General features: G+C 55.3%; 40 protein-coding genes, 1 tRNA gene and 13 pseudogenes (2 of these 54 cut by a window edge). 20 read left to right on the top strand and 34 right to left on the bottom strand.

The genetic code is table 11. The features are described 5' to 3' along the window. Positions 1-783: the 3' portion of an acyl-CoA synthetase gene (locus tag EOK75_RS01245; protein ID WP_137192234.1), read on the top strand. Its footprint begins 873 nt before the window's first position; only the last 783 of its 1,656 coding nucleotides appear in the window; the start codon falls outside the window, past its left edge; its stop codon occupies positions 781-783. Between the two features lie 1,026 nt (positions 784-1,809). After that, positions 1,810-2,547, top strand: coding sequence for a FadR/GntR family transcriptional regulator (locus tag EOK75_RS01240; protein WP_137192233.1), 738 nt, complete (start codon positions 1,810-1,812; stop codon positions 2,545-2,547). A 317-nt stretch (positions 2,548-2,864) separates the two neighbouring features. On the opposite strand, the gene EOK75_RS01235 is transcribed toward EOK75_RS01240, so the two are convergent. From EOK75_RS01235 to EOK75_RS01215, 4 genes and pseudogenes are all read right to left on the bottom strand, one after another. Next, positions 2,865-3,896, bottom strand: coding sequence for an IS110 family RNA-guided transposase (locus tag EOK75_RS01235; RefSeq protein ID WP_137192047.1), 1,032 nt, complete (start codon positions 3,894-3,896; stop codon positions 2,865-2,867). Positions 3,897-4,007: 111 nt separating this feature from the next. Further along, positions 4,008-4,777 (bottom strand): IS5 family transposase gene (locus EOK75_RS01230; RefSeq protein ID WP_240793987.1). Its coding sequence is split into 2 segments (ribosomal slippage): positions 4,008-4,441 and positions 4,441-4,777, totalling 771 coding nucleotides; the frame shifts between segments, so codons are not numbered across the junction. 322 nt (positions 4,778-5,099) lie between these two features. After that, entirely contained in the window at positions 5,100-6,113 is a 1,014-nt protein-coding gene (locus EOK75_RS01220) for an MDR family oxidoreductase (protein WP_137192232.1), read from the bottom strand. Between the two features lie 421 nt (positions 6,114-6,534). Beyond that, positions 6,535-7,069: pseudogene (locus EOK75_RS01215) on the bottom strand (transposase); the annotation flags it as partial. 81 nt (positions 7,070-7,150) lie between these two features. Here EOK75_RS01215 and EOK75_RS21625 point away from each other — a divergent pair. Beyond that, a complete protein-coding gene (locus tag EOK75_RS21625) occupies positions 7,151-7,339 on the top strand; it encodes a nuclear transport factor 2 family protein (protein ID WP_338053341.1) in 189 nt (62 codons plus the stop codon). 673 nt (positions 7,340-8,012) lie between these two features. Here EOK75_RS21625 and EOK75_RS01205 read toward each other — a convergent pair. From EOK75_RS01205 to EOK75_RS01175, 7 genes and pseudogenes are all read right to left on the bottom strand, one after another. Next, positions 8,013-8,695: pseudogene (locus tag EOK75_RS01205) on the bottom strand (VIT1/CCC1 transporter family protein). Further along, on the bottom strand, positions 8,692-10,572 hold the full coding sequence (locus EOK75_RS01200; RefSeq protein ID WP_137194237.1) for a heavy metal translocating P-type ATPase: 1,881 nt from the start codon (positions 10,570-10,572) through the stop codon (positions 8,692-8,694). The pseudogene EOK75_RS01205 and the gene EOK75_RS01200 overlap by 4 nt, the downstream one beginning before the upstream one ends. A 4-nt stretch (positions 10,573-10,576) precedes the next feature. After that, positions 10,577-10,942 (bottom strand): FAD:protein FMN transferase, encoded by a 366-nt coding sequence (locus tag EOK75_RS01195; protein WP_338053340.1) that lies wholly within the window; start codon positions 10,940-10,942, stop codon positions 10,577-10,579. A 526-nt stretch (positions 10,943-11,468) separates the two neighbouring features. Further along, complete coding sequence (gene arcC, locus EOK75_RS01190; protein ID WP_137192230.1) at positions 11,469-12,380, bottom strand: carbamate kinase; 912 nt, start codon at positions 12,378-12,380, stop codon at positions 11,469-11,471. Position 12,381: 1 nt separating this feature from the next. Next, positions 12,382-13,383, bottom strand: coding sequence for an ornithine carbamoyltransferase (gene argF, locus EOK75_RS01185; protein WP_137192229.1), 1,002 nt, complete (start codon positions 13,381-13,383; stop codon positions 12,382-12,384). 18 nt (positions 13,384-13,401) lie between these two features. Then, the gene (locus EOK75_RS01180) at positions 13,402-14,631 is read right to left on the bottom strand and encodes an arginine deiminase (RefSeq protein WP_137192228.1); all 1,230 of its coding nucleotides are present in this window, start codon (positions 14,629-14,631) and stop codon (positions 13,402-13,404) included. Positions 14,632-14,645: 14 nt separating this feature from the next. Continuing rightward, positions 14,646-16,094: a YfcC family protein gene (locus tag EOK75_RS01175; protein WP_137192227.1), complete on the bottom strand. Its 1,449-nt coding sequence runs from the start codon at positions 16,092-16,094 to the stop codon at positions 14,646-14,648. A gap of 240 nt (positions 16,095-16,334) precedes the next feature. Here EOK75_RS01175 and EOK75_RS01170 point away from each other — a divergent pair. The 3 pseudogenes from EOK75_RS01170 to EOK75_RS01160 form a co-directional block, all read left to right on the top strand. After that, positions 16,335-17,176 (top strand): annotated as a pseudogene (locus EOK75_RS01170) (IS5 family transposase). A 102-nt stretch (positions 17,177-17,278) separates the two neighbouring features. Then, positions 17,279-18,350: pseudogene (locus tag EOK75_RS01165) on the top strand (IS110 family RNA-guided transposase). 529 nt (positions 18,351-18,879) lie between these two features. Further along, positions 18,880-19,108 (top strand): annotated as a pseudogene (locus EOK75_RS01160) (IS66 family transposase); the annotation flags it as partial. A 173-nt stretch (positions 19,109-19,281) separates the two neighbouring features. On the opposite strand, the gene EOK75_RS01155 reads toward EOK75_RS01160, so the two are convergent. The 6 genes and pseudogenes from EOK75_RS01155 to EOK75_RS01130 form a co-directional block, all read right to left on the bottom strand. Continuing rightward, positions 19,282-20,391, bottom strand: a complete 1,110-nt coding sequence (locus EOK75_RS01155) for an NAD(P)/FAD-dependent oxidoreductase (RefSeq protein WP_137192226.1) — start codon at positions 20,389-20,391, stop codon at positions 19,282-19,284. Between the two features lie 20 nt (positions 20,392-20,411). After that, positions 20,412-21,176: an SDR family NAD(P)-dependent oxidoreductase gene (locus EOK75_RS01150; protein WP_137194236.1), complete on the bottom strand. Its 765-nt coding sequence runs from the start codon at positions 21,174-21,176 to the stop codon at positions 20,412-20,414. Then, entirely contained in the window at positions 21,176-22,483 is a 1,308-nt protein-coding gene (gene hisD / locus EOK75_RS01145; RefSeq protein ID WP_137192225.1) for a histidinol dehydrogenase, read from the bottom strand. Before hisD ends, EOK75_RS01150 begins: the two co-directional genes overlap by 1 nt. Positions 22,484-22,528: 45 nt before the next feature. Next, positions 22,529-23,233: an NAD(P)-dependent oxidoreductase gene (locus tag EOK75_RS01140; protein WP_137192224.1), complete on the bottom strand. Its 705-nt coding sequence runs from the start codon at positions 23,231-23,233 to the stop codon at positions 22,529-22,531. 26 nt (positions 23,234-23,259) lie between these two features. Continuing rightward, positions 23,260-24,389 (bottom strand): IS3 family transposase gene (locus EOK75_RS01135; RefSeq protein ID WP_137192223.1). Its coding sequence is split into 2 segments (ribosomal slippage): positions 23,260-24,143 and positions 24,143-24,389, totalling 1,131 coding nucleotides; the frame shifts between segments, so codons are not numbered across the junction. 63 nt (positions 24,390-24,452) lie between these two features. Further along, a pseudogene (locus EOK75_RS01130) lies at positions 24,453-25,060 on the bottom strand (transposase); the annotation flags it as partial. Positions 25,061-25,813: 753 nt separating this feature from the next. Between EOK75_RS01130 and EOK75_RS01125 the strand changes: the two are divergent. Further along, positions 25,814-26,218, top strand: a complete 405-nt coding sequence (locus EOK75_RS01125; protein WP_137192222.1) for a transposase — start codon at positions 25,814-25,816, stop codon at positions 26,216-26,218. A 315-nt stretch (positions 26,219-26,533) separates the two neighbouring features. On the opposite strand, the pseudogene EOK75_RS01120 reads toward EOK75_RS01125, so the two are convergent. From EOK75_RS01120 to EOK75_RS01110, 3 genes and pseudogenes are all read right to left on the bottom strand, one after another. Further along, positions 26,534-26,658, bottom strand: a pseudogene (locus tag EOK75_RS01120) (IS3 family transposase); the annotation flags it as partial. Between the two features lie 130 nt (positions 26,659-26,788). Beyond that, positions 26,789-27,661 (bottom strand): sulfotransferase, encoded by an 873-nt coding sequence (locus EOK75_RS01115; RefSeq protein ID WP_168199106.1) that lies wholly within the window; start codon positions 27,659-27,661, stop codon positions 26,789-26,791. 324 nt (positions 27,662-27,985) lie between these two features. After that, positions 27,986-28,519: pseudogene (locus tag EOK75_RS01110) on the bottom strand (IS5 family transposase); the annotation flags it as partial. A gap of 138 nt (positions 28,520-28,657) precedes the next feature. Between EOK75_RS01110 and EOK75_RS01105 the strand changes: the two are divergent. The 3 genes from EOK75_RS01105 to EOK75_RS01095 are packed head-to-tail and all read left to right on the top strand — an operon-like array spanning position 28,658 to position 31,575. Continuing rightward, entirely contained in the window at positions 28,658-28,984 is a 327-nt protein-coding gene (locus EOK75_RS01105; RefSeq protein WP_137192220.1) for a transporter, read from the top strand. 36 nt (positions 28,985-29,020) lie between these two features. Beyond that, positions 29,021-29,416 carry an SET domain-containing protein-lysine N-methyltransferase gene (locus tag EOK75_RS01100; RefSeq protein ID WP_137192219.1) on the top strand — a complete coding sequence of 132 codons (396 nt, stop codon included), beginning with the start codon at positions 29,021-29,023 and terminating at the stop codon, positions 29,414-29,416. After that, entirely contained in the window at positions 29,413-31,575 is a 2,163-nt protein-coding gene (locus EOK75_RS01095; RefSeq protein ID WP_137192218.1) for a bifunctional diguanylate cyclase/phosphodiesterase, read from the top strand. The genes EOK75_RS01100 and EOK75_RS01095 overlap by 4 nt, the downstream gene beginning before the upstream one ends. A 46-nt stretch (positions 31,576-31,621) precedes the next feature. Here EOK75_RS01095 and EOK75_RS01090 read toward each other — a convergent pair. The 7 genes and pseudogenes from EOK75_RS01090 to EOK75_RS01055 all read right to left on the bottom strand — a co-directional run. Further along, positions 31,622-31,770: pseudogene (locus tag EOK75_RS01090) on the bottom strand (IS110 family transposase); the annotation flags it as partial. A gap of 22 nt (positions 31,771-31,792) precedes the next feature. Then, positions 31,793-33,471: pseudogene (gene tnpC, locus EOK75_RS01085) on the bottom strand (IS66 family transposase). Positions 33,472-33,534: 63 nt separating this feature from the next. Continuing rightward, on the bottom strand, positions 33,535-33,882 hold the full coding sequence (tnpB, locus tag EOK75_RS01080) for an IS66 family insertion sequence element accessory protein TnpB (protein ID WP_137192217.1): 348 nt from the start codon (positions 33,880-33,882) through the stop codon (positions 33,535-33,537). Further along, entirely contained in the window at positions 33,879-34,247 is a 369-nt protein-coding gene (tnpA, locus tag EOK75_RS01075; protein WP_137192216.1) for an IS66-like element accessory protein TnpA, read from the bottom strand. Before tnpA ends, tnpB begins: the two co-directional genes overlap by 4 nt. A 211-nt stretch (positions 34,248-34,458) precedes the next feature. Continuing rightward, positions 34,459-34,723 (bottom strand): annotated as a pseudogene (locus EOK75_RS01065) (hypothetical protein); the annotation flags it as partial. A gap of 21 nt (positions 34,724-34,744) precedes the next feature. Continuing rightward, a complete protein-coding gene (locus EOK75_RS01060; RefSeq protein WP_137192214.1) occupies positions 34,745-35,608 on the bottom strand; it encodes a hypothetical protein in 864 nt (287 codons plus the stop codon). 51 nt (positions 35,609-35,659) lie between these two features. Then, the gene (locus tag EOK75_RS01055; RefSeq protein WP_168199105.1) at positions 35,660-37,834 is read right to left on the bottom strand and encodes a hypothetical protein; all 2,175 of its coding nucleotides are present in this window, start codon (positions 37,832-37,834) and stop codon (positions 35,660-35,662) included. 202 nt (positions 37,835-38,036) lie between these two features. Between EOK75_RS01055 and EOK75_RS21745 the strand changes: the two are divergent. Together EOK75_RS21745 and EOK75_RS01040 are read left to right on the top strand one after the other, a co-directional pair. Then, positions 38,037-38,221: pseudogene (locus EOK75_RS21745) on the top strand (transposase); the annotation flags it as partial. Positions 38,222-39,342: 1,121 nt separating this feature from the next. Further along, positions 39,343-41,670 carry a hypothetical protein gene (locus EOK75_RS01040; RefSeq protein ID WP_137192212.1) on the top strand — a complete coding sequence of 776 codons (2,328 nt, stop codon included), beginning with the start codon at positions 39,343-39,345 and terminating at the stop codon, positions 41,668-41,670. A gap of 165 nt (positions 41,671-41,835) precedes the next feature. Here the strand turns inward: EOK75_RS01040 and EOK75_RS01035 are convergent, their stop codons facing one another. Both EOK75_RS01035 and EOK75_RS01030 read right to left on the bottom strand, forming a co-directional pair. Further along, positions 41,836-42,546 (bottom strand): site-specific integrase, encoded by a 711-nt coding sequence (locus tag EOK75_RS01035; protein WP_137192211.1) that lies wholly within the window; start codon positions 42,544-42,546, stop codon positions 41,836-41,838. 322 nt (positions 42,547-42,868) lie between these two features. After that, positions 42,869-42,958: transfer RNA gene (locus EOK75_RS01030), tRNA-Ser, on the bottom strand. A 424-nt stretch (positions 42,959-43,382) separates the two neighbouring features. Between EOK75_RS01030 and EOK75_RS01025 the strand changes: the two genes are divergently transcribed. Together EOK75_RS01025 and EOK75_RS01020 are read left to right on the top strand one after the other, a co-directional pair. Further along, positions 43,383-43,649, top strand: coding sequence for a hypothetical protein (locus EOK75_RS01025; RefSeq protein WP_137192210.1), 267 nt, complete (start codon positions 43,383-43,385; stop codon positions 43,647-43,649). 174 nt (positions 43,650-43,823) lie between these two features. Beyond that, complete coding sequence (locus EOK75_RS01020) at positions 43,824-44,321, top strand: chemotaxis protein CheD (RefSeq protein ID WP_137192209.1); 498 nt, start codon at positions 43,824-43,826, stop codon at positions 44,319-44,321. A gap of 457 nt (positions 44,322-44,778) precedes the next feature. Here the strand turns inward: EOK75_RS01020 and EOK75_RS21740 are convergent. Together EOK75_RS21740 and gabT are read right to left on the bottom strand one after the other, a co-directional pair. Continuing rightward, a pseudogene (locus EOK75_RS21740) lies at positions 44,779-45,456 on the bottom strand (transposase family protein). Between the two features lie 1,019 nt (positions 45,457-46,475). After that, positions 46,476-47,771, bottom strand: a complete 1,296-nt coding sequence (gene gabT / locus EOK75_RS01015; protein WP_137192208.1) for a 4-aminobutyrate--2-oxoglutarate transaminase — start codon at positions 47,769-47,771, stop codon at positions 46,476-46,478. 141 nt (positions 47,772-47,912) lie between these two features. Between gabT and EOK75_RS01010 the strand changes: the two genes are divergently transcribed. Then, entirely contained in the window at positions 47,913-48,491 is a 579-nt protein-coding gene (locus EOK75_RS01010; protein ID WP_137192207.1) for a cupin domain-containing protein, read from the top strand. A gap of 31 nt (positions 48,492-48,522) precedes the next feature. Here EOK75_RS01010 and EOK75_RS01005 read toward each other — a convergent pair whose 3' ends face one another. Next, positions 48,523-50,007: an ABC transporter substrate-binding protein gene (locus tag EOK75_RS01005; protein ID WP_276612526.1), complete on the bottom strand. Its 1,485-nt coding sequence runs from the start codon at positions 50,005-50,007 to the stop codon at positions 48,523-48,525. A gap of 1,048 nt (positions 50,008-51,055) precedes the next feature. Between EOK75_RS01005 and EOK75_RS01000 the strand changes: the two genes are divergently transcribed. The 5 genes from EOK75_RS01000 (at position 51,056) to EOK75_RS00980 (ending at position 56,595) form a co-directional block, all read left to right on the top strand. Next, on the top strand, positions 51,056-52,513 hold the full coding sequence (locus EOK75_RS01000; protein ID WP_137192205.1) for an ATP-binding protein: 1,458 nt from the start codon (positions 51,056-51,058) through the stop codon (positions 52,511-52,513). Further along, a complete protein-coding gene (locus tag EOK75_RS00995) occupies positions 52,510-53,190 on the top strand; it encodes a response regulator (protein ID WP_137192204.1) in 681 nt (226 codons plus the stop codon). The genes EOK75_RS01000 and EOK75_RS00995 overlap by 4 nt, the downstream gene beginning before the upstream one ends. A gap of 154 nt (positions 53,191-53,344) precedes the next feature. Next, on the top strand, positions 53,345-53,740 hold the full coding sequence (locus EOK75_RS00990; RefSeq protein WP_137192203.1) for a hypothetical protein: 396 nt from the start codon (positions 53,345-53,347) through the stop codon (positions 53,738-53,740). 492 nt (positions 53,741-54,232) lie between these two features. Continuing rightward, a complete protein-coding gene (locus tag EOK75_RS00985; RefSeq protein WP_137192202.1) occupies positions 54,233-55,405 on the top strand; it encodes a YHYH protein in 1,173 nt (390 codons plus the stop codon). Between the two features lie 65 nt (positions 55,406-55,470). Then, entirely contained in the window at positions 55,471-56,595 is a 1,125-nt protein-coding gene (locus tag EOK75_RS00980; protein ID WP_137192201.1) for a patatin-like phospholipase family protein, read from the top strand. A 40-nt stretch (positions 56,596-56,635) separates the two neighbouring features. Here the strand turns inward: EOK75_RS00980 and EOK75_RS00975 are convergent, their stop codons facing one another. Both EOK75_RS00975 and EOK75_RS00970 read right to left on the bottom strand, forming a co-directional pair. Further along, complete coding sequence (locus tag EOK75_RS00975; RefSeq protein WP_137192200.1) at positions 56,636-57,250, bottom strand: hypothetical protein; 615 nt, start codon at positions 57,248-57,250, stop codon at positions 56,636-56,638. 23 nt (positions 57,251-57,273) lie between these two features. Beyond that, on the bottom strand, positions 57,274-57,671 hold the final stretch of the coding sequence (locus EOK75_RS00970) for a YHYH protein (RefSeq protein WP_137192199.1). 589 nt of this gene lie beyond the right edge of the window; only the last 398 of its 987 coding nucleotides appear in the window; its start codon lies beyond the right edge, outside the window — the gene reads right to left on this strand; its stop codon occupies positions 57,274-57,276.

Genomic DNA, 57,671 nt, shown 5'->3' with positions numbered 1-57,671 from the left:
AACGCCCCAGAGGCAGAGCAACGGCCCCTACCCCACCGGGTCGTTTTCAATACTGCGGCAGCCCCACCGCCAGAAGCGGTGCTTCAATCGATGGCGCAAGCGGGATTTCATGTCCAACACCTCTATGGCCTGACCGAAACCTATGGGCCGACTGTGGTGAATGAATGGCACACCGATTGGGATGCCCTCCCCCCTGCCGAGCAAGCCGCCCACAAAGCGCGTCAGGGCGTTCGCTATCTCTCACTCTCCGATCTGACCGTGCTTGACCCCGAATCCATGCAGCCCGTTCCGGCTGATGGCGAAACATTGGGTGAGGTGATGTTTCGTGGTAATGTGGTGATGAAGGGCTATCTTAAGAACCAGACGGCCACGGCAGAGGCATTCGCCGGAGGATGGTTCCATTCAGGTGATCTGGGAGTGATCCATGCCGATGGCTACATCCAGCTAAAGGATCGATCAAAAGACATCATCATCTCAGGCGGCGAGAATATTTCGTCCATCGAGGTGGAAGACGCACTCTATAAGCACCCGGCGGTGGCGATGTGTTCAGTCGTGGCGATGCCCGATCCGACATGGGGGGAAAGACCCTGCGCTTTCATAGAATTACGCGAGGGTCACGACATATCAGAGGCCTCAATCATCGAACATTGCCGCTCCAAGCTAGCATCTTACAAATGCCCCGCACGCGTGGTGTTTGATGACCTGCCAAAAACATCGACAGGGAAAATTCAGAAATTTGTTTTGCGGGCGCGCGCGGTTGAACTCGTCGAAACCAACGAATAGCGAATGCCAATCCGACTAAATTGCGGTTCTCCTGACCCCGGTATAATCACTGTCGGGTCAGGCTGTGTGACGTCAACGGCCAAAGGTCCAAATAGGGTGATTTGATCTAAGCTGACGTCCTGAAAGCATAGCGCCCTCCGCCTGCGTCAAGATAGCCATGATCTATGCCCAGCCCCTGCATGATACATTTAGCTTGTGTCTGTCCGCGTCCGCGCGCTTGCGCAGGCCAAATAGGCGATCGGGGAAGTTCTAGCAGTTCTCGGTAAGTATGGTGCGTATCCGTATCGCGCAGGAACCGACGGGCACTGGCTGCTGTCTTGGGCCAGTAGATGCCGATGAAGTCCCGGCACGTTGCGCGGTCGATGGCGACAAACAGGTAACGTCTGAGGGCTTCATCAGCCATTTGAGCCAGATACTTGACGTCCACGTGCAAATATCTGGGCTCGCAGGATTTCAAGACCGCATGATTAACCCATGGTTCTTTCGTCATCAGGGCACGTAAATTGCCCACCCCATGCCGCCGCAGACAGCGTTTCAGCCCAAAGCCCGAAGCATTCGGGTTCCGAAACTCCCGGACCACAGCAAACAAGTCATCGAGAGATACGAGAAGCGTCTTGCGACGGATGACCGCGACGCGGAGTTAGTGGCGCCTGCAATTGGTAGGGAGTGTAGCTGCGATAATGGATGCTGTCGCGATACCGCCATATATATGCCGTCTGTACGGTCGTGTCGAACCGTTCAGCCAGAACCGATGCAGCCTCACTGCTGGCTTACATCGCGGCTCGAACTTTCGGCGTTGTCGTTGCTAGCTTAAGAAGCTGGATCAGCATGGCCGCCCTCCGTTCCGAATATCCCCCAGAACCTATCTTGCCATGAAAAACGGCGATCGCCGAGCGGGTATGTGATTGTCCGCGCTGGAATGCTTAGGTTCAAACCTTGCACCGCTTTAAGTAGCGTGTCGATAATTCTATATTTAAATAAATAATTATGTCAAAAGATCGCGGTAAGTATAGGAGAATGTCCGGCATGAGTGAAATCGACCGCAACCAGGGCCTAGCCCGACAGATCGCCAAAAATATTCAGGATTCCATCATGCAGGGCCGCCTTTCTGCGGCGCAGCGCCTGCCCTCGGAAGTCGAGTTGGCCGAGCGTTTTTCAGTTTCGCAACCGACAGTGCGCGAGGCGATGAAGATCTTGGCGGCAAAAAAGCTGATCCAGTCAAAACGCGGACCGAAGGGCGGAGTTTTCGTCAGTCCGCCATCACTGGACATCGCAGCACAGACCTTACACGAAACGACAAACTGGCTAGTCTCGCTTGGGGCAGTTGGGCTTGCCGATATTGTCGGTGCGCGGCGCAGTCTTGGCCGACTGAGCATCGCGGCCGCTTGTGAACATGCGGAGCGAGAGGATCACAAGCGAATCGAGGCAGCCCTCCTCGAATTGGACCACACAGAGATCTCGGATGAAGATTTCTGTCGGCTGGAGGTAGAGTTTCATCAGGCGGTTGCAGCGGCCTGTCCGAATTCTTTGTTGCGTCTCGTCATGGTCATGGTGAACGAGGCGCTGATTCCGGCAGCGAATATGATCTCTTTCCCATTCCGCCAGCGCGACAAGGTGGTGGCAATGCAGCGGCAGGTTTTTTCGGCGATTCTGGTGCGCGACGCTGCGGAGGCAATTTCCGCATTTGATACGCTGATCGACTATCAAAGCGGCATCTATGATATTGCCCTTGAGCAACGCACGTTAGGCTCCAGACTTCGGTAACGGGGACGTCTCAGTCAAGTGCTTTTTGACATACGCATCCGGCCGCATAGTTGCGGATTTGATGACAGTTGTTTTCTGAGCCGTTCTGCTTTCGCCACAGCCTTCTTTTGAGATCACCCCGGGTGCATGCTTCGGTCCGTGGTCAGCGCGATGGCTACCAACATGATGCTGGTTCAAATGCAATTCCGATGTGCCCATCTCATAGGCGTGCTCGATGTTGGTCGGCAACAGTCCGGAGCACGGCATCATCGGAACCACGTCCCTAGGGGACCTCGAAGGCCTGCAGTCAGGCGCGTGACGGCAGGAAAAGCAATTTTTTAGACCGCATGGGGCACGGCAGTGTCTGATCGAAAGTCTGTGTCATCAACCCACATCCGGTGCAGGATCACCCCGATGCGCCGGGCTAACGCGACCATGGCGCGCTTACCACCTCTGCGGCGGGCGACTTGCGCTGCCCATGTTCTCAGCCAGGTCGAACGCCCGCGGTGCAACATCACGGTCGCAGCCTGACATAGCGCGCGACGCAGGTTGACATCACCTGCCTTGGTGATGCCGCCTGAGACATCGCGTTCGCCCGACTGGTTGCGTGATGGTGTCATGCCGACCCACGGGCCAACATTCTTGGAAGATGTGAACCGGGTGGGATCATCGACGGCTGATCTGTAGGTTAGCGCGACAACAGCTCCCACTCCAGGCATCGACATAAGTCGACGACAGACTGGGTCATCCTGAGCCATCTGACGGACAAGGCGTTCCAATCCCGCCAGCTCCTTTCGCAAGGATGCCCGTGCCAGAAGCATAGGGCCTGTCGCGGCCTCCAGCATCGAATTACCGTCCGCCAATTCGCGGATTCGGTGTTCATACCTGCCCCGAGAGATAGCACCAACTTTCAACCCAAAGTTCCGCAACAGCCCACGCATAGACATTTCTAGGGCGATCATACCTTGCTGGATGGCCTTTCGGGCACCGAGCACGGCACGAACTTCTTGCGCCGAGACGGATTTGCAGTGAACGGGCCGGAACCAGCCAAGGTGAAGCAGGCGCGCAATGCCCTCGGCATCCCGCCGGTCCGTCTTGATTGGCATCGCCTTCAGGGCGCCTTTTACCTGGCGGGTTTCCATCAGGACGACTTCAAGCCCTGCAACGCTCATTGCGCGATGTAACCATTGAGACAATGGGCCAGCCTCGAGCCCAATGGCGGCAATAGTGCCGTCCTGTTCGCGGGCCCAACGCACCAATTCTTCAGGTTCACTGGCGACCTGCGCTTCTTTCACGATCTTGCCATGCTCGCTGATCACGCAAATTGCGGTCTTTGCCAGCGATACATCCAACCCAACAAACAGTCTCATCCTGTAGCCCTCCATGTGGATCCAATACGGGATGGTCGACAAATTGCCCCTGATCTTGCAAGCGGTAACAGGCAGTGTGCAACGCAGGCCCCGTTACGGCATCTCATTGTTTTATAGCCAGAACAAGACGGTTGCAGCGAGCGCGATGGCGGAGAGGAAAACCGTCGGGCTTCTGTCGTAGCGGGTGGCGACGCGACGCCAGTCCTTTAGCCTGCCGAACATGATCTCGATCCGGTTGCGTCGTTTGTAGCGGCGCTTGTCGTATCGGATGGGCTTGTCGCGTGACTTTCGTCCAGGGATGCAGGGCTTTATCCCCTTGTCTACAAGGGCTTCACGGAACCAGTCCGCGTCGTATCCGCGATCTCCCAGCAGCCAATCGGCCGGTGGCAGGCTGTTCACCAGAGCTCTGGCACCGGTGTAATCACTGACCTGACCGGCCGTTATGAAGAACCGGATCGGGCGTCCGATACTGTCGGTGACGGCATGCAGTTTCGTGTTCATGCCGCCCTTCGTTCGCCCAATCAACCGACCTCTCTTGTCGCTGGGCCCCCCTTTTTCAACCGCAGGCTGGAGGCCGTACGGTGTGCCTTTAGGTAGGTCGCATCAATCATGATGGTCTTGCGCTCTGTGCCTTCGGCGGCCAGCCCGGCCATGATGCGGACAAAGACACCCATATCACTCCACCGCTTCCAGCGGTTGTACAGCGTCTTCGGTGGGCCGTACTCCCGAGGCGCATCAGACCACCGCAAACCGTTGCGGTTAATGAAAATAATCCCACTCAGAACCCGTCGGTCATCGACCCTTGGTTTGCCATGGCTCTTTGGAAAGTAAGGTTTTAGCCGCGTCATCTGCGCGTCGGTCAACCAGAATAGATTGCTCATCGTCCCCCCTGTAGCTGAGGGACTTGAATCACGCAGCCCAGCCGACAGCAACCAAATCAATGGGTCCAGAACCTAGGTTGGCCGTTTCCACGGAAGGAGGCCGATCTGATTCAGGATGCAGATCGGAGAGAATTGCGTTTTCGTAGCCTTAATCAGGCGTCCTACTATTTCGGCGAGAAAGTATCCCGGGCTGCACGCAGGATCGCCGCTTATAGCGCATCGCCGAATGCTTACTTCATGGCGTTCATCTTGTCAGGCCGGTTCATCGTTAGCGTGACGACAGCATCCGTCGGATCATTCTGCCACAGGATAACGTCCTTGCTCAGGTAATTTCGATGACATAGCGACCGCGGGTTTCACCCTTGCATATTGCTTGAGCCAAGTCGGGCAGATCGGCAAAGGATACTGTGGTGGTCAGTGCTGCCAGTTTTGTACGGTCGAGGTTTTCGGCCAAATAGGCCCAAGCACGATCGCGCTTCTTCTGCGGGGCCATTACGGAATCAACCCCCAGCAGCGCCACACCACGCAAAATATGTGGCAACACCGTTCCAGGAAGGTCCGCTCCACCCGCCAGGCCGCAGGCCGCAACTGCACCGCCATAGGTGGTTTGGGCTAATACATTGGCCAGCGTATTGCTGCCCACGCTATCAATGGCGCCTGACCAACGTTCAGCCTGCAACGGCTTGCCCGCCTCGGCCAGTGCCGCGCGGGCGACAAAATCAGTAGCGCCAAGGTCACGCAGGAAGTCATGCTGGCTTTCGCGCCCGGTAGCTGCAACGACCTTGTAGCCGCGCTTTGCAAGCAATGAGATCGCGACCGTTCCCACGCCGCCAGCGGCCCCAGTCACCAATACTTCGCCCTTACCTGGGGTGATCGCGCCCCACTCCTCAAGCGCCAGAACGCAAAGTGCGGCTGTGTATCCGGCGGTGCCGATCGCCATGGCCTCGGCCGGAGTAAAGCCCTGCGGCAAACGGGTCAGATACTTGGATTTCAGGCTTTGAAACTGCGAATAGCCGCCCCATTCCGTTTCCGATAGGCCCCACCCATTTACGACGACTTTATCACCCGCCTGCCACTCCGACACTTTTGATCGCACCACGGTTCCGGCAAGATCGATCCCTGCTACCATGGGCAGCCGACGCGCGATGCGCCCCTTGCCGCTGACTGCCAGACCGTCTTTGTAGTTCAGACTTGAATGGCTTATCTCAACTAAAACGTCATTATCGGGCAAATCTGCAAAGGTCAGCTTGTCGAACCCTGCCTTCGGTTTGCCTTCGACATCGCGGATCACTAGTGCGTTGAAAGGTTCGATCAGGCCCGCCTGCGTGGTGGTCATTGCTTTGCTCCAACTGTACTTATCATTCGGCTCTATCGCCCGTCATTCGGAACTCGTTTTCGAGCTTCCTACGATCCTCAGACTAGACCGTCCTATTTACATATTGAAATATTCATTTGACGATAATTGCAACCTAAAAAACCTATTTACGTACTATTTCCGAAGATTGACCAGAGTTTGACCCCACAGTTTCATGGTCCGACCCTTTCTCATGAATGGGAGGAAGCAACACGGGAAAAGGCCAAACTGGTCTTGCCCCGTTTTAGTTCCGGTCCGCCCTCCCTGATCTCAATCTCCACGCCTATTGCCGCGTCAGTAAAACTCAGCCTCTCCGGACGATGAGGATTGAAAACGTATCCTTCCGCAAGGCTCTGTTGCACAAATCGTTTGACGTTGGGACTACCCCTATCCCCGGACAGACCTATCCCACGACGTTCGTGGCGGGGATGCCGAGCGCGGTGTTGCCATTCAGAACGGCGGCAAGAATCTGGAACTGTGCCACTTGCCGGTCGAAGTCTCGCGCCATGAGGCGTTGGCCCAGCAGTTTCACGCAATGCATCCGCTGCCCGGCATGGTTATGCGAAGCATGACCCCCGAGAGGGTTGGTTTCGACACGGATCCCGCGGTGATATCCGCTCCATCCATTGCCCGGCAGGCGCATCCGAAGGATGCTGCCGAGAGGGGGGCGCCAGAGCGCACGGCCGAGGCATTTCGACGCCCGCCGTGACAGTTTTCCATGGCCTTGCGTTCTTGCGTGGCGGGATCACGGCATGGGCACCGCGTTCGGCAATAGCATCATAGCATTTGCGGGTGTCATAAGCGCCGTCCGTTGCCTGGCAACAGTTTGCCTGCAAACCGTGAAAGGGGGCTGTGACACTCGCTATGTCCTGATCAGCAGGTATCTGGCTCAGCCACTCGGGCAACATGGGCGCGTCACCGATGTTACTGCTGGTGAGCAAACGGAGGTCCATCATGACAAGCAATCCCCAAACCAACAAAGACAACGCCATCGCCTTTTACGATATGATGTTCAACAAATGCGAACCGCGATCGAGCAATATGCGGGCGACGACTACATTCAACACAACCCCCATGTCGCAGACGGCAAAGAAGCGTTCATCAACTATTTTGAACGAATGGCCGTGGAGTATCCGGGTAAAGTCACCCACTTCAAACGTGCAATCGCAGAAGACAACATGGTCGTGCTGCACTGCCACCAGATTTAGCCGGGCAGTACGACTACGCGGGCATCGGTATTTTCCGGTTCGATGACAATGGCAAGATCGTTGAACACTGGGACGTATTGCAGGTGATTTCCAAGGCCTCCGAAAATGTTAACGGACTTTTCTAAACCCACAAACTGAGTGAACCTTATCTGCGTCCGCACAGCTACCAAAAACCGACTTGTGTTGAAGGCTTTCGAAAACAGCGTTGTTACCGCCGTAGCGAGGCCATAGCTTGTCCGCAACTTGATCCATGGTCGCCGCTCCTTCGCAACAAATTCTACGAGCGGCTGATTTTCATGCTGCGTTGCAATGCCAAAATCTTAGCAATCGCGGCATCAGTTCTGCTGCGCGTTCACAGCGAAAATTTTAGGGCTTCCGTCCTAGGTTCGGAGCCGTCTTTCTCTACCGTGCCCACCGATGCCCGGCCTCGGTCGGTGGCGTCGGCCGATGCCTCCGGGATACTGAATACATTCCAAGTTGGCGAAATAGTATTTGAAGAGACGGCATTTAATGCACAATATATGTGATTATTTTGGTTGCGGGAGCTCAACTTAGACACTGTTTCGCAAAAATAAAAAACACGCAGATCATACGGTAAGGGCGGCTGGCAATTCGGCCAATTCTCGGCGCGCTCGCATTGCCAAAACATCGATTGGTAGGGCCGTCGTCCTCTTTACCCTACGCTAACACCAAAAAGCGCGCCGCCCCCTGCGCTTGCGGCCATGGCCATGGCACCCCAAAAGGTTACCCGCGCCGCACCCCGCACGACATCGGCGCCGCCCGCGGTGCCTCCAAGGCCGCCAGGGTTGATGCTGCCACGAACAAAGCGATCTGCGCGGGTGGCGCGACCATCGCGACGATCAACGGCACGACTGCTCCGGCGGCAAAGGTCATGGCCGACACCACCGCCGCCTGTATTAGGTGCGCGGTCACGGTGTCGGATATACCCAACTCGTCACGCGCATGGCTGCCAAGGGCATCGCTTGCGGTCAATTGCACGGCCACTTGCCGTGCTAGATCAGGGGTCAGCCCGCGCGCCTCATAGATCTGCGTCAGTTCGGCCAGTTCGGCGTCTGGCGTCTCGGCCAGTTTTTTGCGCTCTCTTGCAAGATCGGCCTGTTCGGCATCGGTCTGCGAGCTGGCCGAGACGTATTCTCCTGCCGCCATCGACATGGCCCCGGCGACCAGCCCGGCAAGCCCCGCGACCAGCACCTCGGTCCGCCCAGTGCCTGCTGCGGCCACGCCAACCAGCAGGCTGGCGGTCAAGACGATCCCATCATTCGCCCCTAGGACAGCGGCGCGAAGCCAGCCGATGCGGTGGACCATGTGGATTTCGGAATGGGACAGGCGGCTCATACAGTCATTCCTTCTGATGGGGTTTGCAGCGCAGATATGCTCGCAGGGCTTATGCGCAACGCGCGCAGGGCGTTCAGGATGACGGCGACATCGATGACCTCTTGCAGTAGCGCCCCTTGCACTGGGGTGAGATAGCCAAACGCCGCCGCGATCATGCCCAGAACCGACAGACCGATGCCCGCGACGACGCTTTGCAACGCGATAGCCCGTGCGCCACGCGCAATCTCGATCCCCGGTGCGATGCGGTCAACGCGGTCGACCAGCAGTACCACATCCGCCGCCTCGGCACTGGCGGCGGCGCCGCGTGCGCCCATCGCCACGCCCACATCGGCAGCGGCAAGGGCGGGCGCGTCGTTGACACCATCGCCCACCATCATCACAGGGCCGTTCTTGTGCTCGGCCAGCACCAGTGCCACCTTTTCATCCGGGGTCAAGCTTGCGTGGATGCCGTCAAGGCCCAGTCCTTCGGTTACCCGCTGCGCCACCTCGGCCCGGTCGCCGGTGGCGAGCAGGATGCGCCGGATGCCCTGACGGCGCAGGGCAGCCATCATCTCGGCGGCCCCTTCGCGCAAGGGGTCCGACATCACCAGATGCCCGGCCATACGACCATCAACCGCGACGGCCACCATCAACGATCCCGCTGCCAGCGCCGGATGCATGCCAGAGACAAAGCCCACCTGCCCCGCCACAAAGCGATCACCGCCGACAATCACCTGACGGCCATCGATCAGGCCGATCACACCTTCGCCGGGAATTTCAGCCACTTCGCTGGGGATGTGCAAGGTGAAACCACGCGCAACCGCCGCGACGACGATGGCCTGTGCTACGGGGTGCTTGGAGGCCTGATCGAGGGAAGCGGCAAAGCGCAAAATGTCATCTGGCGCCATGTCCCCCGCGCTGTCGATCGACACGATCTGCGGCCGCCCGTCGGTCAGCGTGCCGGTCTTGTCAAGGATCAGGGTCTGGATGCGGGCCATCGCCTCCAGCGGTTTGGCGCCCTTGACAAGTACGCCGAAATGCGCGGCGCGTGACAGGCCCGCGACCAGCGCAACGGGCACGGCAAGGATCAGCGGGCAAGGGGTCGCCACCACAAGCACCGCCACCGCGCGGATCGGATCGCCCGTGAACCACCATGCGGCAAAAGCTATCGCCACGGTGACCGCCAGAAACCCCAGCGACCAGCGGTCGGCCAGACGCGCCATCGGCGCTTTTGACGCCTGCGCCGCCTCGACCAGACGCACGATCCCAGCATAGGTGCTGTCCTTGGCCTCGCGCAAGGCCTCAAGATCGAACGCATCGCCAGCATTGGTCGATCCGCTCATGACGTCGGCCCCGCGTGTCAGCCGCGCGGGCAGCGACTCGCCAGTCAGCGCGGCGGTATCGAGAAAGGCGCTCTCCGAAAGGATGCGCCCATCCACTGGCACCACATCGCCTTGGCGGATCAGCAGGCGGTCGCCGGGGGCCAGATCCTCCAGCGGCACCTCCTCCAGCCCGCGATTGCGGTTGCGCGTGGCGGTGCGGGGCACGCGAGACAAAAGGTCGCGCATTTCGCGCCGCGCCCGACCTTCGGCAAACCCCTCAAGAAACGTGCCGCCGGAATACATCACCGCAACCACCGCCGCCGCCAGCGTTTCGTCGAATGCCAATGCCGCCGTCATCGACAGGGCGGCCACGATATCGAGCCCTACCTCGCCGCGCGACAAGCTGCGCAAAATCTCGATCACCAATGCGGCCAGCACGGGCACAACCCCAGCAAACCAGACGGTCGGCGCAAGGTCAGGCTTGCCGCCAAAGCTGAGCGCAAGGCCACCCACAAGGCCTGCCAAAGCGATGGCCAGAAGAAGGGTCTGAAGTCGGTCTGTCTGGGTATGATCCACCACTTTAATCTCCTACCGTCGGGCTGTTATCGGTGAACAGCGGGCCAACCGACCGGCTCTGCACACCGCCCGCATCATCGCGGATCAGGAACAGCGCGTCGAGGCCTGCCTGCTCCGCCATCCCCAGCCCAACATTGGCGCCCGCCACCATCAGCGCCGTCGCCCAAGCATCCGCCGCGGCGCAGGTTGTGGCGATGACAGTCACCGACGCCGGCGAGGTCAGCAGCGGTGCTGCGCGCATGGGGACCATCGGGTACGACAGGCGGCGGCTCTGCACCGTGACCCAATGGCGGTAATCGCCCGAAGTGGCCACAGCGGCATCGTGCAGCGTCAGTGTTGATTTTCGTGTCGGATTGACCCAGTGTTTCATTTGGCGCTGCCCCCCATGAAACATGATAACCTCATGACAAGTATGTGAAATTATCGAAACCAGTGGGTCACGGCGTTTCGGAAAACCAGGTCAATTTCTCGCAAAATTCAACACACCTCCCTCTCCTCGCGCAGAAGTCGGTCCTCTTTGCGCAGTCGCGCATTTTCTTTCGCCACATCTTCATGCGGGCCAGACATTAGATCATCATTTTGGTGTTGTTGAACCCACTTGTTCAGGGTCGAAACGCTAACCCCAAATCTGATGCAATCTGAGGGCGCGTCAGCCCACTGGTCGTCGCTATGCGAACCGCATCTCGTCTAAACTCGTCACTGTATCTCGGTGCCATTCTTCATCTCCTTCATTGCGAATATCGCTCGAAAGAGGTCGGAACTAAATCGGGAAAGGTCCAGTCATATGTACCGCGCATATATGCCGACCAAATGACCGCAACCTGGAACTATCAAATTCAGCTCAATTCAATCCTTGCGAAACAGGGACCGTCCACACATGACACCGCCCATTCGGCCTATTTGGTTTTGGACACGCGCGTGCCCGCCGTGCCCTCCAGTAACTCCAGCGCGTCGGCCAGACGACCTATGCCCGCAACGCCCCCGCGATCCGCAAAATCGCAGGCCGCTTCCACCTTTGGCCCCATCGAGCCTTTGGGCATGTCCAGTGCGCGTCCCTGATCCGGGGTCACATGGCGCACCGGTTTGGCAGCGTCCGTTCCAAAGCCGTCATAGACGGCATCCACATCGGTCAGCAACAACAGCGCGTCCGCGCCGACATCGCCCGCCAATAGTGCGCTGGCGGCGTCCTTGTCGATCACGGCCTCGACGCCGATCATGCTGTCATCGGCGCGGCGCAGTACCGGGATACCCCCGCCACCTGCGCAGATCACAATCACGCCCTGATCCAGCAGCAAACGTACAACGCGCAAATCCGGGATTTCGACAGGTTTGGGCGAAGGCACGACGCGCCGCCAATAGTCTCCGTCCTGCGCGATGGTCCAGCCGGACACCTTGGCGCGCTCATGTGCCTCGCCTTTGGAATAGACCGGACCGACAAACTTGGTCGGGGTGCCAAATGCCGGATCGCGCGCGTCCACGACAACCTGCGTTAGCAGGGTTGCGACCGCGTGATCATGCCCCAGCGCGTTTTCGAGCTCTTGTTCGATCAGATAGCCGATCATGCCTTCGGTTTCGGCCCCAAGAACGTCCAGAGGATAGGCCTCGTCCGGCTTATAGGCCGCGCCCTGCAAGGCCAGCAGCCCGACCTGCGGACCGTTGCCGTGGGTCACGATCAACTGATGCCCGGCACGCACGATACGGGCAAGCGCCTGCGCGGCGATGCGCACGTTGGCGCGCTGCGCCTCGGCGGTCAGGGGCTGACCGCGCTTTAACAGCGCGTTGCCCCCGACAGCAGCGACAACCAGCATCTCAGGAACCCAATGTGGCGACAAGAACCGCCTTGATCGTGTGCATCCGGTTTTCCGCCTGATCAAACACGATGGACGCGGCGCTTTCAAACACCTCTTCGGTCACTTCCATGCAGTCCAGCCCAAAGTCAGCCTTGATTTCGGCACCGACGGTGGTTTCCGTGTTATGAAAGGCGGGAAGGCAATGCATGAAACAGGCGCGCGGGTTGCCGGTTTTCTGCATCACTTCGGTTGTGACCCGGTAGGGGGTCAGCAGCTTGATCCGCTCGGCCCATTTTTCCTTGGGCTCGCCCATCGACACCCAGACGTCGGTATAGATAAAATCGGCGCCCTTCACGGCCGCATCCACATCTTCGGTGATGGTCAACTGTGCACCGGTTTCAGCCGCAATCGCGCGGGCCTCGGTGATGATCGTGTCCTTGGGCCAGCAGGCCTTGGGCGCGCACAGGCGCACGTCCATGCCCATCTTGGCCCCACCGATCAACAGGCTATCGCCCATGTTATTGCCCGCGTCCCCGAGAAACGCAAAGGCAACGCGGTGTAGCGGTTTTTCCACATGTTCCTGCATGGTCATGAAATCGGCCAGAATCTGGGTCGGGTGGAATTCGTTCGTCAGCCCGTTATAGACAGGAACGCCCGAATACTGTGCCAACTCATCAACGATCTTCTGGCCAAAGCCGCGATATTCGATCGCGTCATAGATCCGCCCCAACACGCGGGCCGTGTCCTTGACCGATTCTTTGTGCCCGATATGCGACCCCGTAGGCCCCAGATAGGTCACGCGCGCACCTTGGTCATAGGCCGCCACCTCGAACCCGACACGGGTGCGGGTGCTGTCCTTTTCAAAGATCAGGGCGATGTCCTTGCCCTGCAACTTAGCCACTTCGGTGCCGGTGTATTTCGCCACCTTCAGATCCGCCGCCAGCTTCAGCAGAAAGGTAATCTCGCGCGGAGAGAAATCGCGCAGCGTCAGTAAATGCCGGTTTTTCAGGTTATAAGCCATTGAATGTGCCTTTCGGGATCAAATAGGGTCGCGCATGGTTGGACAGCTCATGCAGTGGCCGCCACCGCGTCCGCGGCCCAGTTCAGCCCCCGGAATGGCCAGCACCTCGATGCCCGCCGCCTTTAGCGCGGCATTGGTATCGTCGTTGCGGTCATAGCCAATGACAACGCCGGGGCGCAGGGCCAGCACGTTGTTACCATCGTTCCACTGTTCGCGCGCGCGCTCTTCCGGGGTACTGCCCCCGGTCGGGACTATTGTCAGCGATTTATAGCCCAAAACCTCGGCCACGATATCGAAGATCGGGCGCGGATCGTGGCGGAATTTCAAAGGGGTCGACCCTTCGCCGGGGCGAATGTCATAGCAGACCAATTCATCCGCGACGTCCTTGAACGTCGTCACCACATCGCCGCCGCACAGGGTAAACACCGTATCCAGATGCATTGCCGCCCGCGATTTCGGCATCGCAAAGGCCAGCACCCGCTGCGCAACGCCGGTATTGAACAGCGCCTCAGCCAGTTGGCCAACACCCTGGGGCGAAGACCGCTCGCCCATACCGACCAGAACGGTGCCATCACCGACAGGCATAATATCGCCGCCCTCGACCGTCGCCAGACCGTGATCAATCGTGGGGTCGCCCCAATGGATCGGTGTGCGCCCGGCAAAGTTAGGATGGAATTTGTAGATTGCTGTGTTCAGCAGCGTTTCAGGGCGTCGCGCGGGCCAATACATCGGATTGACGGACACACCGTTGTATATCCACGCGGAATTATCTCGTGTAAACAACGCATTAGGCAACGGAGGTAGGATGAACCCGTGTGGGCCCAGATAGCTGCCAAACAGGCCCGACGGCTTGAACGGCAGATCGTCCGTCGCCAGCCCGCCCAACATATATTCGGCCAGTTGCGCGCCTGTCAATTCGCCCATCCATGCACGCAGTTCGGGCATCATGCCGACGCCGATCTGGTCGGGCGTGATCCGGTGATCCAGCACCCAATCGCGCGCCTTCGCAATGTCCAGCGTCTGCGCCAGCAGGTCATTGACGTCCAGAACCTCGACACCCTCGTCGCGCATCGTCTTGGCAAAGACATCGTGATCTTTCTGGGCCTGCTTGACCCAGAACACATCGTCAAACAGCAACTCCTGACAGTTTTCTGGGGTCAGGCGGCGGTGCGCCGCACCGGGGCGGCACACCACGACCTGACGCAGCTTACCGGTTTCAGAATGAACACCTAAGGATTGATCGGTCATTTCAAGACCCTTTCTTACAAAATTGCTGCGATGCTGAGTGCCGCGCTGATAAACACGGTAAGCATCAAAAGCAGTGGCCAGATGAAGGCCAGCCAGCGGTCAAAAGGCACACGCCCGACGGCCAAACCGCCAAGAACGACTGCGTAGGTTGGATTGATAAGGTTCACCAGACCGCTTGCCGATTGATATGCGGTGACGATCAGATCCCGACTGACGCCTGCAAAATCACCAAGCGGGGCCAAAATTGGCATCGACAGCACGGCCAAACCGGACGACGATGGCACGAAGAAGCTCATCCCGACTTCGATCCAGAACATCAGGTTGATGAACGCAAGTTCAGGCAAACCGCCCAGCGATTGTTCGGCACTGTGCAGAATGGTGTCAGCGATCAGACCGTTGTCCATGATCACGACAATCGCACGGGCAAGCCCCACAATCAGGGCCACGCCCAGCAAATCCCGCGCGCCGTCGACAAAGCTGTCGGTCAGTTTCTTTTCGCCCAAGCGGCCAATCACGCCGATGACAATTGCGGCCCCAAGGAACAACGCACCCATACGCGCCATCCACCAGTCTTGCGTAGACACGCCCCAGATCATCACCGCGAAGGTCAGCGCAAAGACAATCAGCACGATCTTCTGTGTACCCGTCAACGTAGCGTCTTGGTGGCCTGTTTTGCTGCTTTTGATAAAGAACGCTTGGTTGGACGCAGCCTGATTGGCCACAACCGATCGTGAGGGGTCGGCCTTAACCTTTGCGGCATAGCGCATGACATAGGCGGTACTTATGGCCAGCCCACCCAATAGAATAATCACCCGCAACGCCATGCCGTCGGTAAAGGGAATATCCGCCGCATTGGCCGCGATAACTGTGGCAAACGGGTTGATGGTGGATCCCAACACACCAACGCCCGCGCCGATCAGGATAACTGCAACGCCAGTTACCGTATCATAGCCTGCGACAATCATGACCGGCACAAAGATGGCATAAAACGCCAGCGTTTCCTCGCCCATGCCGTAAGTCGTGCCGCCCAAAGCGAAAAGAAACATCATGATCGGAATCATCCATATCTCTTTCCCCCTGAACTTGCGCATTGCTGTGCGGATGCCGGTGTCAATTGATCCGGTGGCGTTGACGACACCAAGGAAGCCACCGATAAACAGAACGAAAAGAGCAACGTCGATCGCATTGGCAACATAGCTGTCTGGGTCATAGAACCCGGCACCCGGCGCAAGCATCACGTCGACAAATCCCTGAGGGTTGGACTCGCTAATCTTGTAGGTTCCAGCAACGGCAATCTCTCTGCCGACGGATTCGCTCATTGCGCGGTCATATTGTCCAGCCGGAATAATCCAAGTCAGAACTGCCACGAAAATGAGCATGAAAAACAAAATTGTATAAGCCGTCGGAAATCTTGATCTTGTATGATCTTCCGGGGCTGATGCGTTTTGCGTGTCGTCTTGCATTAAATCAATCCCTCTAACGTGCCCTGCCGATACCCCAGATGTGGAGTATCCGCGCAGGTGCTTCGCCCAGATTACACGTCGCCGCGTTCAGCACATTGATGTTGATCAATTCGCAAACAGATTTTTGTCGCGTTCCGACACACGGCGGCCGGGCACCTAGGTGCTTAGGGGCAGGACCCATTAACTGATTGAGGCGATCGCGTTGTCATGATTCACCCGCGTCAGTTTCAGGGGGATGTCATGAGCAAATTAAACTGGCTTACGGAGGCGCAGATGGAGCGTCTCCGGCCTTACTTTGCAAAGAGCCGAGGTCGTGCTCGCGTTGATGATCCGTTGCCCGGCAACGGTTTGTTTTCAAACCGTGAGAGGGGGCGTGTTTTGAGCGGTATCATCTTCATTAATCGCAATGGCTTAAGGTGGTGTGATGCACCAGCGGAGTATGGGCCGCCGAGGACGCTATATAATCGCTGGAAACGTTGGAGTGACATGGGCGTGTTTGCCCAGATCTTAGTGGGCCTCTCCGAACAGGCTCCTGACAACAAGACCCTCTCGATTGATGCTACTTATCTCAAAGCACATCGCACGGCATCCAGCCTGCAGTTAAAAAAGGGGGGCGTGGACGCCTGATCATTGCCCGGCAGACGATTGGAACAATCGGCGAGAGGGACAAAGCTATATGCTGTCACTGACACCAGCGGACGACCAATCCGCCTCTTCATCACAGCAGGACAAGTCAGATACTGGTGCAGCCGCCTTAATGAATGGTCAGCCGACCGCCGAATGGCTTCTCGCTGATCGAGGGTATGATGCTGATTGGTTCCGTGAATCCCTTGTAGGCAAGGGCACAACGCCCTGCATCCCCGGTCGCAAGTCGCGTAGTAAGCCCGTCAAGTACGACAAGCGCCGCTACAAACGACGTAACCGCCTTCTCGCGCATGCAAACATGCGCTGCCAGGTAACACATTGAGAGGATGTTCGGCAGGCTCAAGGATTGGCGACGCATCTCAACCCGCTACGACAGATCCCCAACCGTCTTCCTCTCAGCAATTGCTCGCGCCGCAGCCGTTATCTTTTGGTTATGAGATGCCGTAACGGGGCCTGCGTTGCACACTGCCTGTTACCGCTTGCAAGATCAGGGGCAATTTGTCGACCATCCCGTATTGGATCCACATAGAGGGCACAGGATGAGACTGTTTGTTGGGTTGGATGTATCGCTGGCAAAGACCGCAATTTGCGTGATCAGCGAGCATGGCAAGATCGTGAAAGAAGCGCAGGTCGCCAGTGAACCTGAAGAATTGGTGCGTTGGGCCCGCGAACAGGACGGCACTATTGCCGCCATTGGGCTCGAGGCTGGCCCATTGTCGCAATGGTTGCACCGTGGGCTGACGTTAGCAGGTCTGGATGTCATCCTAATGGAAACCCGCCAGGTAAAAAGCGCCCTGAAGACGATGCCAATCAAGACGGACCGGCGGGATGCCGAGGGCATTGCGCGCCTGCTTCACCTTGGCTGGTTCCGGCCCGTTCACTGCAAATCCGTCTCGGCGCAAGAAGTTCGTGCCGTGCTCGGTGCCCGAAAGGCCATCCAGCAAGGTATGATCGCCCTGGAAATGTCTATGCGTGGGCTGTTGCGGAACTTTGGGTTGAAAGTTGGTGCCATCTCTCGGGGCAGGTATGACCACCGGATCCGCGAACTGGCGGACGGCAATTCGATGCTGGAGGCCGCGACAGGCCCTATGCTTCGGGCGCGTGCGTCCCTTCGACAAGAGCTGGCGGTATTGGAACGCCTTGTCCGCCAGATGGCTCAGGATGCCCCTGTATGTCGTCGACTTATGTCGATGCCCCCTCTCGGGCCATTGCTTTGCAATGCCCTGCCGGGCAGCGGGAGTGGGAGCTGTTGTCGCGCTAACCTACAGATCAGCCGTCGATGACCCCACCCGGTTCACATCTCCCAAGAATGTTGGCCCGTGGGTCGGCATGACGCCATCACGCAACCAGTCGGGCGAACGCGATGTCTCAGGCGGCATCACCAAGGCAGGTGATGTCAACCTGCGCCGCGCGCTATGTCAGGCTGCGACCGTGATGTTGCACCGCGGGCGTTCGACCTGGCTGAGAACATGGGCAGCGCAAGTCTCCCGCCGCAGAGGTGGTAAGCGCGCCATGGTCGCGCTAGCCCGGCGTATCGGGGTGATCCTGCACCGGATGTGGGTTGATGACACCGATTTCCGACCACACACTGCCGTGCCCCATGCCACCTGACGGATTGTATTCCCAACCGATGCCTGCCTGACCGCAGGCCTTCGAGGTTCCCCCAGAGGCGTGGTTCCGATAATGCCGTGCTCCGGACTGTTGCCGACCAACATTGAGCACACCTATGAGATGGGCACATCGGAATTGCATTTGAACCAGCACGATGTTGGCAGCCATCGCGCTGCCCACGGGTCGAAGCATGCACCCGGGATGATCTCCGACGAAGGCCGCGGCGAAAGCAGAACGGCTCAGAAAGCAACTGTCATCAAATCTGCAACTATGCGGTCGGATGCATATGTCAAAAAGCACTTGACGGAGACGTCCCCGTTACCGAAGGCTGGAGCCTAAGTGGCGTAGATCGGCCCGAGGATTTACTGTGCGGCAAAGGCCTGTGAAGATCTGTTAGCGAAGCGCCCACCCCACCTTCCTTGTGATCGTCTGATCTGAGATTCAGCCTTATTGGATGGATTATCAGGGAGTTTCTCCATGGAGCGCTCAACGGAGCTTCTCAGTAACATTGATATGGTTGTGGGGCCGCGTGGTGCAAGCGCCTGCACCAGCGCGCCTGATCCCAGGCGGCATGCCGACAGAAGCAACCGTGGCGCATGTTCTTGTCAGCAAGTTCGAAGGGGACCATGGCCCCAGTGGGGCCGCGAAAGCCCAGAAAGAACGCAGATCACCTGCCACTGTATCGCCATGCACCGATTTACAGCCGCCAAGGGATCGATCTGGATCGCTCCACCCTCGCGGGATGGGTTGGCAAAGCAAGGCCTGCATCGATCACGGCTGCTCCGTACGCTGCGCTTTCAGCCGCGCCATGTCATCAGCTATGCGCTTATGCGCAGCATGATCCCGAGAGAGGCAAGCTATCATACTGGATTCACAATACGAATCCTTATTGAAATTGTGAAGCAGAGCCGAGATTACCTACCCATTTAGTCTATTGTAAAAGCTCACTCAGATCAGCCGCAATAGATAGCGATGCAGTTAAGCCAGGAGATTCAATACCATAGAGCATAGCGTGAGGTCCCGATATACTAGCTGGTCCCTCTATGCAAAAGTCAGGATAATCTGCTCCGGCGATCTTTGGCCGAACACCAGAATAATCCGGCTGCAGACTGCCTACATCGAGTGTCGGCCAATAGGTCTGCACGGCAGCCGAGAAGCTGTCGCGAAGTTGCGCGTCTACAGTATAGCAAATTCCGTCGGGCTGACGATTGCTAAGCCATTCTGTATCCGGACCAAACTTTGCACGCCCGTTCATATCAAGCGTAAGGTGAACCCCCAGCCCCCCGTCCCGGGGAGCAGGATAAATCAACCGTTTGAACGGAACCTTGCGTGAATAGGAAAAATAGTTGCCTTTTACAAAACGCATCTCGGGTGGTTTGGGCATACCCTCAATCCGCCCGGCAAGATCTGCCGCCCAAAGGCCCGCACAGTTGACCAGCGACCGGGCTGTTAACTGCATGGGTTCATCCCCACCGATATCCAAGTCCACCGCGCCCAAATCTGTGACCCGCCCGCCAAGAACTGGGGCACGCGTAACAAGTTGCGCGCCATGGGCTTCTGCCTCGCCCAGAAGGGTAAGCATGTAGCTGTGGATATCGATGATACCTGTCGACGGTGACAACAGCGCCGACTTTACGGCAAGGTCGGGTTCCAATTGGCGCACCTCCTCAGCATCCAGCATCTGAAGGTCGGTCACACCGTTGGCTTCGGCTTTGCAAATGATTGCTGGCAATGCTGCACACTCGGCATCTGTCGTCGCCACAATCAGTTTCCCACATTTGCGATGCGGCACGCCGTGGGCGGCGCAATAACTGTACAGCATTTTCAGCCCACGTAAGCAATGGCGAGCTTTAAGTGACCCTTGGGCATAGTAAATGCCCGCGTGGATCACTTCGGAATTGCGGGCGCTGGTTTCTTCCCCGAAGTGCGCGTTTTTTTCAAGGATCAAAACCTCTCGCCCGGCCAAGGCCAGTGCCCGTGCGACTGCTATGCCCACGACACCGGCGCCGACGACGACCGTATCAACTTCGAATCGTTCCATTGGTTATGCTCTTCTCAATTTCAACCCGCAGTCCAGCCGCCATCAACCATCAACGCCGCCCCGGTGACCAAGGCGCTCGCATCCGATGCCAGGAAAACGACTGCGCCCATGATATCCTCGACCTCACCAATGCGGTCGAGTTTGATCTTTCCTTCAATCCACGTCCGGCGCTCGACGTTGTCAAAGGTCGACTGGGTCAGCGGAGTGCGTATGAATGTAGGACAAAGCGTATTGATCCGAATGCCCTGCTTACCCCATTCGATTGCCATTGATTTGGTCATCCCTTCCAGCCCATGTTTGGCTGCGCAATAGACGGACCGATCAATACCACCCACATGGCCCATCTGGCTGGAAATATGGATAATCGATCCCTTCTTGCCGGCTACACGCATAGCTTTTGAACTGTACGTAGATAGAAAGTAGGCCGCCCGCAAATTGATGGCCATAGCCGTATCATAGTCGTCGGGGGTGGTGTCATCCGCGGGCGCGTGGCGTGCCAAACCAGCAGAGTTCACCACGATGTCGAAGGAATCAGCTGCGTCAATCGCCGCAGCAACGGCATCCAGATCGCCCACATCCAGGACCAATACCTCAGCAGAATACCCGGCAGCACCAAGCGCGTTGGCAGCTTCTTCTAATGGCCCACGCCTACGCGCGGCCAAGACGACATGCGCACCCGCTTCGGCCAATGCAACAGCACTGCCCAAACCGATCCCGGATGAAGCCCCAGTTACAAGGGCGCGTCGTCCATCTAACCGGAACGACGGGGTTTTTGGCAGATCCATCATGCCGCTGCAGTTCCATAGGCCACGTTCTTGCCCCCATAGCGACGCACCCGCAGATTGCATTGCTCCGCATGACCGACAAAACCCTCAAGCATACAAAGACGCGAGCCGTATTCGCCGATCAGCGCGGCTGCCTCGTCTGTCTCAATCCTTTGATAACTGTGTGTTTTCAAAAACTTACCGACCCAAAGCCCCCCAGTGTAACGACCAGCCTTTTTGGTTGGCAATGTATGATTGGTCCCGATCACCTTGTCGCCATTGGCCACATTGGTGCGCGGCCCAAGGAACAACGCCCCATAGCTATGCATGTGCTCCAAGAACCAGTCATCGCGATCAGTCATGATCTGCACATGCTCAGACGCGATATCATTGGCGATCGAAAGCACCTCGTCGTAGCTGTCACAGACAATCACCTCGCCATAGTCTTCCCAGCTCACGCGTGCCGTATCTGCTGTTGGCAGAATGTCCAAAATACGGTCGATTTCTAATAGCGTATTTTCAGCCAACTCTTGCGATGTAGTCACCAGAATTGAAGGGCTATTGTAGCCATGTTCGGCCTGTCCCAGTAGATCTGTCGCACACAGCTCCGCATCAACAGTTTCGTCTGCGACAACCATCGTTTCAGTCGGTCCTGCAAAGAGGTCAATCCCCACTCGGCCATACAGTTGACGCTTTGCTTCGGCCACAAACGCGTTGCCGGGGCCGACGATCATGTCAACAGGGGCAATGGATTGCGTGCCAATTGCCATCGCACCAATCGCCTGAATGCCACCCATCACATAAATCTCATGCGCGCCGCCCAACTTCATCGCGGCAATAACAGCAGGATTTGGCTTCCCCTTGAACGGTGGCGTCGCAGCAATGATGCGTGGCACACCCGCCACGCTGGCTGTAAGCACCGACATATGCGCCGAAGCAACCATCGGAAATTTTCCGCCCGGAATGTAACAACCGACTGATTGAACAGGGATATTCTTGTGACCGAGGATCACCCCTGGCATGGTTTCGACCTCAATATCGAGCATGGAGTCGCGCTGTGCTTGGGCAAAATTGCGGACCTGCTCCTGAGCGAATTTGATATCCGCCAATTCACGTTCGGACACTTTGCTCATCAGCTCTTCGATTTCTACATCCGACAACTTAAAGCAAATGGGCGAGTACTTGTCGAACTTTTCGCTAAGCTCGCGCACGGCGTCGTCGCCGCGATTTTGGATATCAGCAAGTATCGTTTCCACGACCTCGCGGGTTTTTGCATCGTCATTGGCGCGGTCGGCTTCGGGTTTACCTTTTTTGAGATAGATGGCCATTGCGATCTCCTTTGAATTTCGAGGCTTATATTAAGTGAATGAAGGTCAAGATGGGGCGAAGGCCACCATGCGATCGGAGAGTGTCCCATCGAGAAAATCAAGAGCGTTCTGCGCCGATCCTGTGGCCATTCTTATCGCTCCTTGTTCGGTCATCGCAGCTGAATGCGGCGTGATGATAACATCACTGCGCTGCACAAGAAGATCATCCGCAACGGGTGGCTCAGAGGCCAGAACATCGGTTGCATAAAGCGCAAGACGTCCAGAATCGAGCGCTGCAGGCAATGCTTGCTCGTCAACAATCCCACCACGCCCAGTGTTGACCAAAATAGCACCTGTGCGGAACCGTGCCAGCAAAGTCGCATCAACCATATTCGCGGTTTGCGGGCTGTGTGGCAGATGCAGGCTGACAATATCAGCTTCACCAACCGCCGTTTCCAGGCATTTAGCTAATTTCAGTCCGGCCGGAAGTGCCAGAGTGGTCGACAAATAGGGGTCAAAGACCGTAACTTCGCCACCAAAAGCGGCCACTCGGGCGGCAAACGCCTGCCCGATCCGGCCAAAACCAACCACCAAAACTTGGCTGCCCTGAATATCGCGGCCACCCAGAGTTTCGCGTAGCGCCCAATTCCCCGCACGAACTGCTTGGTCAGCGACAATCAAATTGCGGCAGCCTGCCAACATCAATGCAAAGGCGTGTTCGGCAACCGAAACATAGTTTGCATCTGCAGAGACCGCGACTGGTCTTGTCACGCTTACGTTCCGGCCTCTCAACTCATTTAGGCAGCCTTTCGTTCGAAGGCCAAGGGGCTTTTGCCACCTAACGACGAATGCCGCCGCCGTGGATTATAGAACCCATTGATATATTGGAATATCGCCCCCTCGGCTTGGCGTCTGGTTTCCCAGCGGTTCCGCCAGATCAGCTCTGCCTTGATGGATTTGAAGAACGTTTCCACCATGGAATTATCGTAGCAATTTCCTTTTCCGCTCATCGATACTTTGAAGCCATGCTCCGAAAGACGCTTCTGATAGTCATGTGAACAGTATTGCGATCCGCGATCCGTATGATGAATACAGCCCTTCGGTGGTTGCCGTAGGGCCACTGCCATATCCAGCGCTCGGATCGCCAAGTCGCGTTTCATCCGGTTGCTGACAGCCCAACCAATGACGCGCCGAGAATACAGATCAAGGATGACGGCCAGATAGAGCCAGCCTTCACTCGTCCAAATATAGGATATGTCACCCGCCCATTTTTGGTTTGGACCATCCGCAGAGAAATTCTGATCCAGTAGATTGGGCGCAATGTTGAACGTGTGGTTGCTGTCAGTCGTAGCCTTGTATTTCTGGGATCTGATGATCTTGATATCGTTCTCACGCATCAAACGACCTACGCGTCGGTGCCCGACCTGCAGTCCCAACTCCTGCAGCTCTTCGGTCATACGGGGGCGGCCATAGGTTTGCAGGCTGAGACGGTGTTGTTCACGGATATGGGCCAGGATCACCATATCATCGCGCTGCCTGCGGCTCATTGGGCGGCTTCGCCATGCACGAAACCCCCGCGATGTGACCTGCATGATACGGCAGAGAAATTTCACAGGCCAAACTTCTTTCCAGGCATCGACGAAAGCAAACCTCATCGGCTTTGGCCCGCAAAGAAGATTGCCGCCTTTTTTAACACTTCCCTCTCCTCGCGCAGCAGCCGGACTTCCTTGCGAAGGCGTGCATTCTCCTTTTCGACGTCCTCGTGAGGACCCGACATCAGATCGTCATGCTGATGCTTCTGAACCCACTTGTTCAAAGTCGAAAGACCCACGCCCAAATCTGATGCAACTTGGGGTCGTGTTAGGCCGCTTGTAACCGCAATGCGCACTGCATCACGCCGAAACTCGTCTGTGTATCTCGTTGCCATTCTTAATCTCCTTCATAGCAAGCATTGCTCGAAAGAGACCGGAACTAAACCGTGGCAAGACCAGTTCGGGACCGCCAGAACGTCAGGCTTCTCCCGTTTCAGCCGCTTGCGCGGCTTGATGCGCAGGTTCAGTTCCAGCTCACAGTAGATCCGGTAGACCCGCTTGTGGTTCCACGGATGCCCCTTCACGTTGCGCAAATGCAGGAAACACAGGCCAAATCCCCAAGTCTTGCGCGCATCCGTCAGCCCTGTCAGCAGATCGGCGATCACCTCGTTCTCGTCTTTCAGCTTCGGGCTGTAACGATAGCAGGTCTCGCTGACCTCGAAGGCCCGGCACGCCAGCGCGATGCTGACGCCCCGTCGCTCTACCGCCGTTTCGGCCATCTCGCGGCGCTGAGATGGCCCCGTTACTTTTTTCCGAGGGCTTCCTTCAATAAGTCCGCCTGCATGCTCAGATCTGCATACATCCGCTTCAGCCTGCGGTTCTCTTCCTCCATGGCTTTCATCTGGCTGACCATGGATGCATCCATGCCACCATACTTCGCACGCCATTTGTAAAACGACGCATTGCTCATGCCATGTTCACGGCAAAGCTCGGCCACCGGCACACCACCTTCGGCTTGGCGCAGGATCGCAAGGATCTGGGGTTCGCTATATCTGGTCATTTTCATTCAAAATCTCCTCGTTCATCTTGCCGAGAAAATTCTACTTCCGCAGCCCCTTACTTTCGGGGGGGATTACCGAACGAACGCCACCAATTCGTTTAAGGATTGGGCGCTGTGTAGATCATCCACCATTGAACATCCTGACTTTAGAACTCACAAATATTAGTTAATTGCTGGATATGGTCAGGCGTGGCGAAATCGTCCAGCTAAAATGCGCGCTATGAGCGAGTTACAGCCGAGGGCTGCACTTCAAAGTTTAAACAAAACAACCACTGCCCCGTAAAGGAATTTCACAAGCAGGGGTTGTAGGGGCGCCACAAGATTAGTTTTTATGGAAGGTGTTGGCACAACATGCAGCGCACTGAACATCATTTTCCACCTATCGGCACCGATGAGACCTCTGACGAAACCACAGAAAGAGTCAATAAAACAACAACCTAAATATTATACGGGCATTGTAACCCTTTGTTTACCAAAGGCGAGCCAGCTAGGCATAGTTTCAAAAAACGACATGCACCATCAGAGAAAATTGGCTGAGAATATGAATACAAATAGTTTACACTCAAGCGTTGCGACTGATCATGCTCCGTGGGAACCAACCGACCGGTTGCGCTCCGATACCAAACGTGACCTTGAGAATGAATGCTATGATATACTGGTGGCTGAAACGCTGCGAATGATTGCCCAAAGAGACGTCAGGTAGCTGATTACCTTCACCAAATGCCGACGATGCACTAACATCCAAACTGGACCGACCGGCTGACGGGGGATCCCGGTGCGGTAGTGCTGCGAGAGATCCTCAAGCGCAGCAGGATCGTGGACTGGATGACCTCCCGGATGAGAGACCCCCGCCGCCAGGAGGATGTGACGCATGACCTGGCATCGTTGATCCGGACCTGCATGTTGCTTGCCGCGCAAGGATGGCGCGACCATGATGACGCGGATACTTTGCGCCACGACCCGGCGTTCCGGCTGGCGGCCAGTTTCGCGGCGGGCTGGCGTCGCAGCCGACGCTGTCGCGGTTCACGGCGTTGCTGGCAGCGCGCGGACTATCTAATGCTCGACCGCTTCTTCCTGGTCACCTCGCGCGACTGGACCCAACAGACACGCCACGAGCGCACTACCGCGAACCCGGCAAGGCCGAAGGCCACATGGGCGCGTTGAAGGACGTGCTGGCCCCGGCGCTCTCGTCGACCAACCGGACGAAGTCACATTGGCGGGGGCGAAAGCCGAAGTCGGCGGCACCCGCTGTCGACGCCTTTGCCTGCAGCGAGGTCCGGCTGCTGATTGCCTGTCTCGCATATGAGATCATGCAAATCGTACGCCTCAGAAAATCGCTAAAAAACAGGCCAAAGGGCGCGACCACCACACCAATCATCACAAGGCCACGCACAGCCCAGAGCCCCGGGCAAGGGCCCAATCGGGCCTCGAAACCAACCAGAAACGCCACAGGAGGAGGGTTGGGTGAATATGCCCGGTACGGGTTCTGACCACCGAAATGGCGTTCTGCCGCATAAAACGGCCTACCCGGCGGCACCCAACTCGTTCATTTCCTCGGTCATCCGGGGCCTGCCGTAACCGCCCAGACTGGACCGATACTGGTCCCGGATATTGCTCTCAAAAAGCCCGAAGGGAACCGCGACAGGCCCATCAGCTATCACGCTGGATTCATACAGTGAATCCCATCACCCTATTTGTGTAAAAAAGCCCTGAAGTTCTAAAACAACACCATCGCTACATCACGTTAGCTTGCCACGCCGCTGGTAATCTCTCAAACATATTCTCCACAAATTCATACTGTTCTTGCAGATGGATCCTCATTAAATTATTTTGCTCGCTTGTTTGTTCTAAATCTATGCCAACGTGGACTCTTTCTGAGAAATCAGGCAAAAGGACAGGAATGTCACAAAAATTACATAGAGAGCTAAAACCAGCGGGTGTCATTAATTCTTCGTAAAACATAATGCATAATCTCTCAGGGGGAATAGCACCAAGCAACTTTTTTATGGCCCCGATATAATCACTTCGCTTTGACGATGGCGTCGCCTCGCCCGAGATAACTTTTTGTAAAAGAACCGATGCAAGTCGCGCCTGATCTTCTTTTTTATCAGCTCCGTTTTGGGCAGCCATTCGAATATTGCTCCACAAACGAGATACTGGATCACGCATCAAATACAAAAACCTAACATCGTGCGACATCTCAACCATCTCGCGAAGGCGCTCAATCGGCAGCAATGCGTAAGAGGGCGTGATGTCAGCGGCCAATTTTTGGCAAGGCGTCATGCCGTCAAGTAAATAGTCCACATAACTACATGTTTCGTCTTTTTTATTAATAACAAGGTTAAGCCAGCCACGCAGTTCTTTCTGACGTTCTATCAGATGAATAGATTGGTTTCCGTTTATAATTTTAGCTTTAACTGTTTTGAGTGCGTTTATGTTTTTTGTAATTAATTTCTTGCTTTTTGCCCCTTCAGCAATATCGAAATAGTGTATTTCTTTTATACCTCGTAATTTACAAGAAGGGTGCTTTCTAAGCTGGTGGTATAGCCATGTAGTTCCTGATTTTGTTGCGCCTAAGCAGACTAAAATTGTTTTTTCTTCATGCACTTCCAAAACCTTCATAAGTTTATATGGTACGATTATCCGTGGTACGGCTTTTCTGTACAAGCCGGTTTGAGGGCGGACTACACCTTATGTCAGACGGGTTCAGCATACGGTCACGGTACGCAGAATGCCAAGGGCTGTGAGGCCGTTTAAGAGTGCGGCGCTGATTTGGATCTCTGGAGCCTGACGAGGCTTTGTTAAAGTTGGTCCCAGTAATTCGACCAGTTTGCAGCCAACTTAAGGTGGACCAAGGTTTCATTTAGGCTGCTGATCTCATTGGTTCCGTTTTTCTGTCATAGGTTTTATCTCTTTGTCTTTCAAAGCTTATCGCAGCCAGCTGGCATCGTATCCACGATCCCCCAAGAGCCAATCCGCCTTCGGCAGGCCACTCAGCAGCGCCGCTGCACCGGAGTAATCGCTCACCTGTCCAGCCGACATGAAGAACCGGATCGGGCGCTCTTCGCATCAGTGACGGCATGTAACTTCGCATTCATGCCGCCCTTCGTGCGCCCGATTTGGCGAGCACGCCCCCCTTTTTTGCCCTCAGGCTCGAGGCCGTGCGGTGCGCTTTCCAATAAGTCGCGTCGATCATGATGGTCTTGTGTTCGGTACCTTCAGCGGCCAGGCCCGCCATAATCCGGGCGAAGACGCCCTTTTCACTGCAGCGTTTCCAGCGGTTGTAGAGTGTTTTGGCCAGAGTATACTCCTCAGGCGCATCGCACCACCGCAACCCATTGCGATTGATAAAGATTATGCCACACAAACCCTTCGATCATCAACCCGGGGCTTGCCATGGCTTTTGGGAAAAAACGGTTTCAGGCGCTCAATTTGCGCTTCGGTCAGCCAGAAAATATTGCTCATAGATCAGGTCTCCTTGTGGAGCCTAAATCACGACAATGGACTGAAATCAATGGGTCTGGAGCCTCATAAATGCTTCTTAACTATCTGGATACCTTCAAAGTTTACTATGACACATGAATAATAGTTGGAGTGTTTCGAATGCCGCCTTACCTGATTCTCGCCGGAATTGTTCTGTGTACCGCCTATGGCGATTACGCCTTAAAGTATGCCTCCCTGAAGCCCTCACCCTTGTCGTCTTCTTGGTTTGCTGGAGGGGCCGGGCTATATGCGATCACAGCCGCTGGTTGGCTCTTTCTAATGCAGAGCCATAACCTTGCCCAAATAGGTGTTCTCTATAGTGCGGCCACGATTCTTACACTCACCCTAGTCGGCTATCTTTTTTTTGACGAAAGCCTTTCGTCCCGCCAGGTCATCGGTCTCAGTGCTGCGATGTTATCCGTCTTTCTGATGAAATCAGAAGCTTGAAGACGTCAACCAAATATTAACCATTAAGGTGCAAATATGCTTCTTGTAACCCATTATGTCGGCCGCAGCCCAATTCACGGCATGGGCGTGTTCACGCGCGAAGTGATCAAAGCGCAGAGCGTAGTTTGGAGGTTCGATCCTATGTTTGATGTTGAGATCTCCGCGGCACTGGTCGCACAGTTTCCAGAGGAAGAAGTGCAGACCCTTCTGCATCACGCGGAATATATCGAACATCTCGGCGTCTTCCGTCTGGGAAATGACGGCGACATGTTTATGAATCATAGCGACACTCCAAGCCTAGTAGACTGCGGTGATGAGATGAGAGCGGCACACGACCTGCCCGCCGGTTCCGAACTGACATGTGACTACTCTGACGTTTGCGTCCTTGGCTTCCTCAAAGAACGATCTCAACTCGCGCAGCTCGCTGCATGAATACGAAAAGCTCGCTGCCAAGCCAGATCACTGTCGCAGCTTTGGTAGTCGTGCTTGCTGTACTTTTAATTGTCTGGGCCTCTCTCGTCTCCATGAAAAGGCAAATGGATATTGAGGCCGCCGGGGAATCTCAAAGGCACATGGCTGGCAGAATAGAAGCTTTTCAAGAAGAAGTTTCCCTGATCGCCAGCGACTATCATAACTGGACTGATCTTTACCTCGCCGCCAAGCAATTGGATATTGACAAGCTAGCGTCAAACTATGGCATCACGGCGGAGCGTGGCGATGTATTCCAATATGCTGAGCTGTTTGACGGACCCTTTATCGAAGCATTGTCCTGGAGCGTGAATCTTGGCCTTGAACCGCAAAAAGGCTTCCTTACGCCCGCGACGCAAGATGCGCTAAGCCGCCGAATTCTCACTATCGACAGTACCGAACGGCAGACAATTGATTATTTTGGATTGCGGAACGGAAAGCTAGTAATGTTCAGCGCTTGCCATTTGTTGCCGGAAGATGACGATTTACTTGCACGAATTGAACCTAACTCTAAAGATATCGGAATTGGAGTTATCGGCAAAGTCCTGTCTGAGCGTCGTCTTTCTGAAATAGAACGTCAGTTTTTTATCTCGGATCTAGAGGTTATGTTTGTCCCTCCGTCTAAAGATGCCGTCTATATTTCCGTATTAGGTGTTGCAGGAGCACCTGTGGCTTGGCTGCAATGGATACCACCAACCCCAGGTTCACGCCTGTTCTGGAAGATGGTTCCCATTATGAGCGTGATTAGCATTGCGTTCATTTCCCTTTCGTATTTCGCAGCTTGGTTATTGCGTTCCAAGGCAAAAGTTCTCATTGAGCAAGAGTCCATCTCTTTCAAAAACGCCCGCACTGATGCACTCACAAATTTACCTAACCTATTTGCTTTGCGCGAACATCTCAATTGTATCTTCAAGCACAGCAATAAAGAATGCGCCGTTCTGGCTATAGACCTCGTTCGATTTAAGCAAATCAACGATACGGTTGGGCACTCTGGTGGAGATGCATTTTTAATTGAATTTTCTAGGCGATTAAAAGTCCTAGCGGACGACACGACCTTTGTGTCCCGCTATGGTGGCGATGAATTCTTTATCGCCATAAGCGCCACTCGCAATTTAGAATCTATAATTGATGAGAAATGTCTCCGGATAGCTGAGCTATCTAAACAGTCTATCAGATGCAATGGCATGATGTTCGATGTGTTGGCTTCCAAAGGGGTGGCTATAGGTAGAACTGGGCTTATGATCCAAGAGGAGCTTCTTCGCCGAGCAGACCGTGCCATGTATTCAGCCAAAGCACGCAGATCACAAGAAGTCATTTGGTATGATAGCGAAATGAGGCTCCAAGACAATGATTACAAGGCTATTGAAGGCGAATTAAGGCGAGCCGTTGCCGAAGGCGGTGAGTTTGAAATGCATTATCAGCCCATCGTATCATCTCGAAAACCATCAAAAACAGTTAAATTTGAAGCGCTCGCTCGATGGAAAAATCCAAGTTTAGGACGGGTTAGCCCGGATAAATTCATCCACGTAGCCGAGACAAGTGGGCTGATCATTCCACTTGGCTGGATGTTACTTGATCTGGTGTGCCAAGATGTGAAGAGGCTCAGCTGTGCTCGTGTTAGTATCAATATCTCTCCAGCGCAGTTAATGATGCCCGGCTTTGCGAAGGAATTCGCTGAACGTGTTGCCGCGCGCGGCATTTCCCCGTCCCAAGTTGAGGTGGAAGTAACGGAACAAGTTGTGATCCTTGACGACATCACCATCGCAACCGAACTTTCGATGCTGCGTGACCACGGCTTCAGTCTCGCGCTAGACGATTTTGGGACGGGTTATTCCTCAATAGGTTACCTGACGCGAATGCAGTTTGACGTTCTTAAGATCGATCGATCATTTTCGCCATCCACCCATAAAGATAAACACGGTGCAAGAATGCTTCAATCCATGGTCGGGCTCGCCCACGCGATGGGGCTAGAGATCATTGCTGAGGGAATTGAGACGGAAGAGGACGTTGATATCTTATGTAGCATCGGTGTTGACTATCTACAGGGATATTTCTTAGGTCGGCCAGAGCCGATTTTTCCGAGCCCCGGTAATCCCTCTATTCTCAATGAGACCCAGCCGTAGATTGCATGCGGCTGCTTTCAGTTTCATTACGGGTGACCTCCCCCCGAGGCTCCCTCAGCACCGCTATGGCCGTGGCTATCAACGACCAATGCCTGGGATCGTCATCAGCCGTCCGGCCATGTCATTCTCTTTGGCCCGGCGGGCGATCTCGGCATCCAGCTTCCCGATCTCCGCCTCAAGGTGGGCGAGTGCGTAACCGAGCGATTGATACCGCGGCTTATGCGGCTTGACTGCCGGCCTCGTCGGCCAGCGGCACCCATTGCCACGGCAACAGCTCATCGAGCCTGTTGATCTTGTGATCATGGATACGGCCGAGAATGTCGGCAAGATAGGCCTGCGGATCGAGGCCGTTCAGCTTGGCGGTCTCGATGATGGTCATAGCGCGGGCCAAGGTTTCGGCACCGGTGTCAGCGCCTGCAAATAGCCAGTTCTTGCGGCCTATCCCGATCGGGCGCAGGGCGCGCTCGGCGGGATTGTTATCGATTGCGACGCGACCATCGGTCAGGAACAGGCTGAGGGCCTCTCGTCGATTGAGGCCATAGCGGAAGGCTTTGGCCAGATTGCTTTTACCCGGGATGCGCAGGAGCTGTTGTTCCGACCAAGCGAAGAAGGCTTCGACCTTGGGCCGGCTCTGCTTTTCGCGCACGGCCTGTCGGGTCTCTGCGGTCTGACCGTTAATGTCGCGCTCAATGTCATAGATCGCGCCGATCCGGTCAAGCGCCTCGCAGGCGATCTCGGACTTGGTTGATGTCCAAAAGTCATGGAAGTCCCGCCGCAAATGCGCCCAACATGCGGCCTCGCGCAAACGCGGCGTGCCATCGGGTTGAGGCTCGTAGAGCTTGGCATACCCCTTATAGCCATCGGCCTGCAGAATTCCGCACATCTCAGTCAGATGCTTTTGCACATGCTCCTGCTTCCAGTCGGGTGCAAACCTGTAAACAGCACCGGGTGGCGACGCCCCCGCCCAAGGTCGTTGATCGCGCACATAGGCCCAGATCCGGCCCTGTTTCACGCCTTTGCCAAGCCCTTTATCTCTCTTTGAGCGGTTCAGCACCCGGATTGGGGTGTCGTCAGCATGCAGCAGGTCGCTGGTCATGATGTCCGCCTCGATCCGCTCGACCAATGGCGCAAGGGTCTTCATCGCCCGCCCACACCAGCCAACAAGCGTGCTTTCGGGAATGTCCGCGCCCATGCGGGCGAAGATTTCGTGCTGTCGGTAAAGGGGAAGATGATCGTCGAATTTCGAGACCAGGATATGCGCCAGCAGGTTCGGGCCGGCCATGCTGCCTGGGATCGGACGGCTGGGCGCCGGCTCCTGCACCATTCTCTCACAACGGCGGCAGGATTTCTTGATGCGGGCGATCTGCCCTCTCGGGCCATTGCTGCGCAATGCCCTGTCGGGTAACAGATCACCTTCATCTGGGCCGCGACCATGTCGAGGAGTTCGCTGACATCCTCACCGACCACACGCAGATCGCCACCACAGTCGGGGCAGCAGGTGCCGGGATCAAGCTCGCGGCGCTCGCGCGGGGTCGCTTCCAAGACACGCGGACGGCGGCGCAGTGTGGGGGCATCAGCCGCCTTTGCTGCGGACTCATTCTGCCCCTCGTTGATGGGCGCATCATCGTCCTCGGCCACCGCGACCAGCAGATCTTCGAGCGCCAGTTCCAGCTGCTCGATCTCTCGCTCGACCTTCTCCGAGGATTTACCAAAAGCCAGCTTTTGCAGCTTGGCGATCCGCAAACGCAACGCTTGAACCAGCTGGTCATGGACCCGCAGCGTGGCCGACATCTTGGCGTTTTCTGCTGCGGTGTGCGCATTCTCTGCCTGCAATGCCGCAATCATCGCCCTCAATTCGGCGGGATCATTCGGCAGATTTTCAGCTGGATTTGACATGCGTATGACTACCAAAAGCCAGGCTCAAACACCATATAAACAACGCAAATCAGAGCGCAAAAATCACCCGACGCGTGCAGGCGGAGCGCCCCAGTGGGGACGCCGCCAATCGATCCCCTCCCAAAGCATCGCGAGTTGCGCAGAGGTCATTCGCACCGCGCCGTCTTGGGCCTTCGGCCACGGAAAGCGTCCGCGCTCCAAAACCTTATAATAGAGACAAAACCCCTGACCGTCCCAATAGAGCAGCTTGATCCGGTCGCCGCGGCGCCCCCTGAAGGCGAACACGGCACCACCCGCCGGTTTTTGCAGCAACACATCTTGCGCCATGGCGGACAGTCCGGCGATGCCTTTGCGCATGTCCGTCACACCGCAGGCCAGATACACGTGAACGCCGGTGCCAGGTCCGATCATGCCGTTTCAACCGCGCGAATAAGGTGCTGGAGGCGCTCAGGCGATAGGTCACTCACACATCGCAGACTGCGGCCATTCCCCAGCATGATTTCGACCTCCGGACGTTGGGAATCCGCCGGCCTGCTGGGCCCCTCACACGGCGGTGGAGGTAGCGAAAGAAAAACCGTTTCCGCTGAACGAGGCCAGAGCCCTTTGCGCCGAAACTCCTGGCGCCACTGGTAGATATGCTGCCGCGTGATGTCATGGCGCCGCGCCACATCGCTGACCGTGGCACCATTCAACCCAACCTCGTCGAGGATCGACAGCTTCTCCTCCGCCCGCCAACGCCGCCTCCGCTCAACGCCAACGATCACTTCATGACGCATATCTAGCTCCATCTCATAAGACGTCAGTAACGACAGAGCTTAAGATCTTAGGACGTCACGCGGCAGGCGGTAGCAATGGTGTGGTTACCGTATATGGGTGCCGACATTCCTGAAAGCACGCTGTTCGGCGGGTGCGGCCGCGCCATGAAAACACTGTCGCCGCTGATTGAGCGGGTCGAGGTGGACATCAGGCGCGTGACGGTCTTGGCGGACCCTTGGCATTCGGGCCCAGCAGCGCGTCCAGCGCTTCGGTAAAATCGCCCGTAAACACGCCCTTGAGGTAAAGCCACGGCAACAACTCTTCGACCGGTTTCGCTTTGCGCACCCTCTCATCGCTGCAAGCAGCGACTGCCGGGCAATGGATAACGCGGCAAGATGCTGGGCGTGAAGGTGATCTTGTCGTCGTTAGCGCCCCAATCCCGCACGCGCGGCACCTTCACGGGCACAGGACCAATGCCGGTCATTACCTCGCGCTCAGAGAAACCTCAGTTCAAAAGTCAATAGTCGCGCACCTCTCCATCAAACTTGATGGATATATGCTGGACGGAAGCCACTTCGCGATTTATTGTAACAGAGTTAGGGGACCAATCTGTTATAAACTCACGTGTAACAATGCTCAAGAATTCTTGAGAATCCGTAGAACGAAAATCATCAACCGTTTCAAAAACACTGACTCTGCTACCTCCTAAATCGAGCGCCGCTACTACCCTAGAATCATCGAACGGCAGATCGCCAAAGTCTACATGACTTCTTAAATCATAAATATTTTTTACACTAATATCAGGTTCTGGCAGCGCCTCATTACCAGACAAAACATAGAAACTAAATTGACGGTTCACGGTACTTTCTTCGCTAGAAGCGGCGCCTCCAGCTTCATAGTCATACTCCACCTCAACATCAATTTGGTGGAGAAAGCCTTTAGTGGTTTCAGGTATATCTAAAATGAACTCTTCATTATCAAGGTGTCTTGAAAATTCGAGTGAGTTAGTGTCATCATCTTCGAAAAATTTGCTGTCATTTGCAGAGTAATCTACATTACCGGATGGTATCCCCCCCTCATTTCCGTCTAGGGTTATCAAGTCTTCCTCGTTCGACAAACTACTCTCTTCCACGGTTCCTATACAGCCAACAATGTCATTTGATGCGTTTACATCGAGGTCAGTTGCAATACCTTCTTCAAAATCTGACATTAGACCTGAAGGGGTTTCAGATAGATTAAACATATTTACATCTACAGGAATGCTATCTTCATCTTCATCTTCATCTTCATCACGGTTGCCTTCACCTTCTCGCCCGCCATCAGTTAACAATAGAGATGATGCCAGGCTGAACCCTAACAATGAAAGCACCAGTAATTCCATTTCAAATTTCCTTAGGCGGGTATACGCTCCATTGAGCATGGTGGTATTTAATCATACAAAATCAAAGGCGCTATAAAGAGAATCTGAAAAGTGTCCCGTCAGAGTTATAATATCAACTTCATCTGACTGAATGACCGTATCCATGCCCCGTTCATAAACCGATATATCACTTGACTTTAACCCGTCGAAAATAATTCTATCTATGTTTTCATCAAACCCCCGAATGACATCACTGCCATCTCCCTGCGAGTAATTAAACAAAACACGATTCTCGGGCAAAATATCTACGTTGCTCAGTGAACCAAAAAATACGAATTCATCATCTCCTTCACCACCGAATACAGAGACGTCGGCGCTATCATAAAATATAAACGTATCATTTCCCATGCCGCCATTTAATACGTTTCTAGATCCAGATCTATGATCTAAAATGTCATCCCCGCCCTCTCCAAAAAACTGAATATTGTCACCATCAATTACTATTCTGTCCGAGAAAATTGACCCCTGCACCTTCTCAAAATTAGTGAATTCAATGACAGTAAGGCCCACTTCCACATATCCTTCCCCCCAAATAATTACGCCTTCTGGAGCATTAAGGAAAGATAGGGTGTCCGTCCCACCGCCGCCATCGATGAATCCGGACCCTCCGCCCATTAAAAAAGTATCATCGTTAAATCCACCGATGGAACTACCAGTCGTATTTACAAAAAGTGAAGGGTGCGAGATGTCTTCACCTATATCAAAAGAGATTGGTAAATTTAACTCGTTGTGCGTTATCTTGAACTCCATGATTTCATATGCACCTAATTCAAAAGATGCAGTCAACCCATCGAAATTTTTAGAATCAACCCCCCAATCTCGCACTTGCGCTTCTGCATACGCGTTTGTTGGATCATCACCTTTTGCCACACCAAGAATAGCCCCAGAGATAGAAGATATGCCATTTATGAATTGCGGCAGTTCGTTGATTAAGTCATTGAAATCTAAGCTTGACTTTAATTTGTCTTCAGTCCTATTTATCACATATACAACCAATTCATTACTGCCTAAAAAACCCTCAATTAACGAGCTAGAAGCTGCACGTTCTTGATTGCTAATATTAGGCTCGAGATTGACTGCCGTTAACCCTTTCAAAGAGTTCGCCATCATCCCAAAGATAGCACCTCCTGCCCGCTCTATTCCAGAGAAAGAGAACAGTGCATTTGCATCTCCACCCAATAGAGTGTAATTTGTGGCTGATGATATCCCTACGGCTGAATATGAATGCATTTGAAGGATCGAAATTCCGGCATTTCGTAGTGATCCTCCACCTTCATTGGCCTGTGGTAATGACCATGCGGAAACATGAAATTCTAAACTGCCTATACCAGTTTCTGTTAATGTGGTGTCTCGCTTCCAGTTTTCTATTTGCCAGTTCAGGCCGTCATATAAACTTGCACCATAAAATGAAGAGGAATCTGAGTCGGTGCCGAATATGTCTTCATACTCGGGGTGAAGAGTGACGTCACCTGCGTGAAGGTCAATACCGTCAATATAGGAGGCGCCGTCTTCATTTATAAAACCGTTAATAATGGCCCTAATTCCCCAGGCACCACCATAAACGGCCTCACCATCTCCATTAAATCGACCTTCGCTGGCAGCCGAAACAACTATAAGGTTTGGGTTTTGCTGATGACTTTTAATTATTGGTCCAACGATCGCTGCGTACGTATTTGCAAGAGAGCTATACTCTCTATGATTTAAAAACTCTCCATCTAAATCTCTATGAAGTGGCTCATTGTCCAACTGTATATTTAAAACATCGACACCCTTACCTTGCGCATAATCCAGCAAGTCGACCTCGATGAAATTTCTTAAAGCAATTTCTTGCTCCTCGCTCATATTAAGTGCGCCATCTTCATCTGAATCTTCGGGCTCTATAAAGAACTGTCTAAGGCTTGCAGTGAATTGTAAAGACAATCCATTTTTTGCGCAGTAGTCGATCACTGCTTGGAGGTTGATGATATCACTTCTGTCGGTAAAGTCAAAATCACGCCATCCCTCTGTTCCTCCTGGGAAGCGAATTGATGACGCACCACTTTCAGTAATTACTTTATCCAGAATTTGCCAATCTCGCGCACCGTTCACAACTTGAGGAATAGCAGAAGATTTCAACACTACGCCGAAATGATCATCTGTTATCGCAATTGCAGTTTCGAAATGATCGATTGAAAAGCGATCTGACATATCACGCTCCGATGTAATGTCTAAGTAATAATAGAATTTCATAATACCGGTAAACTTATCGGAATCAAAATACATTATAGTAATACATTTATTAAACCCGAATTTAGTAGAATTTGCAGAATTCGACTTATAAAAGATGCGCTTTGCAAATCCACACCGTTAGAGACGCCGCACGAGCAAGTCATCTCCGGCCCGCCATCGCATCAGGAATTGGCTCAGCTACAACGCATCGCTGCGGAAGCGAGGGTCTTGCTGAGCTGGGTCTACAAGGACATGACCTAGCTTGCGCCGCGTGATAGGCGAACCGGACGGTCAGCGGTGTTTTCCGATGCGGCCATACAATTATATCTGTCGATCAAGGTTCTGTTCAGGCTTCCTCTGCGTCGCATGACGTCAGTCGGATACCCGATCCGGAAGACCGCCGAGGAGAGTGCCAGCACCATCCTGCGCACCGAGATCACCAGGCGTGCGCCGGCGCGCAGCACCCGCTCGCGCAGCCGGCGCAGGCTCGAGCCCGTCCGCGTTGCCATGGCACGGCGTGCGATGTACATGATCTCATATGCGAGACAGGCAATCAGCAGCCGGACCTCGCTGCAGGCCAAGGCCAAGATCGGGAAGAAGAACCTCGCCTACAACATGCGCCGGTTCGGCCAGTTACGCATGAAAAAAGGCCGGACAAAGATGCAAGTCATGCTGTGCCGCATGACATACCCCCTGAAATGCGCCGTGTATAATCCGCTCCTACGCAGTAGCCCGTCAGCTGACCGACTGTTGCGCGCTTCAGGTGAAACTTGCCGCTCTACGGTCGCGAAACGAGTCAAAAATCGAGATGCCCCGCTATGTGTAGGCTGGGTTGGCCATATGCAGGGTAAACGGACGTCTGAACAGGCTGTCAGGGCGCCCCTGCTTGTGGGGCCGCAGCTGCGCTTTGCAACAAAGATGGATAACGAGCCTTTACTAATCTTTCTGAAAAGTGAAGGCGCGCCGCCTCGATGGCGTATAGAATGTCACCTCAAGGGTGGGCGCCTTTACGAATGGAACTTCCTTATGCTGATAAATTCTTTGGCCTCGTGGCTACTGGGGTCACCAAAGCCTGCTGTATCAGAGCAAACGCCTTCCTCGACATCTCAGGAATCACAATCGAGCCAGAATACGGCCCCGTCGGCACAGGTCGAGACGCCACAGGAAACGGAAGCTAACAGAGCATGCAACTCTTCAGTGGTTCGGCCGCGAGGAAAGGATTGAATCGTGCGTAAAACAACGGACATTTGTTCTGCGTCTCTACTCAGCTGGAGCGCAGTTTTTTTTGAATCTAAAAGCATACTCTTACATGTCCCTATCGGCACTTTTCTAATTCGTTTATCTACATAACAATATTATCCTGCTTTTCATCCTTCGCGCAACCTTTGGTTACAATTAAGCCAAAACACCGAGCAATTATGAACGACAACAATCGGATGGGCGCTTAGATCGATTGTGCTTTAAGTGAAGCGCAAGATGCCTATGGTATGCTTATGAAAGCATTACCTCCCTCTTCCCCGTCGTCGTCTTCAATGCATCCTCACTTAATCGCGTCAGGGCTAGGCCTTGCCTCAAGGGAGGAGCTGGCTGGGTTATGCGCTTTACTTGAAACGGTGAGTCTAGCAGGCGTGGCAGTCGGCGTAGGTGCTGACTTACTTCAACGGATTGGGGCTGAAATTGAAAGCGCTGCGGCGCGAGTTCAGTCTGCTGCTGCGAAAATCCAAAATTCGGATATCCCCGACGATGTCTTGCGACACAGGCTTTGGCATGGCCTTGCAAATGGCCTAGGCGCACGCAGCCCTTTACCACTTTCGGAGCGAAGATTATCCCAAGCTGCGGCCGCTTTCGGGGTGATGGCGTCGCAGGTCTTGTCACCAAACATGCGCGCAACGGATGAGCTACAGCGCAGGAAAGATGCCGGACGCGACAATTACCGCGGACGTATCGAAGATAAGATGCGCGCAATATATAACGACCCCAAGTCTGTTTGGCAGTCATCCCCGCCTCTTTCTTTTCCTGAGATCGTTGCCCGGCAGTTGGCTTCTATGCTCGACACGATTGACGTGGGCGAAAATCAAGGCGAGTTTGATCCCGACATCGCGCGGGCCATGCAAAAAGGCGGACAGCAGGCCTGGGCCGGCATTGCCGCTGCCGGCGGTTGGGTCGGGTTGGCGGCGGCTGTAAACGGTGCTGGGTTTGCCCCGTATATTCTTGCCGCGCAGGCTTCAGCCTTCATCCCATTCATGGGTGGCCCCGCAGTTGTCTCATTGCTGGCCGTGTTGGTGAATCCTGTCACGATTGTGGCTGGCTTGGTTGCCTTGGGTGGATTTGGCGGAAATCACCTAAATAAAACAATCAAAGCCCAGATCTCAGCGAGCATTGTGGTTCTCCTCGCGATGCGCGGGCTTGCCGATCCCAGTGCTGGGCTGGGGCGCTCCAGCACTGCCTTCCGGCATTTGAGTGCAGCGGGCCAACGCAAGCCCGAGCATTTGAAGATGCCCGAGTGGACTGCGATGAAATCCCTGACGGCACGCGTGGAAGCGGAAATCGGGCGCAGAATGCCCGATGCACCAGGACGTGAACCGGAGAACTGGGGCACGGCGCCAGAAATTTCGATTCACAACACGTCTTCAGGCGAGACCGAGGCCATTGTCGGCCTGACCGCGGCAGAGATGCTGTATCATGCAATGTCCATCGACCCGAGAGTGCTCGCTGCGGCAGATTTTTGGCGGACAGCTGATCTTTCCAATCAAATTGAATTTGCAACACATGCGACAGAGTTTGCGGTTCACGGCGCTGATATCGCGCTAAGAGGGTTCACGGCCGAACAGATGGTGCTTGGGAACCTCCTCGCCAAAGGCCATCACGTCACCTTGCCAGACAGCAGCGCCAACCCCGGATTTGATCTGATTGTGGATGGGCAAGAGGTTCAAGTGAAGTGCGGCGAAGGGCTTTCCTTACTAAGCGAACATTTTGAAAAATACCCTGACATCCCTGTCATTGCGAATGCGGAGCTTGTGGGGCTGATCTCGGACCAGCCTTGGGCGGAACTGGTGACAGCACTCGAAGGGTTTGAGCTTGGCATCGTTGAGGACATAACGGCTAGTTCTGTTGCAGCGGGGATTGAGCTGGCATCTATCGATGCGATGGCCACTGCAATCGGAGCAGGAGCAATCCGTGGTGCCGTTGCCGTTTTGAAAGGCGAGATACCGGCCGGTGCTTTGCCAGCCTGGCTTGTTGTCGATACCGCCTTGCGGGGCACTCTTGTGACGGTCGGCAGTAAGGCTGGAGCCATTTTGGGGCTTGTGACGATCGGACCAGCGGGGGCTTTGATTTTAGGGCCGATCATGGGTGCGTCGACCTTGTTCGGGCTGGATGGCGCAAAGGCCATGATCGACGGCAAGATCAATAAGGCGTGGTATGACGAGATGTTCGCGGCATCAGAGGCGTTGAGGGATGTCACACAGCGCGATTTAAAGGCGCGGATAGCACTACTCGTTCATCGACGCGACAGCGTCTTTAGGCCCAGCCGCAGGCTGCCAGATGACCTTACCACATGGTTGGATCAGCGCGCAGCCGATGATGCGGTCGCGGCATCAGAAGATCTTATTAATTTCGATTCACACGTGAAAACAGTCATTGAGGCAATGTGCCTTGATATCTTAGCCGCTCGAGCAAACCCCGCAAGCCCAGATGTGTTACGGGCACGACGTCAGCTCCAAAACACTCTTTCGCATAAACCAGGGCCTCTTGACGGCACCAAGGGCAGGTTGGAGGGGCTCTGGCAACGCGGTAAAAGCTTCGCTCGCTTTTAACTAAACTCATCGCCGGGCAATGAAACGCTGCAGAAGCGCCCCGAGGGTAACGTGTCTCAAAGTGCGAACCATCCATTGTTCATCTCCTTGGTGGTGGAGACGAAAAAATGGATACGCAAATTCAGAGACCATAATTTTATTGGTCAAAAATTTCCGGTGAAAGAATTAGCTGCCAGGATGGTGTGCTAACGCCGCAAGTTCACTCGGCCTTGCGCCAGTGTTGACCATCACCAAGAAGATAGCTCTCGCTTGATCGTTCAGCCCGTCAAGTGCCCCCGGAGCCAAGAGCTTTTCCATGATCCAATCTCTTGAAAACGGCGGCCTGGGCGCTGCGACCTTTTCTTTGATGCTCAGATCTGACAGTGGCAAAACGAGGCCAAGTCGCTTCAGCTTGTTCACGCTTTTCAGCACGCTTCCTAAATGGATTAGGTCTTTGTTCGCACTGTTCGGCGTCAACTCCTCGTTTTCGATCTTGTCCATCCACCATTCGCGAAAATCCAGCATATCATCGCCAGTGATCTCAGCGATTGGCTTGTCGCCAACAACACCGATAAAATTACTGACAGCCTTTTTGATCGGGTTTCTCCAGCGCCGAATTTGATCCTTGCTTTTGCCCTGTATCTTGTCGCGAGAAAAGCCCCAGTACAGCTCTAGCGCACCCTCAACTGTGATCGCAGGCGGTGTCACGCCTCCAAGCAAGGCGGCAGCCTCTTGAGGCTCCGAGCGCTGCGCCTCTACGGTTTCAATTCTTGAAAGAAGGTCTTCGCGCGGCAGCTTAGCAACATGCTCCGCGGTCAAATACCGATAGCCGCGGATTTGAGCAAGCTTTTGAGCCGCGTCAAATCTTTGGGATGCCAGCACCGTATCGCCAGCCAAGCGGGCCTCCCAAGCTTCAATCTGCTCATCCCATATTAAACTAGCTTTTTACATGGCAATAGTCTCGGAATCTGTATGCAGGCTTAACCAAACCTCTTTTCTGCCTTCAACACAGGAATATCGGACAGGAACCCGTTTGCGGAGCCACAACATCTTTCCCCTGCGCATAAGTGTCAAAATCGTCTCTCCCACATCAATGTCGCGTAGCAATATGTGTAGCGAAACGTGTAGCACTTCAAGCGCCCCGGAGGCCGAAGAGAGCCGCAAACAGCAGTAGGTCTCTGTTTACATTAGGTAAAATAAATTATTACGTAAAAATTTATGGCGGATGGGGTGGGATTCGAACCCACGGTACGGTTCCCCGCACGCTAGTTTTCAAGACTAGAGCCTTAAACCACTCGGCCACCCATCCTAGAGCTCGCGACATATCACGCTTATAAGGGATTTCAAGGCTGAAGCGGAACAAATATTGAGCTACTCCCCATTTTCTGGACAGGACCGCGCGCTTTTCAGGCTCTTCTTTGCTCCTGCAGATCGGTTTAGTGACCTCGATTTGCGGTGAGTAGACCACTGCTGGTAGTCGGCCGCGAAGTGCCTTGTGCGGGCAGCGGTTATTATAGAACTCCATCCAGTTGCGGACACCGGCGCGGTCCGTCGGTTCACCGCATGGTCGTTTCCGGGCTTACGCGGTCTCATCGGGGCCACGGTCCCGCCAACTGCGCATCAATTATCCGCATCAGCGCGAAGTTCTGCTCCGTCTCACCGTGCGGAGCGTAGTAGAACGACGATTGCGGAATCGATAGCAGAGCACACTGCTGGCCGACGGACAGGTCCGGATGGTCGCGTTCGATCATACCGCGCATCACTTCCCGCCCCAGGGCTTGAGCTTTCTTTCCAAAAAAGAGTTGGCCACCGCGTGCGCCCGCTCTCTCGAACGCATGGCATTCGCGGGCTTACCCCACGGTTTCGGCGTGCGAATCCCGGACCTGATCTTCATCTATCATTATCACCGGCGCTTTGCGGCTACCCCGTTCAAAAACACCGGACGCGCCATCCAACAATGCACGTTTCCATTGGCTGATCATCGTTACTTTCGTCTTTAGCTCAGGGGTATGTTGCTTTCGTTTCGACATCTTCGATCTCCTTCGTCGTGAAGATCAGCAGGCAGGAAATTAGACCTTACGCCATTGTCCAGTTTCAGGGACCACCTCAGATAATTTACCTGAAATTAAGGTTGTAGAGGCAAAATCTTGCAGAACGGGAAAAGGAAAGTTCCAATGGACGCAGTGATCAGTGACCGGCAGATGCACAGAGCGCCGATTCAGGTTCTGCATATTGTGCAAGGTCAGATTGGCGTAACAGACGACCCTAATGTAACTTACACTGCCCTTGTCGGAGTGGGCTTAGTCATCTGCCTGTCAGATCCGCGGCTGGAACTGGGCGGAATGGCGCATTGCATGTTTGCTCAAGGCGGTGACGATACACGATTTAGCGGTGTCGCAATACAGGCCCTACTACAACAGGTATTGGACAAAGGTGGCGATATTTCTCGGTTGAAGGCTAGGCTGTATGGCGGCGCAAAGCTGCATGAAGGGCGGCGCGACATAGGCAAAGACAACGCAATCAGTGCAGAACAATTACTGCGAGACCTCAATGTAGAGATTGTAGCTCAAGATATCGGTCGAAACGTGGTACGGCGTGTTCGTTTTCATCCGACCACAAGTGAAGCTACGGTCTTCGAAAACGATGTGAATCTACCATCCCCCGGCGCCTAGGGTCAGGACTTCGGTAACGGGGTCGTTCCTGTCAAGCGGTTTTGCGCATGCCGAAAGCGCCGCTAGGCTGCGGTCTCATCCTTTGAACAATTGATCCGCTCTCCTGATCGGTAGCCTTCTCCTGAGATCGACCTGGGTGCATGCGTCGGTCCGTGATCAGCGCGATGGCTGCCAACATGATGTTGGCCCAAATGCAATTCCGATGTGCCCATCTCATTGGCGTGCTCGATACGATCGGAATCAGTCCTGAGCACGGCATCACCGGAACCGCGTCCCGTGGTCTATGCAAGGCCGCACCTACACGGACCTGCCGTTACAAGCCCTGCTCATGGCCGTCTGGCGCCGCAAACCAAAGACCAAAGTTCAGGTGCATTCCCCCTCTCGGGCATTGCTGCGCAATACCCTGCCGGACAGCGGACCAACCGGCAGTGTGCAACGCAGGTCCTGTTACGACATCTCATAACCAATATATAATAATTTTGGCGAGTACTATAACGGAGAAGACAACCCCGGTCGTATCTACTTGCGACACGCGGCCAGCCCTTGAGCCTTCCAAACTTTCTCTCGATGCGGTTGCGGCGCCTACCATATTTCGCCGGTGTTCTTAGCTGCTTCCGGCTAGGGGCCTGCCGCGTATCTCCTGTCTTACAACGCTTCTCGGAAGCAATCGGTGTCCAGCCCCGATCAAGCCGCCAATCGAGATCCCGCAAGCTGCAGAGCAGTCCGCCTGCCCCGGCAGAGACGAACAGATCGAACGAGCGCCCCTTGCTCCCGCAGACCACCTTCAGCTTATCATTCATGCCGCCCTTGATGCGGGGATCAGGCGACAACGTCTGTTTTTTCGCCTGTACTGAGCGCGGCGGGGCCAATCTACAGGTAACTCGCATTGATCATCACTGCCTTTTCCTCGCCGTACCGAGCAGCCAGGTCGGCCATCATCTTCGCAAAATTCCCTTATCGCCCTACAGCTTCCAACGAATGCATGGCCTTTTGTACGGCCACCTTCTTTCACCGCCCCACACCACCGCACGCCATTGTGACTGACGGATATTGCGCCGCTATAGATACGAGGCATGCTGCGGGACTTCGGGAAACAAGGCCCAACGACGTTATCTGTACCACGGTCCGCCAGCAGGGATCATACATGCCACTGCTGCTTTTTCGGAGCCGTAAATTCCGAGCTGACTCAAAACTAGTGGGGCCTTAGCCTGGCTTGCGCCGCCTGTGCTGCCGAAAAAACTGACGCCAGACACAGAAAAGGCAATTAACAAAGCTGTATCAAACCGCGACAGGTGCAATTATCGGTGGCTGCTGCGCATTCACCTTCCGGCCAATGGATTGCGTGCCGCCGACATACATCTGCCGTCTTCTCGCTGTTGCTCGCCGCAAACGATCCCCCGGATCATTTATCTGGCACTCAAACCCTGCTCTTTAATAATCAAATAATCTGTTCGCCCATGAACCGAGCCCCCGTGTGCCCGTCCTTTTGTTGCTCGGCGCCCTAAAAACTGGATCGCCTAATGTCGGCGTTCTTTGCTCAGCTTTTCTGCCCGGGAGAGGGCATGTGCCGCCGGGCGACGGGCTCGATGGACTTTGCCCACGACCAGCTCACATTGAGCAGGCAGGCCATTGTCGATACGCACTCCCGCCTTTGTCCCGCGCTTCAGTTGTCGCGGTGAAGTTTTCTGCAAACGCTTGAACGGGTTTTTGGGCTGATCGGCAACCCAAACACGATACGAATCGAAAAAGGCCCTATTGAAGCGTTCAATTCGAAGCGCCGAACCGGGGGCTGAACGCCCATTCGTTCATAAGTCTTGCGGACGTCCTGCAAACCTAGAAGATTGGCGTATGCACGACAACAAAGACAGACCCCACAGTGAGATCGGATACAACGTCCCGATCGCAATACATTGTCCCGATGGAATCACCAGCCCATCATCGGGAAACAGCCGAAAAAAATCCAGCTTCCGGCGATCCAACATCGGGTAGCAGAGCGCCCTGATATGGAATCCCAAGAAATCAGGTACAATGGCAGCCATAGCAGGACGAAAACACCAATCGCGCCACTCGCAAACAGGCACGTTCAGGGACCAAGCTCCACAAGACCCCCCCCCCGCCCATTCGGCAAAGGGGGGGCGATAGAGATAAGAAGAGTCAGCCTGCTTGGGTCATAACAGCGGCTTCAATCGACGCCTCGATAATATCCAGCGCCTCTTGCAGATGATCCATCGGAATGGTCAGTGGTGGCAGCAGGCGAATGACATTGTAGCGCGTGCCACAGGATAACAAGATCAACCCGCGCGCCTCGGCCTCGGCCACGATTGCAGCCGTCAATGCGGCGTCCGGAGCGTTTGAGTCGCGATCCGTCACCAGCTCAAACGCGTTCATAGCGCCCAAACCACGTACATCACCAATGCATTCCATCCCCTGCCGTGCGGCAATCTGGGTCAGGCGGGCGCGGATCACTTCGCCGATTTCATCGGCACGCGCGCAAAGGTCTTCTTCCTTGATCACATCCAGCACCGCATGGGCCGCGGCAACGGCCAAGGGGTTGCCCGCATAGGTCCCGCCCATACCGCCGGGGTTTGGCGCATCGACGATATCGGCGCGACCCGTCACCGCCGAAAGCGGGAAACCACCCGCAAGCCCTTTGGCCATTGTTACCAGATCGGGTGCCACGCCCGAATGGTCAAATCCGAACATCCGCCCCGTGCGGGCCATACCAGCCTGAACCTCATCCGCGATAAGAACAATACCATGCTCATCACAAATCGTACGCAGCTCGCGCAGGAAATCGAACGGCGCGATGGTAAAGCCACCCTCGCCCTGCACAGGCTCGATAATGATCGCCGCGACCCGCTCTGGATCTACCGAGGAGGCGAACAGCCGCTTCAAATGACTGATGGCTTCGTCCACTGACACGCCGTGCATCGGGTTCGGGAAAGGCGCATGAACGACTTCGGGTGGCATCGCGCCAAAGCCTTTCTTGTAGGGTGCGACCTTACCGGTCAGGGCCATACCCAACAACGTACGGCCATGAAACGCGCCCGAGAATGCAACAATGCCAGAACGGCCAGTAAAGGCCCGCGCCATCTTGACCGCATTCTCAACCGCTTCGGCACCGGTCGTTACCAACATGGTCTTCTTGGCAAAATCACCGGGCGTCGCAGCATTCAACCGCTCGGCGAGGGCAATATAGCCCTCATACGGGGCGACGTGGAAGCAGGTGTGGGTAAAAGCCTCTGCCTGCGCGGCCACGGCGGCCATGACTTTGGGGTGGCGGTGGCCGGTGTTGTTCACCGCAATGCCTGATGCAAAGTCGATAAAGCGACGACCCTCGGCATCCCACAGCTCGGCGTTTTCGGCACGAGTGGCATAGATACCACGCGTCGCAACGCCGCGCGCAACAGCTTCGGATTTACGGGCAGAAAGGCGGGCAGATTCAGTCATGGTAGCCTCCGGAATTAAACCTATATTTCTCTAACATTGCGCAATATACTGCGCAAGCTTTTCGTAACAGCTCGCACAAAACCACCAAGGATTGTGCGCAGGCGTGCCAAGAGCTAAAAGAAAGAAAAATGCAGGGACACCATGCAAAATTTTGATGTAGGTCAAAGACTTAGGGAGATGCGGCAGGATGCATCCCTCTCTCAACGCCAGCTTGCCGAGGCATCGGGCGTGCCGCATGGGCAGATATCGATGATCGAAACCAATCGCTCCAGCCCCTCGGTGTCATCCTTGCGCAAGATATTGGGCGGCCTGAATGTCAGCATGTCAGAGTTTTTTGAACCCGATGCGCCGGACACCCAATCCGTGTTTTTCAAACCCCAAGACCTGCGCGATTTGACAACCCGGCTTTACTCTACATTGGACGACCCGCGCGGCAAAATTACCTTGCAGCAAATCGGGGATGCAAAGGCGCATAACTTGCAGATCCTCTATGAACGCTATGAACCCGGCGCCGATACCGGCGAGCAGATGCTGGAGCATGTCTCACATGAGGGGGGCGTGGTTATTGCCGGGGAAATCGAGGTAACCGTTGGGGAAGAAACTGCGATTTTGAAAGCGGGCGACAGTTTTTTGTTTGAATCCACCGCACCGCACCGCTTTCGCAATATCGGCGACTGTGAGGCGATTGTCGTATCGGCCTGCACACCGCCCTATTTGTGAAGGGCGCGCGGATTCCGCACGCCCCAGTATTTTACCGCCCCATCAAGACATCAAGCGGAACCGGCTTTGAGATGGTCCATTCATCAACCCGTGCAGGCGTGCCATCAGTGATCTCGATGATCTGCATCAATGCCGTATCTTGATGATGCAGGGACGCGGTAAAGCTGCGCGGACCAAAGATGGTCGTCTCATCGCGCATCTTTTCCAGCTCGGCGGTCACTGTGGCCCCGTCAACCGTCTGCGCACGCTCCACCGCCTTGGCCCAAAGGTCGATCAGAATATAACCCGGATAGGCATATTGGCTGGCAGGCCGCGCGCCGGTTTTGGACTCATATGCCGCGTTGAACGCCTCTACCTCGGGGCGCGGATCATCGCCATAGATCGAGCCCTGCACCGGCACGACAAACCCCGAAAGGCCTGGCATGGCATCCAGCCAGTAAGAGCCATCTACCGCAGAACCATTCAAGATCAATGAGTTGATGCCAGAGGCACGGATCTGGCGCACCGCGGCTGCGGCACCCGGCATGACCGAACACAGCATGATGACATCGGGTTCCTCCTCCAAGGATTTGATCCGTGTGATCTGGCTGGCGATGGAGGCATCATCGTTTTTAAACGTATCGGTGCCGACGATTTGCGCACCCTCAAGCTGCAGGAACATCCAGTCAAAACCGGTGCAAATGCCCTTGTTATATTCGATATAGGTATCCTCCAACACGAATGCGCGGCGGGCATCACGTTTGGTATAGGCCCATTCGGCCATGGTCGCCCCCTGAACCGGCGCCAGCACCGATGACGAAAAACTGTTCGGGCCAACGCCTTGAATCCCCGCCTTCACATCCTCGGCACACAGGAAAAAGCTGATCATGCCTTCGCCCTCTGCCGCCAGCGCGGCCGGTGCGCCAAAATCATAGTCACAAGAAACCACGATCATTTCAGCCCCTTGATCAAGCACATCAAGCCCCGCGGTGGCGCTATCGGCGCGCTGGGTGCGGGTACGGGAGGCTGACTTTGCACGAAGCGCCCGGCGCACTTTCGTCCAGTCATGGAAATGCATTCCGACAAAACGGTCATACACGGACGGCACTACCTGCCATATTCCCTCCAGATAGACGCTGATTACGCCAAGGTTCTCAGGATCCCAGCGGACTTCGACGATCTTCGTGTCCATCCCCATAAAGTACATTCCGAGCTCCGGGCTCTGATACTGGACCCCCATTACGACGATGCCTTCCTGCGAGACTTTACACTTGAGGCGCTTACCGAACGCAAGGCGCTTAGAGGCAACATCTGGCAGCCCGCTCAGAGGGTAGTTCCCGTCTTCAATATCAGCGTCCCATTGTTCCAGCGGGGTGCGACCACCAAGACCCTCGTGCGGCGAGTTGTGATATATATCAACAACCCAACGCACCAAGACGAAAGCAACGTCTTCTGCATCCAGACAAGCTCTGTCCTCGGACTTATAATCCCCTCGCTCAATAGAATTCGAGAAGGTGCGCCCCACCAGTCGCGGCATTAAATCTGTGCTCAATGTGCCAAAAATACGTTCACCCGTCCCGCGCATGCCGGGAACACCTGCATGTGTTCGTAATGTTGCGACACGCAGATCGAGACAGCAATTGGTGAACGCCTCTGACTTAAAGGCCGGGCCGTTGTCAGTGACCATTAGTTCGGGCTTCACAGCCATCGACCACGGGGTGAGCGCGCCCGACGCATCCGCCCATGCCCGATTTGTCGCGTAAGTCGCTGAAGCCCTGTTGTGAGATGAGCAATTCCGCCAGCAGTGTCTTTGGAGGCACATATCATTTTCTGTGCATTATGAACGTAGCCAACGAGCGTTTTGGGGTGTCGGTCTGAATTTGACAATTCAGGGCTATACTCGGCCCAGTAGTGTTCCACTGACCTTGGAAATTTCCCGTGCCCTGCTCCGATTGCTTCTGGTGTTGGCCTATGGACGCCGCCAACCGCAAAACAATCGCCGGTCGCTGTCGTAGCATCGTCAAATGTCTCGAGGAGGTGCGTTCCGAACGCCGTCGGTATTGTTATCGGGGAAGACAATGATCAGGTTGCGGACCTTCGCTGCACCTGCTCACATCTTACTGCAGATTGGTGAAAGCGGTCATTCAAGACCGCGAAAGCCTAACCAACCATCCTGCACCAACCATCAAGGTCAGCTATGCGCAGATAGCAGTTATCCGGTGTGATCGTACAGGCCGGTGGCAGGGCATTTGGCGCAAAAAACACGCGCGGCATTGCCGCAAGTCCGCTTGGAGCCCATTCTACCTTATGCTGTGAATCTGTCTGAATGGCAGCAATGTATAAGAAGTTCGCTTGGCATGGTTGAGGTTGTGTGATGCATTTTTGAGGCATCAATGGCCGATACTCAAGCTTTACAGAGCCATCTATCGCCCTGCGCATGACGAATGTCTCATCGACCAGAAATATCTATTGATACCACGAGATGAATAACAGTTTGCTACTGTAGCAATCGCTCTCTGGCTCAAACTGATCAAATTTGTATAATTCTGCACCCTATCTGCACAATTCCGTGCCATATCTGCGAAATGAAACAAATCCGTAAGTCGTTGTTCGCGAAAATCTTCACTGCAATCGCAGCAACCGCTGTTCTGGTCGTCATAGTAATGGCGCTGACGGTTGCGGTCTGGATGCGTGATGGATTTGCGACCTATCTGCTCAAGGGGGAACTGGCGCGGTTCGATGAATTAGTGGATGCGCTCGCTGACGCACATCCGAGTGGGTGGCCGGAATTTGCGAATGACCCACAACACTGGAATGATTTTGTGCGCGCCCATGTTCCGCGCCCGGGTCCGGAGATGGGCGGCCGACCTGCGCCACCGCCTGGTTCTACTCCGGGACCGAGGCCCACGCCTCCGCCGCCCTTTGGCGCGGGGGGTGAATACGGGATGCTGGAAAAGCGGCTTGTGCTTCTGGAATCAGGTGGCATGCTGATTTTAGGCGACATCAATCGCTCGGCGCGGTACGAACGCCGTCCTGTTTGTGCGCAGAATGATTGCACTGGGACAGGGCTTCTCGGTTACATCGGTTTGAACGCACCGGTTGCGCAGGGAAACGAGAGCGATGCCTTCTTCTTGCGCGGCCAGTATCTTTCTCTCGCGCTGTCCGCTTTGATCGCAATCGCGATTTCCGCTATTGCCGCCTACATTATTGCGCGTCAGCTGCTGGGGCCGATCAGGCGGCTGGAAACCGGTGCGAAAACGATGGCTTCGGGGAATTATGCTGCGAGGATCAGACAGGATCGCACCGACGAGTTGGGGCAGCTGATTGGCCACTACAACACCTTGGCCGCGACGCTGGAGCAGACGGCTAAAACCGAGCGGGAGTGGATTTCAAACACAAGTCACGAGTTGCAGACCCCCCTCGCGGTGCTGCGCGCGCAGATCGAAGCGCTGCAGGACGGGATACGCCAGCCGGATGAGAAGACACTGACTGAAATGCATGCCGCGCTGATGCGGCTTTCGCGTTTGGTGCAGGATATAAAAACCCTGTCCTATGCGCGTGAAGCAGAGCAGACGACGTATCTTATTCAGGAAAATCTGTCGCAGATGGCACGCGAAGCTGCGGAGATGGCACGACCGAAGTTGACTGCCAAAAGGATCGAGTTGGACCTCGACTTGCCGTCAAAGCTGATGGTGCCTTGTGATCGCGGGCAGATCGGTCAGGTCATCGACAATCTGCTTGAAAACGCGGCCCGTTATACGGATGGTCCGGGCCGCGTGCGCGTAAGTTTGCACGAGGATGAAGGCGGAGCGCTCCTCACCGTCGATGATACGCCACCCGCTGCCCCTGCGAGCGATTTGCACAGGTTTTTCGATCGCTTTTTCCGTGTGGAAGGATCAAGGTCGCGCGCCTATGGAGGGTCCGGATTGGGGCTTTCGGTCTGTAAGGCCATCGTTGAGGCTCATGGCGGCACGATTTCCGCCGGACACTCTGATATGGGCGGGCTTCAAATCGCCATACACCTGCCGAAAGGGACTGCATGACGACGCCACGCATATTAATTGTAGAGGATGAAATCACGCTTGCCGAAGTTGTGCGGGACTACCTGCTGGCCGAGGGCATGAGCATCGAGATGCTGGGTGAGGGAACAGGTGCCGTGGAGATGGCCCATGCCGGAAACTACGACCTTATAATCCTTGATCTGATGCTGCCCGGTGTGGATGGCCTGACCATCTGCCGCGAAGTGCGAAAGACCTCCGATGTGCCGATCATCATGACCACAGCCAAAGTTGAAGAAATCGACCGCTTGCTGGGGCTGGAGATGGGGGCCGACGACTACATGTGCAAACCTTATTCGCCGCGTGAGTTGGTCGCGCGGGTCAGAGCGGTCCTGCGACGACGGCCCACGGGGGAGCAGTCGCAAACGCCCGTCACGGATACCCGCCTCGTGATTGACGGGGATAGCTGGCAAGCCACGCTTGATGGCACCCCGCTTGATCTGACGCGGCGGGAATTTACGTTACTGCAATCGCTGGCTGCGCGGCCGGGACGCGTCTTCTCGCGGGATCAGCTTCTGTCGCTGGCTTTTCCTGATGACACAGAGGTTTTTGACCGCACAGTCGACAGCCATATCCGCAACATGCGCCGTAAAATTGCACTGGTTAGCGCATGGGACCCCATTCGCTCGGTTTATGGTGTGGGGTATGCCTACGACGGATAGGCTTTAACACAATTCTAATTGAGCCAAAAATGGGACAGCGTGCGTTTTTTTACGCTCTGCATTTTCACTGCATAATTGCTGCAAATTCGCTCCTCAAAGAAGGCGCAAAACGAACCTGTAAGAGGCGAATCAACGCCCAAACAGGAGAACCAAAATGCTACTCGAAAAATTCAAAGCGATCCGTGCAAAATCCGCGGCAAATCGCAAAATCCCGATTTACAGATCGAGCGTCCCAAAAACCGAAGGCAAAAAGTTTTATCAACTATCGCTGATCCTTTCTGTCGTGGTCATTAGTGCTTTGGCCATTTCCTCGGTCCACGCTGAAAATCTTGACGTAACGGATAAGGGCTTCACGATTGCACAATCTGCGCCCTCGGGTCAAAGCAAGCGCCCGCCACGTGAAGCCCTTGAGGCCTGTGCAAATGTGAACCCGCAGTCAGCATGTGAATTCTCGGGTCGCAACGGTGAAGCAGTTCAGGGCAAATGTATGTCGCCCGAAGCCAATGTTCCTCTCGCCTGTGTTCCTGCAAATCCGCCGAAAAAAGGCTGATCTGCGCCGCCAAATCCAACTTGTTGAAAACACCTCGAAAGGAAAGCATATGGATTATCTCCTGAAGCTGCCCGTATTTCTGTTCGCCTCGGCTGTCTCGCTTTCAGATGGCCGGAAAGACACATTCCCTTCTGCCCTTAACGCGACGCCGTTCCCGACCGAAGCGCATGCTCAGGCTACTCCCTTAGATGGGGCTGAGAACAATGCAGGCGGGGTAGTCCGGCGTAACAATCTCGGGCCAAGCTCTCGGGCGCGTTGAGGGATAATGCGCTTGAAGGCGGCGGGCCAGCTGTCGCGGGTCTGTCGGGCGACAACGGTCCGAGTGATGTATGAAACATAGAGCACCCAAAACTCCTGGAGGCGCATTTTCTATGGCCTTAGCTTTCAGGGTGGCCGGGCGACTCGTGTTCCACGAGGCCCACAGCAACCACATCTCTACACAGTAAAGCTCGCCGAATTTCCATTTATTTTCTTCCGAAAAGGATACTTCTAATGAAACGTTCAACCCTCGTCTGGCCGAGCGTGGTAATGCTCGGGGCGCTCGGCTTTGCGCAAATGGCACTTGCTCATCCCGATATCGAAGAGTTTTCCGATACAGCTTTTGCTGAACAGCCCGTAACAGTGGATTGCACGCTGGAGAACGGCACAGCATCGACCTGCTACAAGATCACGGTCAATTATCTTCCTGAAGGTCTGGAGATCGGGCCGTTTTGCCCCGCAACTATGGAGGGTGCAGGGGGTGTTTGGGAATGGACTGGAGAGAACGCCAAGCTCTACCGTGTGGACGGCGCGTTCCTCAAGATGCTTGATGATTTGGGCTACCGCTTCTTTGACGACGACGGGACAATTCATATTGTTGACATAGCGACGGAACAACCGGCAGTCGACCACGCCTGCATCAACGTCTCGCCCGATGAAAGCGTAGAGATTACCATGCTGCTGCCTGCCACCCCGATGATGGCGGACAGTCCCACGAGGCTGGGCACTGTGTCCAAAGTTGGTGTGGCGCTTGACGGTGTGCCGATCTTTTCCGATGCGCCCAGCGTTCAAGCGACCGGACATATGCCAGCACTTGATACCTGCGGTGGCCATATCGATCCCGGTGGCTGGTATCATTGGCACGCCACGTCAACAGACATTGAGACGGTCTATGAGAAAGAAGGCGTCGATGCAGATTGCGCTTTGGAACAGAATAGTGCGGCCCTGTTCGGCTATGCTTTCGACGGGTTTGCGATGTTTGGCAGCCGTGAAGCGGATGGCGCAGCTGTGACCGGCCTTGATACATGCAACGGTCATATCGGGGCGACACCTGCGGGCGAGACCTACCACTATCACGCGACCGATGACTTTCCGAACTTGCCCGCCTGTCTGGTTGGTGTGCAGGCCATGCACAACTTCTCAACCACAGCAACGGCTGGCGTGGGTGCGACACGGGCAGGTCTGGGTGGGCGTAATGAACCACCACGGCCGGGTGGCGGCGCATCGGGGCAAATGCCCCCCGGTTTTGAAGTAGCGGCTGAGGCGCTTGGTGTGACACCTGATGCGCTGATGCAAGCGTTGGGTGACCCACAAGCCGGCCCGCCAGATATGGCGGTTGCAGCCGAAAAGTTGGGTATCACCGAAGACGCATTGCGTGCGGCCCTCCCGCCACCGCCGAACCGCTGAGCCCTCAGACTGTAAACAACTTGCCGAGCAAGCCTGTTTGCTCGGTCTTTCCACAGGAATAAGAAATGAACCGAATTTATCGTGCCACCGGCACCATGGGGCGTCGCGCATTTTTGACGGGCTTCGCAGCGACAGCTTTGTCGGCTTGCGGGGGCGGCTCACAAGCACCTTTAGCGCGTCCTGTTCCAACCGGTACTGATCCGTTGTCGCAGTTTCGCTTGTTTGCCGACGATGGGCCTGACGTTTGGCTGAAACATATGGATACGTCGCAATCCTCATCCTTACCTGCGGGCCCCAATGTTCTGGCCCTATCAGGCGGGGGCGAGGATGGCGCGCTTGTCGGCTGGTCACAGCGCAGCGACAGGCCTGATTTTGATCTGGTCACCGGCATTTCCACAGGTGCCCTGATCGCGCCTTTTGCGTTTATGGGGCAGGAGCATGACGAGGCCTTGACCCGTGTATTTACACAAACTGATGCAGACGACATCATGCGGATGCGGCCTTTTCAAGCAGTCTTCAGCAACGCCCTTTATGACACCGCCCCTCTTGCGGCGTTGATTGCTGAAAACACACCGCCTTCTTTTCTTCGAGCCGTTGCCGCGCGGCATGCGGCTGGGAACCGGCTTCTGGTTGTGACCTCCGAGCTGGATAGCGCACGGGCATCGGTCTGGGATATGGGTGCCATTGCGCAAGCAGGACACTACGATCTGTTCCGCGGTATCATGCGCGCCTCCGCCGCCTTGCCGGGCCTCTTTCCGCCCGTGAGCCTGAGCTATGTCGCGGACGGCAAAACCTATACGGAAACCCATATCGACGGCGGCGTTCACATGCAGTTTTTGGCAGTCCCGAGCTTTGCCTTCACGACCCCCGATCAGAAGCTGGCAGGCGGACATATTTATGTGCTGATCAACAACACGCTCAATCCTGCGCCATCAACCGTTGCGCGGTCAGCGTTGAGCATCTCGCAACAGGCGCTCACCACAACGGGGCGGGCAAGTGCCTCGCTTCAGGTGAACGCAACGCAACTTTTTGCACGCGAGCAAGGGCTCAAGTTTTCGGTGGCATCTATCAGCCCGACATCAGGGGTTGTCTATGACCCGTCAGATCGGTTTTCCTCAACCTATATGAATGCACTGTATCAGCACGGACTCGCCCGCGCGCAGAGCCAGACTCTCTGGTCGCATAGTTGAGAGGTCACGGGCAGACCTGAGCCTGCCCGTGATATTGAGATCAGTTGGTTGCGAAGCAATAGAACAGGCCGTCGCCGCCGGTGCCTTGCAACGCTTCCATGCCACATCCGCGTGAGCCGTGGGCCGAGTTCCATGCCGTTGGATTGTCGCCGCCGCCGGTGCGGTCGTGGTGCCCGACCATGGCAGAGCCTTCACCGCTGGTGGACCAGTCTTCACAGGAGTTGCCAACCAGATTGCCCATCAGATCGGAGCCGGTCAGAATGTCATGGCGGTTTGGCGTATCGCCACGGCCGCTGATCACGGCACCTGTCTCAGAGACTGCGGTCTCTTTGGTCAGGTTATTTGCATCGCTGTGCAGGTCATCCACGCTCTGCGCCACGACGACACCGTTTGCGTTCATCCACGGGCCGGTGCCAATCCGGTCACGCGCGTTCTCGGCGCTCGATGACAGATAGGCCGCCCATGTTTTACCGCTCACACCTGCCGCTTCGGCAAGCGTGCCACAATAGGCATCCGCGCCTTCCAGCCCGCCCAGATCGGCACCGTTGCCGGGGTTCACGCTGGTGATGAAAAAGCTCATGTCGGCGTCTTGTGCCGCAGCGAAAGTGGCACCTGTCAGGGACAAGGCGGTGGCGAGAATTATTCTGGTGATCATATGATCATTCCTTTGAGGTTGGTTCAGGGTCGTGGAGGTCGGGCTGAGGCGTCGCAGACCGCAGTTGGATCATTTGAGGCACAGCCGTATTCCGCGCTCATGCAGCCCAGGATCGCATTCGATCCGACTGCACCAGCATGATAGTGATAGTTCAGACCTTCCGCCTCGTGGCCGTTACAACGGTCAAGTTTGGTCGGCAATGATCCGTCTGTTAGGTTGTGCGCAAAAATCCTGTAGCCGTCCATGGCGATGCCGATTTGCACACCATGTTGCGATGCGGATGACAGCTCTGTCAGGCAATCTGTGACTGCATGATAATGATAACCTGCATGCACGTTCACATGCCCGCCACAGGTATCGAAGGGGGCAATGGTATAGGCACCCAAAATAGCATCGGTCGGTGCGGCGGCAGCAAGCGACA

It is taken from the genome of Pseudorhodobacter turbinis (genome assembly GCF_005234135.1).
GTDB lineage: Bacteria > Pseudomonadota > Alphaproteobacteria > Rhodobacterales > Rhodobacteraceae > Pseudorhodobacter > Pseudorhodobacter turbinis.
This window is presented reverse-complemented; position numbering and strand designations above follow the sequence as displayed.

Excerpts from the sequence above, each read along its gene's own strand:
- EOK75_RS01240 (WP_137192233.1), top strand. The coding sequence starts at position 1,810 with ATGAGTGAAATCGACCGCAACCAGGGCCTAGCCCGACAGATCGCCAAA.
- EOK75_RS01025 (WP_137192210.1), top strand. The coding sequence starts at position 43,383 with ATGGTCGCGTTCGATCATACCGCGCATCACTTCCCGCCCCAGGGCTTG.
- EOK75_RS01005 (WP_276612526.1), bottom strand. The coding sequence starts at position 50,007 with ATGCCGCGACTGGTGGGGCGCACCTTCTCGAATTCTATTGAGCGAGGG.
- EOK75_RS01095 (WP_137192218.1), top strand. The coding sequence starts at position 29,413 with ATGAATACGAAAAGCTCGCTGCCAAGCCAGATCACTGTCGCAGCTTTG.
- EOK75_RS01175 (WP_137192227.1), bottom strand. The coding sequence starts at position 16,094 with ATGCAAGACGACACGCAAAACGCATCAGCCCCGGAAGATCATACAAGA.
- EOK75_RS01180 (WP_137192228.1), bottom strand. The coding sequence starts at position 14,631 with ATGACCGATCAATCCTTAGGTGTTCATTCTGAAACCGGTAAGCTGCGT.
- EOK75_RS01100 (WP_137192219.1), top strand. The coding sequence starts at position 29,021 with ATGCTTCTTGTAACCCATTATGTCGGCCGCAGCCCAATTCACGGCATG.
- EOK75_RS01220 (WP_137192232.1), bottom strand. The coding sequence starts at position 6,113 with ATGACCACCACGCAGGCGGGCCTGATCGAACCTTTCAACGCACTAGTG.
- EOK75_RS01010 (WP_137192207.1), top strand. The coding sequence starts at position 47,913 with ATGCAAAATTTTGATGTAGGTCAAAGACTTAGGGAGATGCGGCAGGAT.
- argF (WP_137192229.1), bottom strand. The coding sequence starts at position 13,383 with ATGGCTTATAACCTGAAAAACCGGCATTTACTGACGCTGCGCGATTTC.
- EOK75_RS01020 (WP_137192209.1), top strand. The coding sequence starts at position 43,824 with ATGGACGCAGTGATCAGTGACCGGCAGATGCACAGAGCGCCGATTCAG.
- arcC (WP_137192230.1), bottom strand. The coding sequence starts at position 12,380 with ATGCTGGTTGTCGCTGCTGTCGGGGGCAACGCGCTGTTAAAGCGCGGT.
- EOK75_RS01000 (WP_137192205.1), top strand. The coding sequence starts at position 51,056 with ATGAAACAAATCCGTAAGTCGTTGTTCGCGAAAATCTTCACTGCAATC.
- EOK75_RS00980 (WP_137192201.1), top strand. The coding sequence starts at position 55,471 with ATGAACCGAATTTATCGTGCCACCGGCACCATGGGGCGTCGCGCATTT.
- EOK75_RS00995 (WP_137192204.1), top strand. The coding sequence starts at position 52,510 with ATGACGACGCCACGCATATTAATTGTAGAGGATGAAATCACGCTTGCC.
- EOK75_RS01105 (WP_137192220.1), top strand. The coding sequence starts at position 28,658 with ATGCCGCCTTACCTGATTCTCGCCGGAATTGTTCTGTGTACCGCCTAT.
- EOK75_RS01055 (WP_168199105.1), bottom strand. The coding sequence starts at position 37,834 with ATGTCAGATCGCTTTTCAATCGATCATTTCGAAACTGCAATTGCGATA.
- EOK75_RS01235 (WP_137192047.1), bottom strand. The coding sequence starts at position 3,896 with ATGAGACTGTTTGTTGGGTTGGATGTATCGCTGGCAAAGACCGCAATT.
- tnpB (WP_137192217.1), bottom strand. The coding sequence starts at position 33,882 with ATGATCGGACCTGGCACCGGCGTTCACGTGTATCTGGCCTGCGGTGTG.
- EOK75_RS01060 (WP_137192214.1), bottom strand. The coding sequence starts at position 35,608 with ATGGAATTACTGGTGCTTTCATTGTTAGGGTTCAGCCTGGCATCATCT.
- EOK75_RS01040 (WP_137192212.1), top strand. The coding sequence starts at position 39,343 with ATGCTTATGAAAGCATTACCTCCCTCTTCCCCGTCGTCGTCTTCAATG.
- tnpA (WP_137192216.1), bottom strand. The coding sequence starts at position 34,247 with ATGCGTCATGAAGTGATCGTTGGCGTTGAGCGGAGGCGGCGTTGGCGG.
- EOK75_RS01150 (WP_137194236.1), bottom strand. The coding sequence starts at position 21,176 with ATGGATCTGCCAAAAACCCCGTCGTTCCGGTTAGATGGACGACGCGCC.
- hisD (WP_137192225.1), bottom strand. The coding sequence starts at position 22,483 with ATGGCCATCTATCTCAAAAAAGGTAAACCCGAAGCCGACCGCGCCAAT.
- EOK75_RS21625 (WP_338053341.1), top strand. The coding sequence starts at position 7,151 with ATGCGAACCGCGATCGAGCAATATGCGGGCGACGACTACATTCAACAC.
- EOK75_RS01155 (WP_137192226.1), bottom strand. The coding sequence starts at position 20,391 with ATGGAACGATTCGAAGTTGATACGGTCGTCGTCGGCGCCGGTGTCGTG.
- EOK75_RS01195 (WP_338053340.1), bottom strand. The coding sequence starts at position 10,942 with ATGAAACACTGGGTCAATCCGACACGAAAATCAACACTGACGCTGCAC.
- EOK75_RS00975 (WP_137192200.1), bottom strand. The coding sequence starts at position 57,250 with ATGATCACCAGAATAATTCTCGCCACCGCCTTGTCCCTGACAGGTGCC.
- gabT (WP_137192208.1), bottom strand. The coding sequence starts at position 47,771 with ATGACTGAATCTGCCCGCCTTTCTGCCCGTAAATCCGAAGCTGTTGCG.
- EOK75_RS00985 (WP_137192202.1), top strand. The coding sequence starts at position 54,233 with ATGAAACGTTCAACCCTCGTCTGGCCGAGCGTGGTAATGCTCGGGGCG.
- EOK75_RS00990 (WP_137192203.1), top strand. The coding sequence starts at position 53,345 with ATGCTACTCGAAAAATTCAAAGCGATCCGTGCAAAATCCGCGGCAAAT.